The sequence below is a fragment of the Gammaproteobacteria bacterium genome (genome assembly GCA_009838035.1).
Taxonomy (GTDB): Bacteria; Pseudomonadota; Gammaproteobacteria; order Steroidobacterales; family Foliamicaceae; genus Foliamicus.
Window position 1 is genome coordinate 1 of record VXSK01000029.1, and the last position, 57671, is coordinate 57671.

At 64.2% G+C, this 57671-nt stretch carries 48 protein-coding genes and 2 tRNA genes (1 of these 50 running past the window's edge); 19 read left to right on the top strand and 31 right to left on the bottom strand.

Annotated features, from left to right (window positions below):
• The 5 genes from clpX to F4Y72_12105 all read right to left on the bottom strand — a co-directional run.
• Positions 1-787 (bottom strand): ATP-dependent Clp protease ATP-binding subunit ClpX (clpX, locus tag F4Y72_12085; GenBank protein MXZ29025.1); only part of this gene is annotated, 787 nt, incomplete at its 3' end.
• Positions 788-837: 50 nt separating this feature from the next.
• Positions 838-1467, bottom strand: a complete 630-nt coding sequence (clpP, locus tag F4Y72_12090; GenBank protein MXZ29026.1) for an ATP-dependent Clp endopeptidase proteolytic subunit ClpP — start codon at positions 1465-1467, stop codon at positions 838-840.
• Entirely contained in the window at positions 1464-2831 is a 1368-nt protein-coding gene (locus F4Y72_12095; protein MXZ29027.1) for a trigger factor, read from the bottom strand. Before F4Y72_12095 ends, clpP begins: the two co-directional genes overlap by 4 nt.
• Before the next feature lie 40 nt (positions 2832-2871).
• A tRNA-Leu gene (locus tag F4Y72_12100) sits at positions 2872-2958 on the bottom strand.
• Positions 2959-3007: 49 nt separating this feature from the next.
• Positions 3008-3892, bottom strand: coding sequence for a phosphoribosylaminoimidazolesuccinocarboxamide synthase (locus F4Y72_12105; protein ID MXZ29028.1), 885 nt, complete (start codon positions 3890-3892; stop codon positions 3008-3010).
• A 72-nt stretch (positions 3893-3964) separates the two neighbouring features.
• On the opposite strand from F4Y72_12105, the gene djlA reads away from it, so the two are divergent.
• The gene (djlA, locus tag F4Y72_12110; protein MXZ29029.1) at positions 3965-4780 is read left to right on the top strand and encodes a co-chaperone DjlA; all 816 of its coding nucleotides are present in this window, start codon (positions 3965-3967) and stop codon (positions 4778-4780) included.
• Positions 4781-5087: 307 nt separating this feature from the next.
• Here the strand turns inward: djlA and F4Y72_12115 are convergent, their stop codons facing one another.
• The 4 genes from F4Y72_12115 to F4Y72_12130 are packed head-to-tail and all read right to left on the bottom strand — an operon-like array spanning position 5088 to position 9979.
• Positions 5088-5753, bottom strand: a complete 666-nt coding sequence (locus F4Y72_12115; GenBank protein ID MXZ29030.1) for a ribulose-phosphate 3-epimerase — start codon at positions 5751-5753, stop codon at positions 5088-5090.
• Positions 5754-5770: 17 nt separating this feature from the next.
• On the bottom strand, positions 5771-6412 hold the full coding sequence (coq7, locus tag F4Y72_12120) for a 2-polyprenyl-3-methyl-6-methoxy-1,4-benzoquinone monooxygenase (GenBank protein ID MXZ29031.1): 642 nt from the start codon (positions 6410-6412) through the stop codon (positions 5771-5773).
• A 47-nt stretch (positions 6413-6459) separates the two neighbouring features.
• Positions 6460-8259, bottom strand: a complete 1800-nt coding sequence (locus F4Y72_12125; protein ID MXZ29032.1) for a DUF885 domain-containing protein — start codon at positions 8257-8259, stop codon at positions 6460-6462.
• A 31-nt stretch (positions 8260-8290) separates the two neighbouring features.
• Positions 8291-9979 (bottom strand): amidohydrolase family protein, encoded by a 1689-nt coding sequence (locus tag F4Y72_12130; GenBank protein ID MXZ29033.1) that lies wholly within the window; start codon positions 9977-9979, stop codon positions 8291-8293.
• 94 nt (positions 9980-10073) lie between these two features.
• Here F4Y72_12130 and F4Y72_12135 point away from each other — a divergent pair, with 94 nt between their 5' ends.
• The gene (locus F4Y72_12135; GenBank protein ID MXZ29034.1) at positions 10074-11228 is read left to right on the top strand and encodes a hypothetical protein; all 1155 of its coding nucleotides are present in this window, start codon (positions 10074-10076) and stop codon (positions 11226-11228) included.
• A 6-nt stretch (positions 11229-11234) separates the two neighbouring features.
• Here F4Y72_12135 and F4Y72_12140 read toward each other — a convergent pair whose 3' ends face one another.
• The 3 genes from F4Y72_12140 to F4Y72_12150 form a co-directional block, all read right to left on the bottom strand.
• Positions 11235-12311, bottom strand: coding sequence for a DSD1 family PLP-dependent enzyme (locus tag F4Y72_12140; GenBank protein MXZ29035.1), 1077 nt, complete (start codon positions 12309-12311; stop codon positions 11235-11237).
• A 111-nt stretch (positions 12312-12422) separates the two neighbouring features.
• Positions 12423-13772 (bottom strand): erythromycin esterase family protein, encoded by a 1350-nt coding sequence (locus F4Y72_12145; GenBank protein ID MXZ29036.1) that lies wholly within the window; start codon positions 13770-13772, stop codon positions 12423-12425.
• A gap of 30 nt (positions 13773-13802) precedes the next feature.
• A complete protein-coding gene (locus tag F4Y72_12150) occupies positions 13803-14813 on the bottom strand; it encodes a D-cysteine desulfhydrase family protein (GenBank protein MXZ29037.1) in 1011 nt (336 codons plus the stop codon).
• Between the two features lie 164 nt (positions 14814-14977).
• On the opposite strand from F4Y72_12150, the gene F4Y72_12155 reads away from it, so the two are divergent.
• The 9 genes from F4Y72_12155 to F4Y72_12195 all read left to right on the top strand — a co-directional run bounded on the left by F4Y72_12155 (position 14978) and on the right by F4Y72_12195 (position 29132).
• Positions 14978-15865, top strand: coding sequence for a LysR family transcriptional regulator (locus tag F4Y72_12155; protein ID MXZ29038.1), 888 nt, complete (start codon positions 14978-14980; stop codon positions 15863-15865).
• Positions 15866-15889: 24 nt separating this feature from the next.
• Positions 15890-17275, top strand: a complete 1386-nt coding sequence (locus F4Y72_12160) for a hypothetical protein (GenBank protein MXZ29039.1) — start codon at positions 15890-15892, stop codon at positions 17273-17275.
• Positions 17275-18516 (top strand): beta-lactamase family protein, encoded by a 1242-nt coding sequence (locus F4Y72_12165; protein MXZ29040.1) that lies wholly within the window; start codon positions 17275-17277, stop codon positions 18514-18516. Before F4Y72_12160 ends, F4Y72_12165 begins: the two co-directional genes overlap by 1 nt.
• Before the next feature lie 7 nt (positions 18517-18523).
• On the top strand, positions 18524-19717 hold the full coding sequence (locus F4Y72_12170; GenBank protein MXZ29041.1) for a beta-lactamase family protein: 1194 nt from the start codon (positions 18524-18526) through the stop codon (positions 19715-19717).
• A 133-nt stretch (positions 19718-19850) separates the two neighbouring features.
• Positions 19851-23036 carry a TonB-dependent receptor gene (locus F4Y72_12175; GenBank protein ID MXZ29042.1) on the top strand — a complete coding sequence of 1062 codons (3186 nt, stop codon included), beginning with the start codon at positions 19851-19853 and terminating at the stop codon, positions 23034-23036.
• A 51-nt stretch (positions 23037-23087) separates the two neighbouring features.
• Positions 23088-25172: a M13 family metallopeptidase gene (locus F4Y72_12180; protein MXZ29043.1), complete on the top strand. Its 2085-nt coding sequence runs from the start codon at positions 23088-23090 to the stop codon at positions 25170-25172.
• Entirely contained in the window at positions 25166-26563 is a 1398-nt protein-coding gene (locus F4Y72_12185; GenBank protein ID MXZ29044.1) for an erythromycin esterase family protein, read from the top strand. The genes F4Y72_12180 and F4Y72_12185 overlap by 7 nt, the downstream gene beginning before the upstream one ends.
• Positions 26564-26571: 8 nt before the next feature.
• Positions 26572-28620 (top strand): S9 family peptidase, encoded by a 2049-nt coding sequence (locus F4Y72_12190; GenBank protein MXZ29045.1) that lies wholly within the window; start codon positions 26572-26574, stop codon positions 28618-28620.
• Positions 28617-29132 (top strand): M20/M25/M40 family metallo-hydrolase, encoded by a 516-nt coding sequence (locus F4Y72_12195; GenBank protein ID MXZ29046.1) that lies wholly within the window; start codon positions 28617-28619, stop codon positions 29130-29132. The genes F4Y72_12190 and F4Y72_12195 overlap by 4 nt, the downstream gene beginning before the upstream one ends.
• Before the next feature lie 21 nt (positions 29133-29153).
• Here the strand turns inward: F4Y72_12195 and F4Y72_12200 are convergent.
• The 3 genes from F4Y72_12200 to rplM form a co-directional block, all read right to left on the bottom strand.
• A tRNA-Gln gene (locus F4Y72_12200) sits at positions 29154-29227 on the bottom strand.
• Positions 29228-29262: 35 nt separating this feature from the next.
• The gene (gene rpsI, locus F4Y72_12205) at positions 29263-29655 is read right to left on the bottom strand and encodes a 30S ribosomal protein S9 (protein ID MXZ29047.1); all 393 of its coding nucleotides are present in this window, start codon (positions 29653-29655) and stop codon (positions 29263-29265) included.
• Positions 29652-30086 (bottom strand): 50S ribosomal protein L13, encoded by a 435-nt coding sequence (gene rplM / locus F4Y72_12210; GenBank protein ID MXZ29048.1) that lies wholly within the window; start codon positions 30084-30086, stop codon positions 29652-29654. The genes rpsI and rplM overlap by 4 nt, the downstream gene beginning before the upstream one ends.
• A 145-nt stretch (positions 30087-30231) precedes the next feature.
• Between rplM and F4Y72_12215 the strand changes: the two genes are divergently transcribed.
• The gene (locus F4Y72_12215) at positions 30232-31620 is read left to right on the top strand and encodes a Gfo/Idh/MocA family oxidoreductase (GenBank protein MXZ29049.1); all 1389 of its coding nucleotides are present in this window, start codon (positions 30232-30234) and stop codon (positions 31618-31620) included.
• Between the two features lie 32 nt (positions 31621-31652).
• Here the strand turns inward: F4Y72_12215 and F4Y72_12220 are convergent, their stop codons facing one another.
• The 5 genes from F4Y72_12220 to F4Y72_12240 form a co-directional block, all read right to left on the bottom strand.
• Positions 31653-32960: a hypothetical protein gene (locus tag F4Y72_12220; GenBank protein MXZ29050.1), complete on the bottom strand. Its 1308-nt coding sequence runs from the start codon at positions 32958-32960 to the stop codon at positions 31653-31655.
• Between the two features lie 9 nt (positions 32961-32969).
• On the bottom strand, positions 32970-33653 hold the full coding sequence (gene phoB / locus F4Y72_12225; GenBank protein MXZ29051.1) for a phosphate regulon transcriptional regulatory protein PhoB: 684 nt from the start codon (positions 33651-33653) through the stop codon (positions 32970-32972).
• Positions 33654-33804: 151 nt separating this feature from the next.
• Entirely contained in the window at positions 33805-36666 is a 2862-nt protein-coding gene (locus tag F4Y72_12230; GenBank protein MXZ29052.1) for a hypothetical protein, read from the bottom strand.
• Between the two features lie 133 nt (positions 36667-36799).
• The gene (locus F4Y72_12235) at positions 36800-39379 is read right to left on the bottom strand and encodes a TonB-dependent receptor (protein MXZ29053.1); all 2580 of its coding nucleotides are present in this window, start codon (positions 39377-39379) and stop codon (positions 36800-36802) included.
• 110 nt (positions 39380-39489) lie between these two features.
• The gene (locus F4Y72_12240; GenBank protein MXZ29054.1) at positions 39490-40506 is read right to left on the bottom strand and encodes a hypothetical protein; all 1017 of its coding nucleotides are present in this window, start codon (positions 40504-40506) and stop codon (positions 39490-39492) included.
• Positions 40507-40569: 63 nt separating this feature from the next.
• Between F4Y72_12240 and F4Y72_12245 the strand changes: the two genes are divergently transcribed.
• Both F4Y72_12245 and F4Y72_12250 read left to right on the top strand, forming a co-directional pair.
• Positions 40570-41691, top strand: a complete 1122-nt coding sequence (locus F4Y72_12245) for a TRAP transporter substrate-binding protein (protein ID MXZ29055.1) — start codon at positions 40570-40572, stop codon at positions 41689-41691.
• 77 nt (positions 41692-41768) lie between these two features.
• Positions 41769-42401 (top strand): hypothetical protein, encoded by a 633-nt coding sequence (locus tag F4Y72_12250; protein MXZ29056.1) that lies wholly within the window; start codon positions 41769-41771, stop codon positions 42399-42401.
• Here F4Y72_12250 and F4Y72_12255 read toward each other — a convergent pair.
• Both F4Y72_12255 and F4Y72_12260 read right to left on the bottom strand, forming a co-directional pair.
• Positions 42398-43441 (bottom strand): hypothetical protein, encoded by a 1044-nt coding sequence (locus tag F4Y72_12255; protein MXZ29057.1) that lies wholly within the window; start codon positions 43439-43441, stop codon positions 42398-42400. The genes F4Y72_12250 and F4Y72_12255 overlap by 4 nt on opposite strands.
• Positions 43442-43463: 22 nt before the next feature.
• A complete protein-coding gene (locus F4Y72_12260; GenBank protein MXZ29058.1) occupies positions 43464-45797 on the bottom strand; it encodes a xanthine dehydrogenase family protein molybdopterin-binding subunit in 2334 nt (777 codons plus the stop codon).
• Between F4Y72_12260 and F4Y72_12265 the strand changes: the two genes are divergently transcribed.
• The 4 genes from F4Y72_12265 (at position 45646) to F4Y72_12280 (ending at position 47714) form a co-directional block, all read left to right on the top strand.
• Positions 45646-46218: a (2Fe-2S)-binding protein gene (locus F4Y72_12265; protein MXZ29059.1), complete on the top strand. Its 573-nt coding sequence runs from the start codon at positions 45646-45648 to the stop codon at positions 46216-46218. The two genes, F4Y72_12260 and F4Y72_12265, sit on opposite strands and share 152 nt — an antisense overlap.
• Positions 46029-46703 carry a cytochrome c family protein gene (locus F4Y72_12270; GenBank protein ID MXZ29060.1) on the top strand — a complete coding sequence of 225 codons (675 nt, stop codon included), beginning with the start codon at positions 46029-46031 and terminating at the stop codon, positions 46701-46703. Before F4Y72_12265 ends, F4Y72_12270 begins: the two co-directional genes overlap by 190 nt.
• A 125-nt stretch (positions 46704-46828) precedes the next feature.
• Positions 46829-47401 (top strand): hypothetical protein, encoded by a 573-nt coding sequence (locus tag F4Y72_12275; GenBank protein ID MXZ29061.1) that lies wholly within the window; start codon positions 46829-46831, stop codon positions 47399-47401.
• Between the two features lie 16 nt (positions 47402-47417).
• Entirely contained in the window at positions 47418-47714 is a 297-nt protein-coding gene (locus F4Y72_12280) for a helix-turn-helix domain-containing protein (GenBank protein ID MXZ29062.1), read from the top strand.
• Here the strand turns inward: F4Y72_12280 and F4Y72_12285 are convergent.
• The 6 genes from F4Y72_12285 to F4Y72_12310 all read right to left on the bottom strand — a co-directional run bounded on the left by F4Y72_12285 (position 47711) and on the right by F4Y72_12310 (position 53968).
• On the bottom strand, positions 47711-48553 hold the full coding sequence (locus F4Y72_12285) for a CPBP family intramembrane metalloprotease (protein ID MXZ29063.1): 843 nt from the start codon (positions 48551-48553) through the stop codon (positions 47711-47713). The two genes, F4Y72_12280 and F4Y72_12285, sit on opposite strands and share 4 nt — an antisense overlap.
• Positions 48554-48589: 36 nt before the next feature.
• Positions 48590-49519 carry a DUF1838 domain-containing protein gene (locus F4Y72_12290; GenBank protein MXZ29064.1) on the bottom strand — a complete coding sequence of 310 codons (930 nt, stop codon included), beginning with the start codon at positions 49517-49519 and terminating at the stop codon, positions 48590-48592.
• Positions 49507-50439 carry a DUF1838 domain-containing protein gene (locus F4Y72_12295; GenBank protein ID MXZ29065.1) on the bottom strand — a complete coding sequence of 311 codons (933 nt, stop codon included), beginning with the start codon at positions 50437-50439 and terminating at the stop codon, positions 49507-49509. The genes F4Y72_12290 and F4Y72_12295 overlap by 13 nt, the downstream gene beginning before the upstream one ends.
• 45 nt (positions 50440-50484) lie before the next feature.
• The gene (locus F4Y72_12300; protein ID MXZ29066.1) at positions 50485-51924 is read right to left on the bottom strand and encodes a UbiD family decarboxylase; all 1440 of its coding nucleotides are present in this window, start codon (positions 51922-51924) and stop codon (positions 50485-50487) included.
• Positions 51921-52940 carry a DUF2891 domain-containing protein gene (locus F4Y72_12305; protein ID MXZ29067.1) on the bottom strand — a complete coding sequence of 340 codons (1020 nt, stop codon included), beginning with the start codon at positions 52938-52940 and terminating at the stop codon, positions 51921-51923. Before F4Y72_12305 ends, F4Y72_12300 begins: the two co-directional genes overlap by 4 nt.
• 236 nt (positions 52941-53176) lie before the next feature.
• Positions 53177-53968: a GPP34 family phosphoprotein gene (locus F4Y72_12310; protein ID MXZ29068.1), complete on the bottom strand. Its 792-nt coding sequence runs from the start codon at positions 53966-53968 to the stop codon at positions 53177-53179.
• Here F4Y72_12310 and F4Y72_12315 point away from each other — a divergent pair.
• Complete coding sequence (locus F4Y72_12315) at positions 53961-55343, top strand: phenylacetate--CoA ligase (GenBank protein MXZ29069.1); 1383 nt, start codon at positions 53961-53963, stop codon at positions 55341-55343. The two genes, F4Y72_12310 and F4Y72_12315, sit on opposite strands and share 8 nt — an antisense overlap.
• Before the next feature lie 155 nt (positions 55344-55498).
• Here the strand turns inward: F4Y72_12315 and F4Y72_12320 are convergent, their stop codons facing one another.
• The 3 genes in view from F4Y72_12320 to F4Y72_12330 are tightly spaced (each overlapping or abutting the next) and all read right to left on the bottom strand, a layout consistent with a single transcriptional unit that may run on beyond the window.
• Complete coding sequence (locus F4Y72_12320; GenBank protein MXZ29070.1) at positions 55499-56605, bottom strand: hypothetical protein; 1107 nt, start codon at positions 56603-56605, stop codon at positions 55499-55501.
• Entirely contained in the window at positions 56595-57308 is a 714-nt protein-coding gene (locus F4Y72_12325; protein MXZ29071.1) for an ABC transporter ATP-binding protein, read from the bottom strand. The genes F4Y72_12320 and F4Y72_12325 overlap by 11 nt, the downstream gene beginning before the upstream one ends.
• A protein-coding gene (locus F4Y72_12330) for an FtsX-like permease family protein (GenBank protein ID MXZ29072.1) crosses the window boundary here: on the bottom strand, positions 57305-57671 show its 3' portion. Its footprint extends 134 nt past the window's final position; only the last 367 of its 501 coding nucleotides appear in the window; its start codon lies off the right edge, out of view; its stop codon occupies positions 57305-57307. The genes F4Y72_12325 and F4Y72_12330 overlap by 4 nt, the downstream gene beginning before the upstream one ends.

Below are 57671 nucleotides of genomic sequence, written 5' to 3' on the forward strand. Positions count from 1 at the left end.
TGATGGCGTCCAGCCCGGCGAACGCGCCGCCGCAGATGAACAGGATGTTCGAGGTGTCGACCTGCAGGAATTCCTGCTGCGGATGCTTGCGCCCGCCCTGCGGCGGCACCGAGGCCACGGTGCCCTCGATGAGCTTGAGCAGCGCCTGCTGGACGCCCTCGCCGGAAACGTCGCGGGTAATGGAGGGGTTGTCCGACTTGCGCGAAATCTTGTCGATCTCGTCGATGTAGACGATGCCGGTCTGGGCCTTCTCGACATCGTAGTCGCACTTCTGAAGCAGCTTCTGGATGATGTTCTCGACGTCCTCGCCCACGTAACCGGCCTCGGTCAGCGTAGTTGCGTCGGCGATGGTGAAGGGCACGTTGAGAATGCGCGCAAGCGTCTCGGCCAGCAGGGTCTTGCCGCAGCCGGTCGGTCCGATCAGCAGGATGTTGCTCTTTGCGATCTCCACGTCGGGCGCGTCTTTTTCCCTGCGCCGCGACCGCATGCGCTTGAAGTGGTTGTAGACCGCCACCGACAGCACCTTCTTGGCCCGGTCCTGGCCGATCACGTATTCGTTAAGGAACTTCATGATCCCCGCGGGCAGCGGCAGGGACACCGGCTGATTTTCCGCGCGGTCTTCGAATTCCTCGCGAATGATGTCGATGCACAACTCGACGCACTCGTCGCAGATGTACACGGAAGGGCCCGCTATGAGCTTGCGTACCTCATGCTGGCTCTTGCCGCAGAACGAACAGTAGAGGAGTTTCCGCTCGCCTCCGCCGCCACGATTATTTTTGCTGGACATAGCTTTTGTGCGATGCAGTCACGCCTGAGCGCGCGCTGGCATTGTAACCGCTAGGCGTCGTCTTCTTCCGGCGCGCCCACCTCGTCCCGGCTGGCCAGAACGCGGTCGATGAGCCCGTAGGAGCACGCTTCCTCGCCGCTCATGAAATGGTCGCGGTCGGTGTCGCGGGCAATGCGCTTCAAGGGCTGGCCCGTATGTTCGGCCAGGATCCGGTTCAGCCGCTCCCGGGTCTTGAGCATTTCCTTCGCATGAATGTCCACGTCGGATGCCTGACCCTGAAAGCTGCCCATGGGCTGATGGATCATGACGCGCGAATGCGGCAGGCAGTAGCGCTTGCCCTTGGCGCCGCCCGCGAGCAACAGGGCCCCCATGCTGGCGGCCTGCCCGAGGCACAGCGTGCTCACGTCGGGCTTGATGAACTGCATCGTGTCGTAAATGGAAAGCCCGGAACTCACCAGGCCGCCCGGCGAATTGATGTAGAGGCTGATGTCCTTTCCGGGGTTCTCGGACTCCAGGAAAATCAGCTGGGCCACGATCAGGTTGGCCATGTGGTCGTCCACGGCGCCCACGACGAATACCAGCCGCTCCTTGAGCAGGCGCGAATAAATGTCGTAGGCGCGCTCGCCGCGGGCGGTCTGCTCCACGACCATGGGCACCAGATTCAATGCTTTTTCATTCATTGGGCAGTTCCTCCGGAAAGGACGGGCGGCATGGGTTCCATGAACTCGTCGAAGGCCATCGGGCGCGGCGTGACGGCGGCGTTTTCGTACAGCCATTCGAGCACCTGTTCCTCGCGCATCCGCGCACGCAGGTTGCCGACCAGTTCGCGATTGCCCGCCAGCTCCGCGAGCGCCGCCTCGGGTTCGGGAGCGCCGGCGGCAAGCACTTGTAATTGCTCGCGCAGTCTCTGATCATCCAGCGCAATTTCCTCGCGCGCCGCGAGCTCGTTGATGAGTAGTTGCAGGCGCACGCGCTGCTCCGCCGCGGCCCGCATTCCGGGCATTTCCTCCGGCAACTCGGGCGGCTCCTCGGCTTCCTGCTCGCCGTCCGGGTCCGGAGGAGGCGGCGGCGGTCGCATGGCCTCCCGCGCCTGCTCGACTTCCTGGTCCACCAGCGTCCTGGGCGTCAGGCCGGGATTTGCGGTCAGCAACTGGTCGAACAGGGCCTGGCGCTTGTGTTCCTCGCATACGGATTGCAGTTCGCGTTCCAGAGTCGCGCGCACGTTCGCGCGTAAATCGTCGATGGCGCCGCTTTCGACACCCAGTTTTCCGATGAACTCTTCGTCGAGGTCCGGCAGCGAAGGCTCGGACACACTCACGACTTCGACTTCGTACAGCACGCGCTTTCCACGCAGCGTTTCGTCCGGGTATTCGGGCGGCATCTTCAGGCGGAACTTCTTCTTCTTGGAAGCGGGCAATCCCACCAGGCGCTCCTCAAGCTGCGGCATCAGGCGAGTTTCGCCCAGCATCAGAGGCGCCTCATTGATCTCTCCGGCGTCCACGGTCTGGCGCCGCCGCGAAGCGCGGATATTCGCAACCATGCGGTCGCCTTCACGCGCCGGCCGGTCGACATCCTCCCACTGCGCGTCGCGCCGGCGCAGGCGCTCTATCGTGCGGTCCACGTCCCGCTCGCTGATTTCCACCTGGGGCTCCTCATAAGCGAGTTCGTCCAGGCGATTGAACTCGATGTCCGGGAGCACGTCGAAGGTGGCCTCGTATTCGAGATCGGCGCCCTCGCGCGCCTTGCTGGTCTTGACCTCTCCGCCTCCCACTACCCGCAGCTTCCGGTTCTGCGCGCCCTCGCGGAAACTCCGCTCGATGGTCTCGCGGGTCAGTTCGTTCCAGACGTCCTGGCCGTAGCGCTGCCGGATCAGCTTGATCGGCGCCTTGCCGGGCCGAAATCCGCGTATCCGCGTGCGCCGCCGCAGCGCGCCAAGGCGCGCCAGGAATTCCTGCTGCAGGACGGTCGCGGGAACCTGCACGTGCATGACGCGGCGAAGTCCCTCGCCGTCTTCCACCTTGTAGCTTGCGCTGTCGAGATTCATAGTGCCGGATGGTTTGGTCGCCGTTTCAGGGGAAGGGTACTGGTGCGAAAGGAGAGATTCGAACTCTCAAGGGGATAACCCCACAGGAACCTAAATCCTGCGCGTCTACCAATTCCGCCACTTCCGCTCCCCCTCAATTATAGATTTGCCGGCGCGCCGGCGGCGGCGAAGGCCTGTCAGGAGGTGAGGAGTTCGAGGGCGGTCTGGTATTTCTCGGCGGTGCGGGCTATCACGCTTTCCGGGAGGCGGGGCGCGGGCGGCTCATGGTCCCAGTCCACCGAGTTCAGGTAATCGCGCACGAACTGCTTGTCGTAGCTCGGCGGCGATACGCCCACCTGGTACTCGGAAGCCGGCCAGAATCGCGAGGAGTCGGGCGTCAGCACTTCATCGATCAGCACCAGTTCCCCGGCCGCGTTGATCCCGAACTCGAACTTGGTATCGGCCACGATGATGCCGCGCGCGGCGGCATGCTCGGTCCCGAACCGGAACAGGGCCAGCGCTATGTCCCTCACCTGCTCGGCCAACGAGTCGCCGATCAGGCTTGCGGTCTGCGCCATTCCGATGTTCTCGTCGTGTTCGCCGGCCTCGGCCTTGGTGGCCGGCGTGAATATGGCTTCCGGCAGTCGCTCGCCAAGGCGAAGGCCCTCCGGCAGGCGGATGCCGCATACTTCGCCGGTGGCCTGGTAGTCCTTCCAGCCCGAGCCGATCAAGTGTCCGCGCACCACCGCTTCGACGGGCAGCGCCCGCACCCTGTCCATCAGCACCGAACGCGACTCGAGCTCCTCCAGCGCGTCCGGTTCGAGGCCGTCGATCACGTCGCCCAGGGGCGTGTGCAGCAGCGCATTCGGCACGATTTGGCCGGTATTGGCGAACCAGAACCGCGACAGCGCCGTCAGCACGCGGCCCTTGCCGGGAATGGGATCGGGCAGCACCACGTCGAAGGCGGAAATACGGTCGCTGGTCACCAGAAGGAGGCGATCGTCGCCCACCGCGTAGAGGTCGCGGACCTTGCCGCTGCCGATGGACTGCAAACCCGGAATTTCGGTATACGATACGGTCACTGTCTGCTCCCTTGTGCGTTCGTTTCGGGCGTATTCTAGTGTGCTGAGCGCGACACTGCCCACGCCAGGCCAATGTACGTATTTCTTCTAGGAAAAGCCGCCGGGTTCATCTTCGGATTCATGTTCGGCAGTCTGCCCGGAGCGCTTCTGGGAGTGCTGCTCGGGCACATGGTGGACCGCAGCATGTCGCGAAGCTTGGGCGGATCGTGGCAGACCTACTCCGGCGCAGAGACCGCCAACCGCCGGCGGGTCTTTTTCGCGTCCACCTTCCGCGTGATGGGGCATATCGCCAAGGCCGACGGCCGCGTGACCGAAGAGGAAATCCAGGCCGCGCGCCAGGTGATGCAGGGAATGCGGCTGAACCCGGCCCAGATACGCGAGGCCATCGACTGCTTCAACGAAGGCAAGGAGCCGCACTTCGACCTGGACGGCGAGTTGATGCGGATGAACGAAGCCTGCCGCGGTCAGCCGCTGCTCAGGCAGTTCTTTCTCCAGACGCAGTTCTTCATGGCCTTCGCCCACGGCGGCGTGACCGGCGAGGAGCGGGCGGCGCTGGATCGTATCGGGCAGGCGCTGGGACTCTCGCAATGGCAGATCAGCCAACTCGAAGCGCAGGCGCGCATGCGGGCCGGATTCGCCGGCGGCAACGGCCGCGCGGGTCCGGCACGGCAGCAGCCGATCGGGGACGCCTACCGCGCCCTGGGCGTTTCGTCCAGCGCCAGCGACCAGGAGGTCAAAACGGCCTACCGCCGCCTGATGAAGGAGAACCACCCGGACAAGCTGGTGGCGCGCGGACTGCCCGAAGCGATGATGGAGCGCGCCCGCGAACGCACCCGCGAGGTCAACCGGGCCTACGAACAGATCAAGGAACAGCGCGGAATGCGCTAACCCCGCCTTCTCTTAGTGCTCGCTTCGATTCGCCATCTCTTTGCTCCCTTCTTCCGGGAGACGCATGAATACGTCCCTGTAGCTTGCTCCGGCATCCCTGCCTCCAATACTCCCGGAAGAAGGGAGCAAAGAGACGGCTAAGGGACTGGAAATGCGCCGACGGTAGCCCCTTTGTGTGCCTTCCTCTCGTGGGAGCGTAAAAGCAGGATAGCGATTCCGAGCCAGTGAGCGCCGATGCCCCGGCGCGAACAGCGTCTCCAACGAGAGGGAGGCACACAAAGGAGCGGGATCGAAGCGCCGGGAGAGGCTATTCGCCGAGTGCCGTGCGCATTTCTCCGATGGCCTCGGCGTAATCGTCCGCGCCGAAGATCGCCGAACCGGCCACGAAGGTATCGGCCCCGGCGGCCGCGATCTCCGCGATATTGCCGGCCTTGACGCCCCCGTCCACTTCCAGCCACACGTCGCGCCCGCCGGCGTCGATGCGGCTGCGGGCCTCGGAAAGCTTGGCAAGGGCCTGGGGTATGAATTTCTGGCCGCCGAAGCCCGGATTGACGGACATGATCAGCACCAGGTCTATGGCCTGAAGCGTGTGATCCAGCCAGCTCAGCGGCGTGGCGGGATTGAAGGCCAGCCCCGCGCGGCAGCCGTGCTCGTGGATCAGCCCGATCGTGCGATCGACGTGGCCGCTGGCCTCGGGGTGGAAGCTCACGATGCTCGCGCCGGCCTCGGCGAAAGACCGGGCCACGGCGTCAACCGGGCTGACCATGAGATGCACGTCGATCGGCGCCGTGATCCCATGCTCGCGCAAGGCGCTGCAGACCAGCGGCCCCACGGTCAGGTTGGGAACGTAGTGATGGTCCATCACGTCGAAGTGGATCACGTCCGCGCCGGCCTCCAGGACGGCGTCGACCTCCTCGCCCAGGCGGGCGAAGTCGGCGGACAGGATCGAGGGAGCGATGCGGGCGCGTTTCATTTCACTGCCTCCGGCGCTCAGATATAGCGCGCGGTGGTGGTCATGACGCCGGAAACCAGGCGCATGGCCGAGCGCGCGACTTCCGGCAATGGTTCGCCGCCGGCTTCTTCCGCATCCCGTCCATGGCGGGCCTCGTCGGCGCGCATCTGCTCGAGGATCCTGCGGCTGCGCACGTCGTCGGCGGGCAGCTCGTCAAGATGTCCTTCGAGGTGATTCTCGACCTGCGCCTCGGTCTCGGCCAGGAAGCCGAGGCTGGAGCGGTCGCCCATCAGTCCGGCAAGCGCGCCGATGCCGAAGGAACCGGCATACCAGAAGGGGGTAAGCAGGCTGCGGCGGCCGTTCAGCTCGGTGATCCGCTCCTCGCACCACTTCAGATGGCGGCCTTCCTCGTCGGCCGCGCTCAGCAGATTGCGCCTCAGGCCGGGGTCGCGGGCGACCAGGGCCTGGCCTCGGTAAAGCGCCTGGGCGGAGACTTCGCCCGAATGGTTGACGCGCATGAGGCCGGCGCTGTGCTCCCGATCCTGGCTGGATTCGATCCCGTCCTCCGCGTCGCCGGCGGGGTTGTCGGCTGACGGCGCGGGCTCGCCGGCGCAGACGCGCAGGCAGTGGCCCAGTTCCGCGAGCAACTGGTCGCCGATGGATCGTTCGTTGTCCGTCATCGCTCTATCCGACTTGTCGCCGGGCTTGTCCGTGCCCGCCAAAGCGGTCATGGTAGCAAAGACGCGCCTGCCGAGATATATCCCTCGATTATTTCGGTCAACATCGGCAGCGTGATGCTGCCTGACGATAGAACGGCCGCGTGGAAGTCCGGCAAATTGAACGACTTGCCCAGGGCTTGTTGCGCCCGGGCGCGGAGCGTTTCGATGTGGCGCATCCCGACCTTGTAGGTGAGCGCCTGGGCGGGCCAATTGAAGTATCGCTTGACTTCGGAAATGTTGTCTCCCGGAGCGTTGCCGGTGTTTTCGTTCATGAAACGCAGCGCCCGGTTGAAGCTCCATCGTTTTCGGTGAATCCCGGTGTCGACGACGATGCGCACGGCCCGAAACAGCTCCAGCGCCAGGCGGCCGGCGTCCTGAATCGGATCGGCGTAGAACCCAAGTTCCCTGGGGAACTTTTCGGCGTAGAGCGCCCAGCCTTCCGCGAACGCCCCGATGTAGTACTGGCGCCGGAACAGCGGCCTGTCTCCCAGTTCAATGGCGGCGGCAGCCTGCAGGTGATGCCCGGGTATGGCCTCGTGGTAGCAGACCGCTTCGAGCTGGTAGGCCGGTCCGTCCGCCACTTTCTCCGTGTTGAGATAGAAAACGCCCGGACGGGAGCCGTCCGCCGATGGTTCGACGTAGTAGGCCCGCCCGGAAGTTGCGGCCGAAATCGGGTCGATGGGCCGGACTTCCAAAGGCACGCGGGATCGATGCGAAGTCAGCCGTTCGGACGCAGCCGCGATGCCGGCGATAAATTCCCTGGCCTGGGACAGGTATTCCGCCCTGCCCTGCGGGGTATCGGCAAAGTAGAACTCAGGGCTGGTTGCCAGGTGGCGCAGAAACGATTTTTCCCCGCCCCGGTAGCCGAGATCCCTGCCGACCAGCTCAATCTCGGACTGGATCCTGGCGGTCTCGGCAAGCCCCCAGTCATGCAGTTCGTCGGGATCCAGCGGTATGGTGCAATGCCTCAGAATTTCCGAAGCGTAGAAATCGGCCCCATCCGGCATCGCCCACACACCATTGCTGGCGGACAGGCCCCGCGACACACGGCGCAAGTCATCGCGGTACCTTTCGACAGCCGGGGCCAAATCCTCGCGCAGCAGGGTTTGCAGGGTACGCGTCAGCCGGTTGCGATCACTCGCGGGCAGTTGCGCGGCGTCGCACTTCGCGGTAAAGGCAAGGGCCACCGGGTGTTTGTCGCTATCGGCAAGCCGTTTTGCCGCCTCGACGGCCGAGGCGTCAATGTCCGCGAAATTGAATGCGGGCGGTGGGCAATCCGCGGCGATGGAGGCGGCCATTCGGTCGCCCTCGACGCGCAGCAACTCACCCATGCTCCGCACTCTTTCGACGTATGCCCGGGCATCGGAGAGAGAACGGATCTCGTGGTACTGCATCAGCACCGAAGGAGCGTACACGTGGGGCGCGAGCGCTCCGAAGAACGGCACGTGGTGGCGCCTCCAGCGGGCCTCTTCGATCAGTTCGCGCTGGGAAAGCGCATACAGCAGCGCGTCGTCCGAACCGCATTCCGCGCCGACGCACAACTTCTTGAGTCGCTCAAGATTCGACTTCGCAATTTGCGCCCGTTCGTCGTACCAGCGGTCGGTCCGAAGGGTCCAGGTGTCGTGCGCGGTCCCGTTCGGAGCCGGGAAGTGAAGCAGCGTGGCCCGGGTCGGATCACCCTGAAGCTGCTCGCGGAAAGACCGGTCGTAGAACTCCCTCAGCGTGCCTCGGGATTCCGCTCCCGCAGCAGGCAAAGGCGCGAGGGCGGCGCAGACAGCGGCAAGAAATCGTCTGCGGTCAATGCTCATTCGTCACTTGCCCGCCGGTCGTAAGGATTTCTCAATTCACGCCCTTGCGCAGCACCTTGCCGTGCGGTTGCTCGCTCAGGACTCCATGCCGGACCGCGACGCGGCCGTTAACCAGGACGAAGTCGAATCCCTCGGGAGGCAGGTCGTAATGGGTCCAGGTTGCCCTGGCCCTGACGTTCTCGGGCGCGAAAATCACCAGATCGGCTTTCTTGCCGGCCTCTACCGTGCCGCGGTCGCGAAGACCGGTGATTCGGGCAGGCAGCCCGGTCATCTTGTGCACCGCTTTTTCCAGCGACATTCGCGCGTCGTTGACCACGTATTCCTCAATGACCTTCGGATAGGTTCCGTAGCTCCGCGGGTGCCTTGTGGACGGCGATCCATCCGTGCCGATCGCGATGTGGTCGGCGACTATGAATACGTCGTGCGTTTCCCGGCTCTGGGTGAAGTGCGCGGCGCCAGGCCCGCCAAAGCCGAAGACGTCAATCAGCACGTCCACGAAGGGCAGCGCCAGCGCTTCGGCTGCTTCAGCCAGCGTCTTGCCGCTGAACTCACCGCTCACGATCAGGATGCGTTCGGGGCCGTGCCGCGACATGACCCGATCGAACAGCGCCTGTTCGAGCCGCGGGCGGTCGTTTTCGGCGGCGGCCTCGAACTCGCTGCGCTGCTTGGCCCATGACGGATACACGAGAGCCATGTCCGCCATACCGGCCACATACGGGTACACGTCCGCAGTTATGTCCACGCCTTCGGCACGGGCGTCCCGGATCCGATCAACCACCTCCACGCCTTCCTGCCAGGTAAGGCCGCCCACGATCTTGATATGGGAAGCATTTACGCGCGCATGTCGTCCCTGGGCGATCAGTTCGTCGATCGCGCCCAGAATGGCGCCGGCGTCCTCGGTGCGCATGTGGCTCATGACAACCCCGTCCCTGGCGCCGACCACCTTCGCCATGGCAACCAGCTCGTCGGTATGCGAATACCGCTCCGGGACATATTCGAGGCCGCTGCTGATGCCAAAGGCGCCGGCCTGCATCTCCGCCTCCAGGACTTCGATCATCATCGCGAGCTGCTCCGGCGTCGGAACGGGCCGCGTACCAACACCCGTCATCCAGCGCAGGGAACCGATTCCAACCAGCGCCGCTATGTTCGGCGCAACGCCCGCCTGCTCCACCTTCAGCGACCATTCCAGGAGGCTGCGAGGGTGTTCCGATGCGGGATCCGGCGACGCCATGGACTTTCGCCATTCGTCCATGGACAGCCTGTAGCCCGCGCGGATGTCCATGTGGAAACCCGGCGTACGTCCGTCCTGGCCCACCACCTTGGTGGTTACGCCCTGCAGCACGAAACTCTCCTGCAGTCCCGATATCAGTGGGTCGCCGTGGGCGTGGGTGTCTATGAAACCGGGGGTGACCACCCTGCCTGTCGCGTCAAGGAGCTGGTCCGCCTGGACTCTCGATCCGTCGAGCTGGCCGACATAGGCAATTCCGTCTCCCTCGATCAGCACATCGGCCCGGTACGACGGCGCGCCGGTGCCGTCGACGATGGTCCCTCCGCTGATCAGCACGTCGTACCGGACCGAGTAGTCCGGTTCGCCCGGTACACCGGCGTTTCCGGCGTCCGGAGACTGTCCGGCCGCGGATCCTGCAAGCAGAAGCACGCACAGAAATGCGGCTTTGTGCAGGGTAATCGAGGGTCGATGCATGGGGCCGGTACCGGTCATCCGGTCAAAGTGCAGCGTTCAGTAGAATGCTACCAGCCCGCGGTAATAGTCGCGCGCAAGACGGACAGCGGGAATTCGAATCGGGAACATGAGAATGAAATCACTGAAGCGGCGGATGATATGGACAGCGATTGGGGCTTTTGCCGTTCCCATGCTGTGGGGCGACGACCTTGCCGTGTCCGACGGCCGGTACCAGCACCATATCGACGTGGCGCCGGTGATCGGGCGCTTCCTGGCGCCGGACGGATTCATGGATCCGGAGTTCCCTCCCACCATCGCGGAACCAAGCCCGCATCTGACCGACTTCTTCGGCGTTCAGGCCGTAGCCGACGTGTCCCGGGACGAGATCGTCGCGGACTTCGTGCCGCGGTTTGCGGAGCTGACCGCCCGGGACGAACATTCGGTCACGTTGACATTTGAGGACGGCTTCACGGCGACGTTCTATCCGGTCTCCTCGCTTGTTGTCATGGGGTTCGCGACGCCGGTCAGCCACGTTGTCGTCAGCGGCGATACCTGGCGGCAGGCGCGCGGCAACGTCGAGACGCTGATTGGCAGGATTCGCGAAATCGGGCGCGCGGGCGCATATCTGCTGGAAAACCCGGACTACGGGCTGGAGATGCAGGCCTACGAAACGATGCGCAGCGGCCAGCGCGCCTCCGTCGAAATCGATCCGGACCTGTCCCGGTATCGGAGTTCCGCAGACGGACTGCTGCTGTTTCCGGAGGCCGTCCACGGTATTTCCACCGACGCCGACGCGTTGATGAAGGTGATCGATGGCGGAGGCTTCGACTGGCTCGGCATGGAAGCCCTCAACCTGGATCAGCAGGATGACCTGGACGCCTTCAACGATGCGGCAGCCGGCACGCCGGAATACGTCGAGGCGCGCGCCGTGCTGGTCGAGTACTTCGCCGACGCCTGGAACGGCCGGGCCGGACCAAGAACTACCGGAGAGGAAAACTACTATTTCAAGCTGTGCGAGGCGGCCCATGCGGCCGGCGCCCGCGTCATTGCACTAGAGGGCGCCAGCCTGCCGTTCCTGTTTTTCCGCTACGGCGAAACCGCGTTCGGCGCCTCGGTCCGCAGCCTGATCTGGGCCAACGCGATTCCCCCAACCGGGCGCGGCATCCTGTTCGGCGGCGGTGCCCACTTTCATTATCCGGACGTGCCGATGGTGCAGGACTTCGTCGCCGCCGAGTCGCCGGAGCGCCCAATCTTCGCCGTCCGCGACCTCTGGGCCAAAGCAAACTGACCGGAATCAGGCGGGGGCCCAGCCGTTGTGGCGGGGCCAGGTTCCGGTCACTTCGGGAGTTTCGCCATCAACCAGGTGGTATCGATCGTGGGCGGCCGCCGTCATGCAGGCATGGTTCGGCAATATTCGAAACTGCGTGCCCACGGGGAAGCGGTCGAACGGTAACGGCGCCCCGTCGATCGTCGAAATCAGGCCGTGCTCCTGGTGCACGCCCGAAACTACGAGGTTGTCTATCGTCCGCCCGGTTTTGGCGTCGCAGACGAGACCGTACTGCCGATCGACGGCCTGGACAGCAGTGCCCCGGTCCTTGGACAGGGCCAGGCCGCCCGCGTCGGTAATCAACCGGTTGAAGGCACGCTTCTGGCCGATAACGGTAGTCAGCACCGTGAGTGCGATATCTTCCGGGCGGCAGACGCCGAGCCCCGCCTGGAACAGGTCCTGAAACACGTAAACTCCGGCGCGGACCTCGGTTACGCCTTCAAGATGCGGCGCAAACGTCGCCGTGGGCGTGGAGCCGACGCTGACGATTTCGCAGCGCATGCCGGCCTCCCGTATGGCCTTGGCGCAGTGGACCACGGAATCCCGTTCCCGCTCGGCAATCCGGGCAATCTGTTCGGTGCTTGTGCAGTCGTAGGAGGCGCCGGCATGCGTCATCACGCCCCGGAACACAGCGCCGGTCGAGTCGGACAGAATCTCTGCCGCCTGCAGAACTTCGGGGGAGTCCGGTTCCAGGCCGGCTCGGTGGTCATCGGAATCGATTTCAAGCAGCGCCGGGATCCGCTTGCCGTGCCGCTCGGCCCAGTCGGCGACGGCCCTGGCCGTTTGCGCGCTGTCGAGAATCACCTTGAGGTCGATGCCGGAGCCGATCAGCCGGGCAACGGCGCCCAGCTTGGCCGGCACGATGCCCACTGCGTACATGATGTCGCCGAACCCGGCCCGCCCGAAGTAATCCGCCTCGGCGAGCGTGGAGACCGTGATCCCTCCGGTAAATCCCGCGGTCGCCATCCTGGCGATATCGGCGCTCTTGCTGGTCTTCACGTGCGGACGAAGGTCGACGCCCAGCGACCGGACCCGTTTGCGCATCCTGTGGACATTGGCGGCGAGCTTGCGTCGGTCGACGATCGCGCAGGGTGTGAAGAGCCGGGAAAAGTCAGTTGCCACGGATCACCGAAGGGTCGCCTGGCCAGGTCGGCATCAGTTTCGTTCCACCGTAAGCCCGGAGCCCGGAAAGTAGACCACCGCATCGAACTGTTCGCTCAAGACCAGGTTGCGGAACAGCATATTGTGGTTCTGGGCATAGGCGGTGCCCGGCGTTGTGACCGTTTCCTCGAGGTCGCCGGCCGCGGACAGGTTGACAATGGCCGTCTCCTCGCCGAACCTGGCGTGTAAGGCATCTTCCAGACTGCCCGATCGGTCGATCTCGCATGTCTCGCAACGGGTCAGACTGGCGATGACGACGTAATCGTCGCCCAGGACCCGGAATGCGCGCGATCCGAACGACGCCGTTCCGAGCTGCATGCCGCCGGCTTCCGCTGTGCCGACGACCTCCAGCCTTTCGGCGCGCTTGGCTGCGTGCCAGTTGTGCATCCAGATCACGGCCCGTCGATCCCTGTGGCGAGTCTCGCGAAGGGTGAAAAATATCTTTGCGCGAACCATGTCGCCGATGCGGTAAGCAGCCGACGAGGCTTCGTTCTGTCTGGCGGCGAATTCGGGATCATCGTCGGCCAGGGTATTGCCGAGGTCCATGACGTAAGTCAGAGTGTCAATGCTCGTGCGCAGGCTCAGCACGTGCATTTCCAGCTCCCGGATCGCGTCGTTTCCGACTTCGGCTACAAGCCTGGTGCGGTTGGCGAGAACAACGTCCTCGATCGCGATCAGGGCATCGATGATCTCCAGGCGCTGCTGCGGTGTATAGATGAGTTCGCCGGCGCGATACCGGCCACTGGAAAACACGATCGAATCAAGATCGGTCCGGTGTTCTCCGTTGAAGAACGGGTATTTTTCGAGAACATTGGCGGCCCACGTCGGGATTTCGATCGCGGACGAGGCAAAAAACGCCTTGATTGCCGTGGCATCGGTAACCGGCTGTTCAGGCTGATAGCCCGATACGATCACCGGGTCGTCGGGATGAGCACGATTCCACGCGCGGATCCACAGCAGCAGTGCCTTCATCTGATCCGACCCGAATGCGTTCAGGTACAGCGCCTGGTGCGGGGGAATTTCGGTGGCTTCGGAGTCGATATAGGCCATGATGTTCTCTTCGATGGCCCACATGGTTTCGAGGACGAACAGGCGGACGCCATGCTCCTCCACCATGTACTTGAAGGCCTCGACCCCGAATTTGTGGAACTCCTCCAGGAAGTGGGACGACTCCGACAGGGATATGACCGAAGCGTCGCCGATCACCTCGTCGATTACGACGCGCATCTCCGGCGCGAGTGAGGACGATTCGTAGCGTTGCGCGACGCTGTCGCTGGCCGGCGCAGGAGCGGTCAGCACGAACAGAGAGAGCAACAAGGCGCAGCGACGGTGCACAACCTTCATCGTCGAACCTCCCGGTGCCGTGTCGGGCGACTATTCGAACAACTGAACAGTTCCACCGGTGTGTATGAACAGAATGTTCTCATCGGCGCGGAAACGGCCGTTGCGGGCATAGTCGATGAGTCCGGCCGCCGCCTTGCCCGTGTAAACCTGGTCCAGGAATATGCCCTCGGATTTCGCGAACATGTCGATGGCTTCCTCGCAAGCCTCGGTACGCCGCCGATAGCCGTCACCGACATAGGAGCCGTCAGTGACGAGGGGACTCTGGGCAATCCGCATGCCGGCGAACCGGTCGAAACGCCGCAAGACCGTGCGAACCTTGCGCTCCTGGGCGTCCGTGTCGCGCGATGCCGCCATGCCGATGATCGTGCCCTGCCAACCCGACAGGACCTGCCCTGCCACCAACCCGGCCTGCGTGCCGCCCGACCCGGTGGAAACCACAATCTTGGAAAACCCGATGCCCTCATTCCGTTCGAAACTCAGGATCTCGCGAAAAGCGTCTGCATACCCGAGTGTTCCCAGGCCATTGGAACCGCCCATCAGGATACGGTGCGCCCTGATCCCGTCATCGTTCAGGCGTTTGGTCAGCTCTTCGCTGGCCGCTTCCAGTTCCGGGTCCGAATCGGTTTCCAGGTGGTGCATGTGCGCGCCCACGCGAGCATTCAGGATGAGGTTGCCGGTGAGCGCGTCGGGCGTCCCGCCCCCCAGCACCAGGTGCACGTCGAGATCCGCCGCCGCCGCGGTGACTGCCGTCGTGCGGCACCAGTTGGACTGATTGCTGCCGCAGGTAACGATCGCCTCCGCGCCGCCGTCGACCGCTTCCCTGATCAGGTACTCGAGCTTGCGGATCTTGTTGCCGCCCAGCCCGAAGCCGGTCAGGTCGTCGCGTTTGCAGTAAATCGAGCAATCCAGTTTCTCGCTGAGGCGATTGAGCCGGTGAATCTGCGTCGGCAGCCGCGCAAACCGCATCCGCGGATGGCGGTTCACGAGCTCATCGAGCGCAATCGAGAAGGGCGCCACACGTTCTACCGCTTCAGTCTTCATGGGCTCGGCGCTTTCCAGGTTCGTAACGGTCGACCGCCCCAGCGGGGAGGCGGCCAATCCGGAGATGGATTTATCGATTATGCTTGCGTCCGACTGTAGATGTTTCACTATAACTCACGCCAGGCGCAGTCTTGCGCTTGAAGGCGCGGTGATTCCAGCGCTCCATGGCCAACATACATCCTCCGCTGGACTGGGTACGCGTCTTCGAGGTTGCGGCCCGAACGGGAAGCTTTGCGGTTGCGGCCAAGGCGCTGTCCGTGTCTCCCGGAGCGGTCAGCCGGACGGTCAAGGAGCTGGAAAAGTTTCTGGGCATAAAGCTGTTCAGACGACTGCCGCGCGGAGTGGAGCTGACCGCGATCGGCGAGGACTATGCAAGGAGGGTTTCGCCGGCCATTCGCAGGATCGCCGAGGCATCGGCCAACATATCGAGGCGGAAACGCGCCAGTACGCTGCGGGTGACGGCAATGCCCGCGCTGGGGGAACGATGGCTGGTGCCCCGTCTCGGCAAATTCCGCGACGAGTTCCCGGACATTTCCGTGGAAGTATCGGCCGATGCCGCCGTAATCGACCTCGCCGACTCGAATTTCGACCTGGCATTGCGCTATGGAGACGGCCGCTTCGGCGATCTGGAAGCAGTCAAGCTCTTCCCGGACGAGATCTTTCCGGTAATGGCGCCGACCGTCGCAACAAAGTACCGAATCAACGAATTCACGGACATCTTCAGGGTTCCGCGCCTGCAGGACACGTACTGGGCCAGCGACTGGAAACTGTGGCTCGATGCGGCCGGTGTTATCGCACCGGCGGACTGGCACCAGACGTCGTTCACGTTGTACAGCATGGCGCTTTCGGCGGCCGCGGCCGGACAGGGCGTGGTCATGGGGCATCATGTTCTGGTGGAATCGGATCTGCGGGAGGGCCGCCTGGTGGAGCCATTCGGGCTCAGGGTGAAGGTCCCGAAGAGCTTCTACTGCATTGAGAACCCCAATCGACCGGGATCCGAAGCCGTCAAGGCATTCGTCGACTGGCTGGCCCGCCTCGCGGTTAGCAACTGATCCCCGGATCGAGGTCATGCAGCGATGACTGCCGAATTCGGCCTGCTGAGCCTGGCGCCTCCGGTACTGGCGATCGCACTCGCCATCTGGAAGAAGCGCGTTCTGCCGGCGCTGTTTGCCGGCATCTTTTCCGCGCAGCTGGTCCTGCATGGCGACAGCCTCCTGGCCGCGCCCTTTGCGATGCTCGACCACATGGTTGGCGTTGCGACCGATCCCGGCAATTTCCGTCTGATCCTGTTCAGCTTTCTGATCGGCGGCCTTCTCAAGCTGATCAAGGAGGCCAACGGTTTCGAGTCATTCGCAGCGAAAATCGAGCGTCATCGCATCAGGATCAACAAACGATCCGCTTTCGGCACCACCTGGTTTCTCGGGGTCAGCCTGTTCCTCGAAGGATGGAGCAACTTCCTCATCAACGGCACGACCGTCGCGCCGCTGTATGACCGATTGGGCCTGTCGCGGGAGCGCATGGCCTATTTCGTCCACACCATCGGCATCGCGGTCGTGTCGATGGTACCGATCAACAGTTGGGCCGCGTTCTACATGGGGCTGCTGATGGCGCAGGGAGTCGAGGAGCCGTTCGGATTTCTGCTGCGGGCGATTCCGTACATGCTCTATAGCTGGATCAGCCTGTTCCTGATTCTCTACGTCATGCTTACGGGAATGACCATCGGTCCCATGCGCCGGTTCGACAAGGCGGCGGCCGCGCTCCTGAAGCGAGACGAAAAACGGGAAGCCGAAGCGGGGCGCAAGGCCGGCCGGATCGAGTACATGGCGGTGCCCGTCATCACGCTCGTTGTGACCGTTCTGGCAAGCCTGTATGTCACGGGCGGCGGGGAAATCACGCGGGGCGACGGGTCAAAGTCCGTGCTCTATGCCGTCGCCGTCTCCCTTGCGGTGACATCTCTCGTACTGCTGGCGAGGCGCGAGTACGGCTTTCTCGAAATAGAAGACAGGATCGTGGCCGGAATGTCGGAGTTCTTTCCGGTCGGCATCCTGATCGTATTCGCCCTGTCGCTGGGGGACCTGACCCAGCAACTCGGCACGGGCCTCTTCATCACCGGATTCGTGGGTGACTTTCTGCCGCAAGGCACGCTGCCCGCCCTGGTTTTCTTACTGGGCGCCGGCATGTCGTTCGCGACAGGCACGTCGTACGGCACGTTCTCCATCATGGTGCCGATCGCGCTGCCGCTCGCCGCGGCGAGCGGGATCAGCCCGGAACTGATGTTCGGCGCGGTGATTGCCGGCGGTCTTTTCGGCGACAACTGTTCGCCGATTTCGGACTCCACCATCGTGACTTGCATCGGCGCAGAGGTAAAAATCATCGATCACGTCACGACGCAGTTGCCGTATGCTCTGGTGTCCGCGGGCATTACCGCCGTGGCCTTCCTGCTCTTGGGCGCCTTCAATTGATGTTTTTCAGGACCAACCGTCGGAAAGCGCCCGGCATCGAACTGGCGGCATGGGCCGGCTGCGGGCTGCTGAGTTTATGCGTCGCGGGCGCAACGAATTCGGTCCGGGCCTCCCCGCCCATGGACACCCCTGCCACGCACCGCGAACTACTCCGGGACATCGAGGCCGCGCACACCCGGGAGCTGCAGGAAGAGGGCGTCATCGGCGCCGGGTTTCTGGTGGCGGACAGGAAAGGTTTGCTCGGGCGCTACAACTTCGGGTTCGCGGATGTCGAGCGTCGGAACCGGGTTGACGAAGATACGATTTTCCATTGGGCTTCGGTGACCAAGATCCTGACCTCGGTGGCGGCAATGCAGCTCGTCGAGCGTGGCCTGCTGTCCCTGGACGCGCCGGTGGTCTCCTTTCTGCCGGAAATCGGCGCGGTCCATAATCGCTTCGGCCCCATGGACGCGATCACCGTCCGCCACCTGCTGACCCATTCTTCCGGCTTCCGCGGCCCCACCTGGCCCTGGAAGGACGAGCCCGGCTGGCAGCCTCATGAACCGCGCAGCTGGTCGCAGCTGGTCGCGATGATGCCCTATACGGAAATCCGTTTTGAACCGGGCACGAGGTACGGCTATTCGAACCTCGGCGCCATCTTTCTCGGCCGGATCGTCCAGACGCTTACGGGCGACACGATCGAGGCCTACGTCGACAAGAACATCTTCAAGCCGCTGGGCATGTACCGAAGTTACTTCGACATGACGCCCTGGCATCTCGCCGGATCCAGGTCCCACGGCTATTACGCCGAAGAGGGCGGCCCACGATCCATCGGACCGGACTTCGATACCGGGATCACCGCGGCGAACGGCGGACTGAACGCCCCCTTGTCCGATATGCGCAGGTTCGCGGATTTTCTGGCCGGCAACTCCGAGGTCACAGGAATCCTTCAGCCAGCGACGCTCGCGCGGATGTTCGAGCCCGCCTTTCCGGTCGGCAGCGATCAGGACCGTGACGTCAGCGTCGGCCTCGGGTTCTTCATCGCCGACAACCGGACCCGCGTCACTGAAGAAGTCGTCCGGTGGGTCGGCCATTCGGGCTACCAGTTGACCCATCGCTCGTCGTTCATGGTCAATCCGGCGGACGGCCAGGTTTTTCTCGCGGCCGCCAACACCGTCCGCCGCTCCGGGGGGAACCCCTCCGAAGTCAATCTGCGCAGACTCCTGTTGAGCATATACTTCCCGATCGTCTCCGGGAGGTAGGCAGGCAATGCGCGATCGAGGACGACTCCCGCTTGTGCTTGCGGCCGGTTTGTTGATTGCCGCCACGGCCGGCGGGCAAGGGAACCCGGGTACGTTCGACGAAGCCTGGGCCGGCGTGACCGCGCAGTTCGACGCGGACCTGCGCCGCAACCGCTACGTGGGGGGCAGCCTCTATTTCACCCGCGAAGGCCAGGTCACGGGCGCTCACCATTACGGCCACCAGACGCTGAAACCGCGGCGCGCCGTGAACGAGAACACGATTTACCACTGGGCCTCGATCACCAAGACGTTTACCGCGATCGGAATCATGCAGCTGCGGGACCGGGGGCTGCTCGACCTGGACCATGCGGTAACGGCTTACATACCTGTCTTCGGCCAGGCTCATAATCCTTTCGGCGATATGTCCGACGTCACCATCAGGCACCTGATGACACACACATCGGGCCTGAGAGTCCCCACCTTTCCATGGGGCGGAACGGAGCAATGGCATCCCCACGAGCCCGCGGATTGGTCGCAGTGGGACGCGATGCTGCCGTATACGAAACTTCACTTCGCTCCCGGTTCGTCCTATTCGTACTCAAATCCCGGGACCAGCCTGCTGGGGCGGATCATTGAGCAGATTACCGGGGACGACATAGAGGTCTACATCGACAAGAACATTCTCAGGCCGCTGGCGATGTACGACAGCTATTTCGACATCACCCCCTGGCACCTGAAGGCGTTTCGATCAGACAACTTCACGGTCGAAGGCGAGCAGGTCACGTCCAATGGCATCGATTTCGATACGGGCATGACCACCGGCAACGGCGGCCTCAACGGCCCGGTCGGAGACATGGTGAAGTACGTCAATTTCCTGCTGGGCGCAGGAGATTCAGCGCGCCATGAGCAGGTTCTGTCGCGCGCCACGCTGGAAGAAATGTGGGAGCCCTTGCATGTGCATGAGGAGTTCGACGAGCTGACCGAGTACATGGCCACGACCTTCTTCGTGATCGACTATCGCGCGGGTCCGTCGTCGCATCGCTTCGTCGGGCACACGGGCGGGCAGAAAGCGTTTCAGGCGTTTCTCTATATTCATCCTCCATCGAAAAGCGCAGCGATCATGGCGGTCAACTCACGTACTGCTTCGATGGAGCGCGACCTGTACAACGACACGCGCTTGAACCTGTTTCGTGAAGCATTCTTGATCGATGCCGGCCCGTGACTGCCGGACCAAAATCGAGCCCTATAAAACCTGAGCCTAAGAATCACCAAAACGGGTTTGCGACCCGCCCTGAATTCGGACAGAATGGTAGCGGTCAACCAACCGGAATCTTTGGATATCCAGGGGAGCGAAGATGAACCAGAACAATGTCTTGAAGGCTTCTTACAGGGCAATTCTTGCAATTGCGCTCACGGTTGGATTCCCCCTCGCGTCGTTGGCGCAAACGCCAGGCGAGGTGGCCGAACGTCCAATTGAAGAGATCGTTGTAACGGGCTCCCGAATCCAGCGCTCGCCCACGGAATACCTGCTGCCCACCGTCAGCATCGACGGGGATTACCTCGACAATCGCGGCAGCCTCAACCTCGGCGAGGCGATCAACGAGATCCCGTTGTTCTCCACGGCAGGCAACGACGACTACGATTTCAATCAGGCCGCGACCGATGTCGGTTTGACGTTTGTCGACCTGTTCGGTCTCGGGTCCGAACGCACGCTGACCGTGCTGAATGGCCGCCGCATGGTCTCGTCATCCTCGCCGCAGCCCAATCGCGCCACCGGAAGTTCGGGACTGCAGGTGGACATCAACTCGATACCGACGGCGCTTGTGGAGCGCATCGATACGGTCACGGTCGGGGGCGCGCCGATCTATGGAGCCGACGCTATAGCAGGCGTCGTCAACGTCATCATCCGGGACGACTTCGAGGGATTCGAACTGGACGCACAGGGGAGCCAGTCCCAGGAAGGCGACGCCGGGAGCCTTCGCGGCCGGCTGGTGTACGGCCGCAATCTGGCCGACGGCCGCGGCAACATCGCCGTTGCGATCGAATACGTGGAACGGGCCGGCCTGCTGCAGACCGACCGTCCCGGGTCCGCCGACCTCCAGATTTCCCATCCGATGCTGGCAACGAATCCCATCGGATTCTTCACCTCCGACCCGCCATTGCCGTTGAACACATTCCAGACCGACACCGGGTTTCCGGGGGTTTCCGCGTACGGCACGCCCGCCGTCAACCTGTTCGGCCTGGGCGCAGCCGTCGTATTCGGCGCCAACCCGGTCGGCTTCCTTCAGGACGGCGCCAGCGGCGACATCCTGATGTTCGATGAGAACGGGGAGCTGATACCCGTGATGATCGGCGACGGCAACGGCACGTTCCTGTTCTCGCAAAACCAGCCGGACTTTCCGGGCCTCTTTCGGGAGTCGGACTACGGAACGATGCTGAACGACAGCGAGCGGTTCAATGTAATGACCCTCGGTCACTACGACATCAGCGATTCGGTCCGCCTGACCGCCATGCTGCGGTTTTCCGAGCTTGACGCGTACCAGCCGATCGCTTCCCCGAGCGTATTCGGGACACCGGTACAGCCAGGTCTGACGGTTTCCCTGGGCCATCCATTCCTCAATCCCGACGCCCGCGCCACGATAAGTTCCGGAGTGATTTCCGGGACCGCCGCCCTGTTCGGCGCGCCGTTCCCCTTCCTTGCGCTTGGCCCCAACTTCATTGTCGGCCGGTCGCTCAACGATCTCTCGGACAAGGGCACGGAGGCCAGCGGCACCAGCTGGAGCGCGGTGGTCGGGCTGGAGGGCGAGTTTGCAGCCGGGGACCGGGAGTGGGCCTGGGACCTCACTTTCAGCCAGGGCCGTGCTTCGTCAACCAATGTGAGCGCGACCGTGAACGCGGCGCGTTTCGGCCTTGCGGTGGACGCGGTAATGGTGGATTCGGGCGGTGCGATCCTCACCGATCCGTCAATGTTCGCCGATCCCCGCCAGATGACTTTTGACGCCGGCCGGGGCGGCTGGGCCGATTCCGCTACCGGGCAGCAGATCGTCTGCCGCGCGCGGGTCATGGGCGCCGATGGCGCCAGCCAGTCGGATATCGCGGACTGCCTCCCCTATAGCCCGTTCGGCGCCTACAACACCGAGGAGACGCTGAGCTATCTTCGGGCGCTTTCGACGATCGACACGCGCATCGACCAGCGGTTCCTCCAGGGCAACGTCACCGGCGACCTGTGGGATTTGCCCGCGGGTCCGATTCAGTTTGCGGCCGGCTTCGAGTACCGCGTGGAAGAGTCCATGTTTACGACCGACCCGCTCACCAGGGCCGGGGGCCTTCTGGGCGGACACGCCGGCACCCCGGACGTTTCGGGCGATTTCGACTCCACGGAAGGATACGCGGAATTTGTCGTGCCGATCATCAGCAACGAGATCGTGCGCCAGTTCAACCTGGAAGGCGCATTTCGCCGCATCGACAACAGTCTCGCCGGCGCCGACAACGTATGGACGATCGGTGTCCGGACGGTCCTGGCAGGAGGGCTTACGATTCGCGGCAACCAGACCCGGTCCGTGCGCGCCCCCTCGATCGCGGAGCTGTTCGCGGGGCAGAGTCCGTTATTCACGGGCGTTGCGGACCCCTGCGCAAACAGCCAGATCAATGGCGGACCGAACCCCTCCAACCGCGCAAGCAATTGCGCCGCGGCGGTGGTGGCCGCCGGGCTGGCGCCGAACGAGACGGCCGCCCGGGATTACCTTGCCGCCTATATCGGCGCCATCGGCGGCGTTCCCGGCACGATCGGGGGCAACTCCTACCTGGAGAACGAGGCGGCGGATTCGTGGACGGTGGGACTCACTTTCGAGCCGGCGTTTCTCGATCGTTTGGCAATCTCGCTCGACTACCAGAACATCGAGATCGAGGGCGCGATCAACAATCTCAACGGCAGCGCGGTGGTTGCAGCTTGCTACGACAGCAGTGTTTACCCCAGTGATGCGGTCTGCAACCAGTTCACCCGCGATCCCGCAAGATTCATCCTGACGGGCTATCGGGCCGGCTTTGTCAACACGGGATTCACGAACTTCGCCGGCCTGACGACGAACATCGCGTACAGCGTGGATATCGGGCCCGGCACGTTGGGGTTGGCGGTAACCTGGTTCCGTCTCGACAAGTACGACACTTCAACCAACGGGTTCGACGTGGACGATTGGGTGGAGTTGCTCGGCCGGGAGAAGAACCGCGCACAGATTGCGGTTTCGTACTCGCAGGGCAAGTGGTCGGCGACCTGGCAGGGTCACTACGTGGGCGAAGGCTGGCTCGATTCGAGCGCGAGGGACCATGACGGAACCTCGACTCCCCTTTTCGAGTTCGCGCGAACGGATTCCATGCTGACCCACAACGCGACCGTCAGCTACGAATTCAATGAGCGCTTCAGCGCCAGACTCGTGATCAACAACCTCACCGAAGAGACGCAGCCGAGAGAGCTCAGACAATTTGCAAACGTGTTCGCGCGCGTCGGTCGTACCTACGTATTTGCGTTCAAGGCAAGACTGTGAGCGGCGCCGGGCGGGGTCCCGGAGAAAGCTGAACGATACGGGACGGGTGTCGTGACACGACACTGCATGTCGCGCGGCTCGGCGATCGGGTCGCTGTTCCTGCCGGCGGCCCTGCTGGTGGCAGGATGCGGCATCGAGGACCCGGGTTTGCAGGCCGATCGCGGCGACCAGCCCCTGTTCGGCGCCTGGGGTTTCGACGTTGCCGCAATGAACCCGGCGATCACGCCCGGTGACGACTTCTACGAATATGTCAACGGCAGGTGGATCGACGACACTTCGATCCCTGCCGACCGGATTCAGGTCGGTTCCCGGGCGTTCGTGCGGGAACGAAATGACGCGCTTATCGAGGAAATGATCCTTGAGTTCGCCCGGCCTGGAGTCCGGGACGGCCTTTCGCCCGTCGAACGGAAAATCGGCGACCTCTATGCGAGTTTCATCGACCTGAAATTGCGGAACGAGCGGGGCATTGGGCCGATTGATGCGGATCTTGACCGTATCCGGGCGATCTCGGAACGTTCGGCGCTTGTCCGGGAGTTTGCGCGCCACAAGCTCACCGGAGGCGCCTCGCCGATTACGGGATTTGTCGAGACGGATTTCAACCGGCCGGACAGGCAGGTGTTTTTCATGGACGTGGGCGGGCTCGGCATCTATTCGCCCGGCGGCTACACGTCCATGGACGACATGCAACGGTCGAATCGTGCCGCGTATGCGCGTTGGGTCGGAAGCGCGCTGGAAAGACTGGGATTCGACGCCGCTGAAGGCCTTGCCGATGATGTCGTCGCGCTCGAAACCCGGCTCGCCGCCGCTCATCCCACAGCCGAAGAGCGACACGACTATGCCGGGTCCGTGCACGGCTACACGTTGGGTGAAGTCGCCGAGGCGTTTCCCGGGTTCGACTGGTCAGCCTTTTTCGGCGAGCTTGGTATCGATCACTTCGAAAACCTGATCGTCCGGTTCCCGCGCAGCGTCGCCACAATCGTGGAGATCGTCAATGGCGCCCCGCTGGAAGTGTGGAAGGCTTACCTGTGTTTCCACCTGTTGCACAACAACGTCCCGTACCTGGACAGCCGGACACAGGTAATGAAGTGGGAACTCTTCGACTCCGTAATTTCCGGCCGCTCCGCCGATCGCAGCGTCGAGGATCAGGCGTTGCGTTTCGTGCAACTCGCCTTCAGCTTCGAAATCGGTCGGGCCTTTGTGGAACGGCACTTTTCACCCGCGGCCAAGGCGGAAGTCGAGAGCATGTTTGAACAACTCAAGCGCGCGTTTCGCCGGCGGCTGCAACAACTGGACTGGATGGACGACGAATCCAAGCAGGAGGCGTTCGTAAAGCTCGATCGCATACGCGCGAAGATCGCCTATCCGGATGCATGGCGGAGCGAGCCCGACGTGACCATCGGCCGCGCATCCTTTTTCGAGAACCTGCGGGAGGTGCGTGCCGACCGCTGGGCTCAGCAAGTCCAACGCGTCGGCATACCGCCCGACCCGGAATTGTGGGGCATGGTGCCGCAGGCGGCGGGCGCCGGGTTTCATCCGGCATTGAACGAGATCACTATACCGGCGGGCAACCTTATGCCTCCGTTCTTTGACGACCGCGCCGATCCCGCCATCAACTATGGGGCGATCGGCGGCGTAATGGGCCACGAGCTGCTGCACGCATTCGACGATCTCGGTCGCAGATTCGATGCCGCAGGGGCGCTGCGGGACTGGTGGACGCCGAAGTCCGCCGAAGCGTTCAACCAGCAGGCGCGGTTGATCGTGGATCAGTTCAGCCGCTACGAGCCTCTGCCCGGACGCTTCGTTAACGGCAAACTGACACTGGGCGAGAACATCGCCGATATTTTTGGCCTGACGCTGGCTCTCGACGCGTACAGGGCGTCCGATCATTGGGGCGAGCGGATCGATATCGATGGATTTACGCCCGAACAGCGTTTCTTTTTCGGATGGGCGCAGATGCGCCGCGAAAAGTTCCGCCTCCAGACGCAGATGCAGTTGCTTGAGACCGACCCGCATTCGCCGGGATCGATACGAGTCAACGGTGTGGTTCGCAACATCGACGCATGGTACGGGGCCTTCAGCGTTGAGGCCGGCGACGCCTTATACCTGGCGCCGGAGGCGCGCGCGGCAATATGGTGAGATGCTGGGTGCTGCTGAGTGTTTGCGTGTTGGCGGCAAGCGAGATCGAGGCGGAGGGCGACGGCGTTGCAACCCGGGATCAGGCGCTTCGTGCCGTGGCGGACGCCTCGCACACGATAACCGTTGTCGCTCCGGGCGACTCGGCCGGCGACCTCGAGTTTCTCGCCGACTACATCGGCGATGCCAGGGTGGTGGGACTCGGCGAGGCCACCCACGGCACCCGCGAGTTCTTCCAGCTCAAGCACCGGGTCATTCAGTACCTGGTCGAACGGGAGGGATTCCGCACCTTCGCGATCGAGGCCGTGTTCGAACCGTCCATCCGGATCGATCGATACATCAAGGGCGGTGAAGGAGACGTGGAAGCACTCGTGAACGGGCTGGGATTCTGGACCTGGGACACCGAGGAGGTGATCGAGCTGGTGGAATGGATGCGGGCCTACAACGCGCGCGGCGGCGACCCGCTCAATTTCTACGGTTTCGACGTGCAGGGCGGTGGCGATGCGCTGAAACGGGCCGTGGCCTTCGTCGCCGCGCATGCCCGGGACGAGACCGCCGCGCTCAGGGCCGGATTCGGGCCGTATCTTTCCTTCGACGAACTTGAGGGCGAGGCGCGCGAGCTTGCCAGGACGCGGCTCAACAGCCCGGCGAACCTGACGGGCATGCATCGCGCCGCGACGGACCTCTCGTTGTACATCGAACGTAACGAGGCGCTTCTGACCGCAAGCGCCGGGACCGATGACTATCGGTTGGCGCAAGGCGCCGCACGGGTCGCGGTCTGGTGGCTTGCAATGGCCTTGCAGCCGGACGAATGGACCTATCTTCGTTCCACGTCCGCTACCGACGTTCGGGATCGCGGGATGGCCGATATGGTTCACTGGATTCGCGCCGTCGGAGGAGACGAAGAGCGCATTGCGCTTTGGGCGCACAACGCTCATGTCGGCAAGATCAGAGATGCGGACGGCGACCGCATGATGGGTATGCTGCTGGAAAACGAACTCGGCAGCGACTACTACGCGATCGGCTTCGCGTTCGAGCGGGGCAGCTTCCAGGCGTTTCGTCCTGCGACGGAAGAGCAGTCAGCGGTGTTCATGGAACACACCGTGGGCGCGGCGGACGAGGATTCGGTGGATGGCTTCCTGGCCGACGTGGGGAGCGATGTGTTCTTCGTTGACCTTGGCCGGGCGAGTCGCGCAATTTCGGTCAGGAAATGGCTCGGGGAGCCCAGGCGCATGCGCTGGACCGGCGCGCGGTACTCGGACGAACTCGAGGCCTTGCACCCGCCGGTTCCGGTCCTTGCCATGTTCGATGGGCTGATCTTCGTCCGGGATACGACCCGCGCCAGGCCATCGGTGCGAACGCGCGAGCGATTCGGGTTGGAGATCACCTGGTAACGGCGCGGATGAAGGGCGCAGTTTCCACCCTGGCAGCGGTTGCCGGCGCGCTGCTCCTCGCCTGCGGGGCAGTCAGCGGTCGCCCCATTGCGCTTGCCGATTACCTCGAATGGGAGACCGCCGGAGCACCGGCAATTTCACCGGATGGCGAACGTGTCATCTACCTGCGGTCGCGTGTTGACCCGGTAAAGGACGGGTGGATTCGCGAACTGTGGGTGATGAATGCCGACGGAAGCGGCAAACGCCGTTTTGACAGTGGCTGGAATGTCGCGTGGTCTCCTGAAGGGAACCGTGTGGCCTACCTGTCGAGCGGTGAGAACGGTGTCCGAATACTGATACGGGACGCCACCGACAGCGGCTTCAGCGAACCTCGCAGCGCAACCGAGGAAGAGATATCGCCTTCGTCGATCACCTGGTCGCCGGACGGAACGAAGCTCGCGTTTGCGTCGATGGTTCCCTTCACCGAAACTTGGCCGGTCGAAATACCGGAGGCGCCGGAGGGCGCCCGCTGGACCGATCCCCCGGCCGTCGTCGATACGCTGCATTTCCGCAACAGCGCCGGAGCGATCGCGAATTCACGCCGCCATCTGTTCGTGCTTGACCTGGAGACCGGCTCGGTCGAGCAGATTACGAGCGGCAACTGGTTTGCCGGGGCCCGGTATTCGGGCTTCTTCTTCGGATCGGCGTTCGCATGGTCGGCGGACAGCCGCGCATTGTTCTTCGACGGCGACACCGAGTTTGACGACACCCTGGAGAACATGGACCGCTCCCACATCTACCGGGTGGACATCGAAAGCAAGCGGATTGAGCGTCTGACGGAAGAGCCGGGTTTCTGGCGCACCCCTTCGCCGTCGCCCGATGGACGCTACCTGGTCCACACGGGTTTCGCGAAGTCGCCCGATTCGTTCGCACCGCGGGAACTGCGCCTGATCGACCTCGAAAGCGGCGAGTCCCGGACGCTGGTCGCGGATTTGCCTGATGAGGTTTATCGCTTCGCCTGGGCCGGCGACGCAAGCGGCGTTTACGTCACCCAGGACCGCGCGGGCTCGACCAACATCGAGTTTGTGCATCTTGGTGGAACGCAACAGGCCGTCACTTCGGGACGCCAGCGCCTCTACCTGGGCGGGATCAGTGCAGACGGCACGGGCATCGCGTCGCATACCACCCCCACATCCGGATACGACGTGGTGTCGATCGACATGCAAAACGGCGCAATTTCCATTCTGACGTCGGTCAATGCGCAACGCTTGTCGGAAATTCGGCTCGGCGATGTCGAGGAATTCTGGTACGAGGCACGCGACGGACAGCCGGTACAAGGCTGGCTGTACCATCCGCCGGACTTCGAACCGGGCAACAGGTACCCGCTGATTCTCGAAATCCATGGCGGACCGCATTACATGGCGGGCAACGACTTCAGCTTCCGCTTGCATGAGTTTGCCGCGCGCGGATATCTCGTCCTCCTGACCAATCCGCGCGGCAGCACCGGCTACGGCGCGGCCTTCGCCAATGCGATCGACGACGCGTTTCCGGGAGATGTCGATTCGGGCGACCTTCTGTCGGGAATCGACTCCGTGGTGGCAAGGGACATCGTCGATGAGGACCGAATCTATGCAATGGGATGCAGCGGCGGCGGTTCGCTCGCTGCATGGCTGAGTTCGCATTCCGATCGTTTCGCGGCAGTCTCGGTCAGCTGTGCTGTCACCAACCGCATCAGCATGGCGGGCACGACGGACGCCGTCGGATGGAGCTACTCGAGCTTTCCTACGCCGTTCTGGGAAGACCCGACCGCATGGCTCAAGCACTCGCCGATCATGCACGTCGGCAGGGTCGAAACGCCGACCCTGGTCATGGTCGGAGAAAATGACGGCCGGACTCCGGTCGCGCAGTCCGCCGAGTACTACCTCGCGCTCAAGGTAAAGGGTGTTCCGACCAAACTCCTGATCTTCAGGGACGAAGGCCACGGACCGTGGCGAAGCAAACCGAGTAATTTGTTTCGAACGCAGCAATACCTGCACGAGTGGTTCTCCACATACACCCTTTCGATGCGCGACCGATGAACAAGCGTATCCCCATGCTGTGGCTTGCCGGCATCGCGCTCCTGGCAGGCGCGGCGCAGGCGAAGTCCGATAGCTGGAAGCAGGCCAAGGCGCTGGAGATATACGCACACGCGGTCTCGATCCGCACCGTGAAGGGACAGGGCAAGGTGCCGGAGCTGGCGGCGTACCTGGCGGGATTGGTGGCCGGCGAGTCGGTTGCCGTGCAAATCACCGGAAACCCCACGGCAGCGCCGGCGTCACCGCTGCGCGAAGACGTGGTTGCCGCCGTGCGTGCAGCAGTGGCGAACCGGTTCGGCGACGTGGAAATCGTAGGCAAGATGTCCGCCGGCGCCACCGATGGACTGGAGTTCAGGCTGGCCGGGATTCCCACCTACGGAACTTCGGGCATCTTCATGAAGCCGAATGAAATGCGCGCCCACGGCGTAAACGAGCGGCTGCCCACCGAGAATCTGACCGGCGGCATCGACCATTGGGAGATCCTCATCAGGCACCTCGCCGGTCCGGGCGAGTGATTGCCGACGCGGTGTGAGGGGTGGCTGGGGGACCAGGATTCGAACCTGGATTCTCGGAGTCAGAGTCCGATGTCTTGCCGTTAGACGATCCCCCACCCGTTGGCCCGCGGGGCGCCGCCGCGCAGCGCGATCAGCGCTTGGAGTATTGGGTGGCGCGGCGGGCTTTTCGCAGGCCCACTTTCTTGCGCTCGACCTTGCGCGCGTCGCGGGTGACGAAGCCGGGCGCCCTCAGCTTGGGACGCAGCTCCTCGTCGTAGGCAAGCAGCGCACGGGTGATCCCGTGCCGTATGGCGCCGGCCTGACCGGTGGTGCCGCCGCCCTTCACAGTCACGGTGACATCCATCCGGCCGTCGAGGCCGACCACCTTCAGCGGCTGATGAACGATCATGCGCGCCGTCTTGCGGCCGAAGAATTCGTCCAGCGGGCGCCGGTTGACGGTCACCTTGCCGGTGCCGGGCCGAAGGAATACGCGCGCCGTGGAGGTCTTGCGGCGGCCGGTGCCGTAGAACACGGTGTCGGTCATGCCTGTATCTCCAGGGGTTTGGGCTGCTGCGCGGCATGCTGGTGCTCGGGGCCCGGATAGACCTTGAGCTTCTTGAGCATGGCGCGGCCCAGGCGGTTCTTCGGCAACATCCCGCGCACGGCGGAAAGGATGGCGCGCTCGGGCGTTTCCTTCATGACCCGCTTCAGCGGAACGGACTTGAGGTTGCCGATGTAGCCGGTGTGACGGTGATACATTTTCTGGTTCAGCTTGTCTCCGGTCACGCGGACCTGGGACGCGTTCACGACCACGATGTAATCGCCGGTATCCACGTGCGGCGTGTACTCGGGCTTGTGCTTGCCCCGCAGGCGCGTGGCAAGTTCGGTCGCCAGCCGGCCCAGCGTCTGGCCGGCGGCGTCCACGAGGAACCAGTCCTGCCGGACCTGCCCGGGTTTTGCGGAAACGGTACGCATATTGAATCGTTGCTGGAAACAGGCTGCGCAGCATGCGCGAAGCCGCGGAATTTTACACTATCGGGGGTTTGCATGCCCGGCACGGCGGGGCAAGCCTTATGATCACCGAACGCTTCAGAGGTCGAGCACGAAAGGAACACAAACAGTGAACAAGATTGGGCGGCGCGGGTTTCTGAAATCGACATTGGCCGCGGGGGCGGCGGCGGGGCTGGGTTCGGCCGCGGCCAAACAGTCCGGCAAAATCGAGCGGCCGAGGCCGGCGGGCAGCCGCCCTGTCATGGACCTGGTGGCGCCGCAGCTGGAAACCGTGCGTGTGGGCCTGATCGGCGTGGGCGAGAGGGGCACCGGGTTCGTACGGCACTTCTGCAACATCGAGGGCGCCCGTATCACGGCCATTTGCGACACCCACCAGTTCGTGCTCGATCGCGCGGCCGGCATCATGGCGGACCTGGGCGCATCGCCGGCGGCACTGTATACGGGCGACGACTACGCCTACCGCAAGCTGCTCGATCGCCGGAACGTCGACATCGTGGTGATCGCCACTCCGTGGCGCTGGCACGCGATCATGGCCGCGGAAGCGATGGAATGCGGCAAGCACGCGTTCGTCGAGGTGCCCGCGGTCACCACGCTCGACGAGGCCTGGTGGCTGGTGGACACATCGGAGCGCACGCGGATGAACTGCATGATGCTGGAGAACGTCTGTTACGGCCGCGACGAACTGATGGTCCTGAACATGGTCCGCCAGGGACTTTTCGGCGAACTGCTGCACGGGGAGGCGGCCTATATCCACGAACTGCGCTGGCAGATGAAGGAGATCGACCACAAGACAGGCTCGTGGCGTACGCAATGGCACGCGAGGCGCAACGGCAATCTCTATCCCACGCATGGCCTGGGTCCGATCGCCCAGTACATGGGCATCAATCGCGGCGATCGGTTCGACTACATGAATTCCATGAGCTCCCCCGCGGTCGGCAGGCAGGCCTACGCGCGCAGGGAATTTCCGCCGGAACACGAGCGAAACCGGCTCGACTACGTCACGGGCGACATGAACACGAGCCTGATCAGGACCGTGCAGGGCCGAACGATCATGGTGCAGCACGACACGACCACGCCGCGTCCGTACAGCCGCCACAACCTGATCCAGGGGACCAACGGGGTCTTCGCGGGCTTTCCCAACCGCATCGCGCTGGAGGAAGGGGGCGCCGGGTCATTTCACGAATGGGATTACGACATGACGGCATGGCGGGCACGGTACGACCATCCGCTGTGGGTGCAGATGGGCCGGCGGGCCGAGAAACAGGGCGGTCACGGCGGCATGGACCACCTGATGTGCTGGCGGCTGGTTGACTGCCTCAGAAACGGCGAGCCACTGGATCAGAATGTCTACGACGCCGCGGCCTGGTCGGCGATTGGACCGATCAGCGCCGATTCGGTCGCCGACCGGGGCAACAGCAAGCCGATTCCGGACTTTACCCGGGGGACATGGAACCGGACCGAACCGCTGCCCATAGTCGGCGCGGAAAGCACGGGCTAGCGCACCGTCACATCAACAGGGAGCGGTGAGCCTCATACTCTGTCGCCGACGCGCTTGGACGGAAAGTTACAGGTAAACGTGCTTCCCGAACCGGGCTTGCTCTTTATTTCCAGGCTGCCGTCGTGACGCGTCAGCACATGCTTGACAATGGCCAGTCCCAGACCGGTGCCCGGAACCACGGGACTGCCCTCTCCCCGTACCCGGTAGAACCGTTCGGTCAGGCGTGGAAGGTGTTCCCGCCGGATTCCGATGCCGGTATCGGTCGCGGAGAGTTGTCCGCCGGAGCGGCCTGCTTGCCAGCGCAATACGACTGCGCCGCCGGGCGGCGTAAACGCTGCTGAATTGATCGCCAGGTTGGTCGCAACCGACCGGATCTCGGCTTCGTCGCCCAGCAAAGGCCGTTCGCTCCTGACTTCGGCGCGGATATCCAACTGGCCGCTGGAACGCGCTGTCGCGACCTGCACCGCGTCCCCGAGAACGTCCATCATGTTCAGGGGCGTGAAGCCGGGCGGAGTTTCGGACGTCTCCAGCCGAGACAACTCGAGAAGGTCCCGCACCAGCCTGGTCATGCGGTCGCACTGCGACGCCATGTGTTGGACAGGGTCGCTCCAGCGATCGGGAAACTCCTCATCTTCCGACATCGACTCCAGGTAGCCGGTCAGCACCGTCAGGGGCGTCTGCAGTTCGTGCGAGGCGTTGGCCACGAAGTCGGAGCGGGTCTTGTCCGCCAGCACCGCGGCGGTGACGTCGCGCACCAGGAGCAGGAATTGCTTTTCCGCGTAGGGAACGCGCTGCGCCTCCAGCCAGCTGTCGGGCTTCTCCGGCGACTTGAAGCGCACCAGGTCCTTGCCGCCGCGCTCGAGCCAGGTCCTGAACTCGGCATCGCGGATCAGCTTGAGCGCCGGCCTGCCCTTGTCCAGCCGTTTGCGCACGCCCAGCAGCCGGCGGGCCTGGCGATTGCTGACCACAACCTCTCCGTTGTCGTTCAGTACCAGGGCCGCGTCGGGGAAGGACCGCGCCGTGCTGCGCAGGGCCTTCAGCACTTTCCTGAGCCGTTCTTCGGCCTCCTCCGTGCGGCTCTCCAGGTCGCTCAATTGCTGCGGCAGTTCGGCGAAGGAGAACGCGCCTCCGGACCATGCATCCGGGTCGAACAACTGTGACAGTTCGCCCGCGGCGCGCACCTGGACCGACAGTTCCCATGCAAGAACCAGGACAAGGCCGGCCAGGGCGCCCGCAATCGGCCTGTCGGCAAGCAGCCAGGCGGCGGCGCCCAGAACCGCCGCCACGCCGCAGGCGCGCAACGCAATACGGATAACCAGTCTGCGAACCAGGGGATCCAAGACTCGACTCTACTGGAGCGAGAAACGGTAGCCTGCGCCTCGCACGGTCTGGATGTAGCGGTCCACCTCATGCGCTTCAAGCGCCTTCCTGAGACGCCGGATATGCACATCCACGGTGCGGTCCTCCACGAAAACCGCCGGCCCCCATACCCGATCCAGCAATTGGGAGCGGCTGAATACGCGCTCGGGGCGTTCCATGAACAGGCGCAGCAGGCGGAATTCGGTCGGCCCCAGGACGACGGGCCCCCGGTCGGTATGCACACGATGGCTGACCGGGTTCAGCGTCAGCCGCCCACGCGTTATCGGGTCCTCCTGGGAGCTCTGGGAGCGGCGCAGCACCGCGTTGATGCGGGCCAGAAGCTCGCGGCTTGAGAACGGCTTGGTGACGTAGTCGTCGGCGCCGCTGCTCAATCCCGAGATCTTGTCCTGCTCCTGCGAGCGGGCGGTGACCATGATGATGGCCACGTCGCGCGTCTCGGGCGTGCGCTTGATCCAGCGGGTCAGTTCCAGGCCGCTGCTATCGGGCAGCATCCAGTCGATGATGGCCAGGTCGGGAAGGCGTTCGGCGATGGCCTTGCGGGCGGCGCCTGCGTCCTCCGCTTCGCGCACGTCGAAGTCGGCGCGGCGCAGGTTGAAGGCGAGCATTCCGCGAATCGCGCCCTCGTCCTCGACTACCAGAATATCGCGCCGCATTTCGCCTTCAAATTATGCCATTCCCCAGCAGCGATGCTTCCTCGCCCTGTGTTCGACCCGCCTCCTCGTCGGAGACGCCATCCTGGCTCGATTCTCGCTGTCCTGCTCCAACGCTCCGTCGAGGAGGCGGGCCGAACACAGGGCTTCACACTCACTCTTCGTCGAAGTTGGTGGCGCAGGACACGACGTTGTTGCGGAACGCGATCGCGCCGGTGTCGTAGCGGCCGAAGGTGGCCTCGTCATCGAAGTCCACGCAACGATTGAAGCCGGTGATCACGCTGTTCCACATGGTTGCGCCGGTGCCACGGCGCAGCAGCAAGCCTATCGTGTTGGTGCCGCCGTCTTCGGTGCCGATCATCGTGAAGTTCGCCAGCGTCGGGCCGGAAATCGGCTGGGCGTTGGGAGCGTCGCCGTCATTGTCCGCCTCGATGCCGCGGTCGGCGTCGTCGGAGGCCTGGCGTATCACGACGAACTGCGCGCCGCCCAGGTAGCCCTGGCCCCAGTCGAAGGAATCGTCGGCTGCATCCGTGATCACGACGTGATCCATGAAGTCGCTGGCGCCGAAGTGCTCCACGCCGTCGTCCAGGCCCTTGTGCACCTGCAAATAGGAGACGCGGGTGCGGGAACCGGTGGCGAACATCGTCAGGCCGTTCAGCTCGTTGCCGTTGCCGTCGACGTCGTTGCCAGCGTGGCGGATCACCAGGTAGCGGATGTAGCCGCTGTCGTCGGCATCGTCGTTGCCGCCGTAAGCGCCGATGTTGCCTTCGGCGGCAACGTCGCAGGGGCTGCCGCACTCGTTGGAGCGCGCGTAGCCCATGAGCGCCAGGCCGGCCCACTCGCCGCGGCCTGCGGTGCCGTCGCCGCCGGCGGCCCAGTCGTCGAATTGGCGCCGCGAGGTCATTACGATCGGGTCCTCAACGGTACCGTCGGCTTCGATCCGCGAGCCACGGGTGATGATCACGGCCTCGCCGGACGACGCGAGCACCAGCGTGCCCGGTTCGATCTTCAGCGTCACGGAGACGTTATCGGACGCGTCGCCATCGGCTTCCTCGCCGTTGCCGATATAGGTGCCCGGAAAACCGGATGCCGGCGCGTAGATATTGTCGTTGGCGAGCGTCAGCGTCGAACCGTCGGTGTCGTAGCGGCGCTGCAACCGGCAGAGGTCCATCCGGCCGCCGCCCACGGCGGAGGGAAGGTCCAGGCTGCCGTCGGCCGAGGTGCCGGACGGACAGCTCCCGTCGGCGCCGGGATTGGCGACCGCGGGCTCCCAGACCGTGGTGTTGCCGTTCAGGGAAACCGTCCAGCCTTCGGTCCAGTCGTCGTCCGTGTCCTGCGCGAAGGCGCCCACGTAATCGGTGGCCACGAACATAGAATTGGCCACGTCCGCCTCGACTTCGTTGGGCCGGTAGTCGGCTCGCAGGTTGGGATTGGCGATCCGGTTGTCGGGATCCCGGTCCACCCAGTTGGCGATCGCCGTTCCGGGCACGTCGTCGTCACCGCTCTCATAGACTTCCTTTGCGGGACAATGGAACAGCGAGTTCTCGATCGTGAGGTCGGTGCCGAACAGGTCCTCGGTGGCGGCTCCATCCACGTCCAGGCAGGCGTCCTGGAAGTCGGCCACCAGGAAGTTGTAGATGCGCGCGCCCGTGCCGCGGCGCAACAGGATGCCGTCGGATGAGGTTTCCGCGCTGTCCGCGGCGCCCAGGATCGTGAAGTTCGCCAGCGTAGGCCGCGAGACCGGCACGGCCAGCGGGTTGTCCCCGTCGTTGTCGGCCTCGATCCCCCGGTCGCCGTCGTCCCGCGCCTGCACGATCAGCACGAACTGGGCGCTGCCGCGGTAGCCCTGGCCCCAGTCGAAGGAGTCGTCGCGGGCGCCCGTGATCACGATGTGGTCCATGTGATCGGTGGCGCCGAAATGCTCGACGCCGTCATCGAATCCGTAGTGCACCTGCACGTAGGAAGAACGGGTTGCTGAACCGGTCGCGAACAGGGTCAGGCCGTTCAGCTCGTTGCCGTTGCCGTCGATGTCGTTGCCGGCATGGCGGATCACCATGTATTCGATGAATCCGCTTTCGTCGGAATCGTCCGTGCCGCCGTAGGCGCCGATATTGCCTTCGGCATTGACGTCGCAGGGATCGCCGCACTCGTTGGAGCGGCCATATCCCATCAGAGCCAGGCCGGCCCACTCGCCGCGCCCGTCGGCCCTCGCCCGGCCGTCCACCCACTCGTCGAGCTGGTCCGTGGAGGTCATGACGATGGGGTCCTCGGCGGTGCCCGAGGCTTCGATGCGCGACCCCCGCGTGATGATCAGGGCCTCCTGCCGCGATCCCAGGATCAGGGCGCCGGACTCGATCACCAGCGTCACCGACACGTCATTGCTCGAATTGCCGTCGGCCGCTTCGCCGTTGCCGATGTAGGTGCCGGGGAAACCGGCCGCCAGGCGGTAGATGTTGTCGCCGGTGAGCGTGATGGTCTGCCCGTCCGTGTCGTAGCGGCGCGCCAGCTGGCAAAGGTCCATCGAACCGCCGCCCACGGACTCGGGCAGCGTCCGGGCTTCGACAAAGGTGGTTCCGGCCGGGCAGTCGCCGTTGGAAGCCGGTTCGCCCCTGGGCTGCCACACGGTGTTGTTGCCGTGCACGCCCACCGTCCAGCCCTCGGTCCAGGTATCGGCCGTGTCCTGGGCAAACGCACCCACGTAGTCCACGTCCTCGAACTCGCCGCCGAGCGAAATGGCGAAGGCATCGCCCTGCAGGTCGGGCGAACTGGAAGTGAAGGCCCACTCCGCTCCCTGCAGGTCCGGCGAGCCGTCGCCGGGCGTGCCGTTGGAGTTCAGCATCGGGTCCAGTCCGATGCGGTTGCCGTTGCCTGCAAAGGCATCCGATACGGGAAACGGATCATTTGCAGACGTGGGGGTCTCCGAACCGCCGCCGGTATCGGTCGGCGGGGCCGTGTTGATAACCAGGTCCTCGCCGGCACCGCCGCCGCCGCAGCCGCCCAGTATCAGGGCGAACAAAAGCACGGCCGGGAGACAACGGAAACTATTCGCGGACACTTGGGCAAACCCCTCCTGCGGGTTCTGTAAGTCAATCGAGAAGGTCCCGATCCGCGCCATTTCGTCAGATCGGGCGAACGGGCGTGCGCTTCAGTCAGAACTGAAGATCGACGGAGAAACTGATGGAGCGGCCTCTCGTGTAAAGGCGCTCGGTTCGTCCTCCGCGCAATACTTCGTAGTCGTCATCGAGCAGGTTGCGAATCTTTAATTGCAGCCTCAGGGGCATGCCGCGGAACTCCACCGCATGGCGGTAATTGAAGTCCAGCCGCGCAACGGGCCGTTCGTAGGAATCGGGCAGTCCCTGTGTGCCGACGTCCACGATGCGCTCGCCCGCCATGTTGAACAGGAGGGCGGCCTGCAGGTCCCGGTCGGGGTTGTCGTAGCTGAACTGCAGATTGGCCACCCAGGGCGACTGGCCTTCCAGGTGGCGCTCGGTGCTGGTCTGCTGCGCCCCGGCCTGGCCTACATTGACCGTGGAGTCCACGAATGCGGCATTCAGGCGCAATTCGAAATCCCGCAATGCGTCGGCGAGCGGCCCCAGCTCGGTGCGCAGCTGCATCTCCACTCCCTTGAGCGTGGCGGACTCGGCGTTGGCGAAGGTGCGGATGCCGCCGGCGCCCAGGCGGATCACGCGCTCGATCGGGTCCTGGAACCGCTTGTGGAAGAAAGCCAGCTGGATGTTGCTGACGTTGTCGAAGTAGTACTCCCAGCGCAGGTCGACGTTGTCGATGGAAGCCACCATCAGGTCCGGGTTGCCCACGACCGTGTAGCGCTCTTCCGGATCGATATAGGGCGCCGCGGACAGCTCCTTGAGATCGGGACGGTTGAGCGTGCGGCTGTAGCCGAGGCGAATCTGCTGGGACTCCCCGCCGCCCGGCAGCCAGGTGACCGTCATGGCGGGCAGCAAGGCCGCTTCGGACAATTCGCGCACGTTACGCCGGGTCGGGTCGATGAGTTCGAACGTAGTGACGTCCTGGGTGGAGTCCTCGTAGCGGGCGCCGAACATCCAGCGCCAGTTCAGGCCAAGGTTCAGATCGGCCATCAGGTAGGCTGCCGCCAGGTTGTGTCCGGCGGCGTAGTTGTCGGTGGGCTGAGTGGTTTCCTGCAATTCCCAGAGACCCTCCGCGATCAGCTCGTCGGAGAATATGAGGTCAGGGCTCTGTCCCAGTCGGGACCGCAGGTTGTTGCGCGAGAAATCGGTCAGGAAACGGAACCGGCGGAAATACGAATCGCGCTTCTTGTCGAGCCAGGCCAGGCCGAATGCGATCTCACCGTCCGAATCCGGGCTGAACTGAATCGGTAGTGACAGGTTCAGCGCGTAATTGACCGCCTCATCCTCAAGCTCCTCCCAACTCCGCTCGTTTGACTGCCCCGTATCGGAAAAAGCGTAAAGGTCGCCGGCGTCGTCGAAGCGTTCGTAGCGATAGAAGAGCGTGTCGGGCTCCTCGCGGGTCGCGGCCGACCAGGTCACGGTCCAGTCGATGACCAGGTTTCTTGCCGCGTCAGGGTGGTGTTCCCCTGCGAATTGCTGGCTGAACAGCTGCCTTTCCACGAATTCGAGCGTTGTGTCGGCAACGTGGATGTCGTTTTCAGAGTAGAAGCCAAATTCACGCAGGAACGTGCGGTCGGTCCGGCGCGTGACGAAGGTCGTGCTGCGCAAGAAAGTCCCTGCGCTTACGTCCCACTCCACGTTTCCCAGCAGCGAAAGATCGATCGTGTTCTGGGTCCGGTTCTGCGCGCCTTCATCAAGAGTGGAAAGTTCGTCGCCCACACCCGACAAGCCGAAGGTACGCCGCTCTTCGTCCCTGTAAGCCCAGTCGTTCGAATACCGCGCCGACAGCATGAAGCCAAGGTCGCCGCCTCCCAGCGGCCGCCCGCCGCCCCAGCGCCCGGAAATACTCACGCCGGGTTCAATGTCCCTTAGTTCCGTCGCGTAGCCGCGGTTGAGCGAACGCCCGGCCAGCGCCCGCTCGTCGTCCGAAACGAGATTCAGGGACCTGGCGCCGTTCTCGGTGATTCTGTTCAACTCCGTCGGCAGCGTTCGCATGCCGTCGTCCATTCCCAGCCAGTCCCGGCCGCCGCCCGCGAAGTGGAGTCCGGTGCCGCCGGTGGCCTGGGAATTGCCGCCTATGCCGATGCTGATCTGCATCACGCGTTCCGCGGGCGCGCCGCGGGTCTCCATCGCCACCATGCCGCCCGAGAAATCTCCCGGCAGGCGAGGCGAATACGTCTTCTGAATATCCACGTTGTCCAGCGCGCCGGTCGGGAACATGTCCATCGGAATGACCCGCCGCGTGGGGTCCGGGCTGGGCAGCGGCGCTCCGTTCAGCAAGGTGTTGGAGTAGCGCTCGCCCAGCCCGCGCACGTACACGAACTTGCTGTTGATCACGGTCAGTCCCGGCACCCGGGCCAGCGCATCCACGACGCTGGAGTCGCCGGTAATCGCGAAATCGTCGGACGACAGTGCATCCACAACCGAATCGGAATCGCGGCTACGGGTCACCGCATTCGGACGGTAGGCGCCAGTCACGACGATTTCTTCCATAGCGCCCGTGGACGCGGAACTATCGCCGCGGCTGTCCTGGCTTTCGGGGATTGCTTCCTGGGCGGAGACCGGCACGGCGGTCAGCATGGTTGCGGACAAAGCCGCCAATGCAATGCTTCTGATCTTCATTGAATGCGCAAGACCCTCCTTGGGCTTCGCATTTCAACCGACGCGTGTAAACCTCCCGTTACAGGGAAATTACGGTTTGGTTACGAATATGAACCGTTTGTTACGCCGGCCTAGTCGGCGATTTCTTCCACGAGTTCGATGGCGAAGCCGTTGGGCGCGGCCAGCGTGGCGCGACGAGTGGCGATTGCCGCCGGGCGAGCATCGACGATGAGCGGTTCGCACAGCACTTCGGCGCCGAAGCTGCGGGCGCGTTCGAGCACCGCGTCGAGGTCGGTCGTCATGAACGACCACATCACCATGCCGCGGTTCGGCGGCCGGGACGGCGCAACGGCATCGGCGCCGGTTCCGTACCAGTCCAGAAAAACCAGGTACTTGCTCTCCGCGCCCGGCGCGAAGACTTGCAGGAACCGCATGTTCGAACCCGGCGGCACTTCCAGCAGACCGCCCGCCGGGCCTTCGCTGGGAAGATCGATGTCGCGGCGCACTTCGTAGCCCAGCACTTCGGTGTAGAAGTCCAGGCTGCGCTGACCGTTGTTGATGACCTGGCTCGAATACGCCGGGCCTCCGGTCAGCGTCCCTTCGGAAATCGGGCAGATCGGGGCCAGGTCCGGCGGCCGTGCAATGCCGAGCACGTAGACGCCATCGGGCGCGCGCAGGTGGGTCTCAAGGGCATCGTAGGGCGTGCCGTCCGGACGATGAAGCGGAATGCGGGTAACGCCGGCCACGGTGCCGAAGCCCATGCGATCGCTCTCGGCGATCAGCTTCTCCATGTCGGCGCAGGCGAAGCCGACCGCCAGGCCGCCTTCCAATAGCGCATTCATTCCGGGGCGCACCTCCGGCCGATCGCCGCTGACGCCGATCACGCGCAGGTACGGCATGTCGGTATTGCCCGGCTGTTGGTAGAGGACGTGCTCCCAGTCGCCCTCGTCCTCCAGTCCCCAGAGTTGGGTCAGCGGGCCGCGAATTTCGTCCGCCAAATCGTCAATCGCCGGTTCCAGTCCCATCAGCTCGGAATAGAAGGCGCGGCAGCGCTCCATGTCGCTGGTCACAACCGTCGCGGCGGCCAGCGTGCCGACCAGTGCGTCGCCCTTGGTCTCGCCGGGCGCCAGCGGGTTCGTCGTTTTCATGGCGCGCAATGATAACGAAGACGGGTGCGTTATTCTTTAGCGAATCGGGTAAAGGCACACAGGATGACCGAGCAGCGCCGACGCTTCCTCAAGATGCTCGCCGCCGGCGCGGCCGGGGTGGCGGCGGCCGGATGCGCGCCTTCACCGGGCAGCGGAACGGCTGCTTCCGTGGACGGGCGCGGCGGATCGGGCGAGCGCTACCGCTGGCGCCTGGTCACCGCCTGGCCGCCGGGGCTGCCCGGTTTCGGCACGACTGCCGTGGCGCTGGCGGACACTCTGCGCGAGGTCTCGGGCGGGCGGCTCACCCTCCAGGTCTATGCGGCCGGCGAACTGGTGCCCGCTTTCGAGGTCTTCGACGCGGTATCCCGCGGCAGCGTGGAGATGGGGCATTCGGCGCCCGCTTACTGGAAGGGACAGGCGCCCACCACCCAGTTGTTCACCGGCTACCCCTTCGGGATGCTGCCGGCCGAATTCAATGCCTGGATGGCCTATGGCGGCGGCATGGAACTGTGGCGGGAATGCTATGAGCCGTACGGGCTGGTGCCGTTCCCAGGCGGGAACACCGGCGCCCAGATGGGCGGCTGGTTCCGCCGCGAGATCCGCTCGGTGGACGACTTTTCCGGGCTCAAGATCCGGATGCCGGGCCTGGGCGGGGACGTGCTGCGCCGGCTGGGGGCGACGGTGGTCAACCTGCCGGGCGGCGAGCTGTTCACGGCGCTGCAGTCGGGGCTGATCGACGCTACCGAATGGGCCAGCCCCTACAACGACTTGCCGCTGGGTCTGTACCAGGCGGCGCCCTACTACTACTTCCCCGGCTGGCACGAACCGGCCGGCTCGATCGAGATCATCGTCAACCGCAAGGCGCTGGAGTCGCTGCCGGGAGAGCTGCAGAAACTGATCCAGACGGCTTGCACGGCGGTCAATCACCAGATGCTCTCCGAATTCATGGCCCGCAACGTGCAGGCGCTGCGGGTGCTGGTCGAGGAGCACGGGGTGCAGTTGCGGCGTTTCCCCGCGGAAGTGCTGAACGGACTGCACCATGCCGCAAATGAAACTCTGGACGAACTCGGCGCCGGCAATCCGCTGGCCGGGCGGATCCTGCGCTCGTACCGCGAATTCCAGGAAGGCGTGGCCGGCTGGCAGGCCATTTCGGAAGGCTCGTACCTAAGCGCCCGCGACTCGTGATTCGGCATGGCCCCGCGCCGCGCGGCCGTTCAGCGCCGCTGAATACGAGCGCCGCGATCCAGGCGGACCGCAAGGCAGTGTGGATCGCTACCCTGACCGCGGTAGTGCCCACGCTTACGGTCAACGTCTGTTACGCAATTTCGAGCACGCAGGGCCTGGTGCCCGCTTGCATCCCCTATTTCGAGGGCTGCACGTCGATCAGTTCCGCCGGGCGCTACGGCATCAGCTACTACCTGTTCAAGGTGGGCATGGTAGGCGCGGCGGTCCTGCTGGTCCTGTTCTGGCGGCAGATGTCCGGTCACATTCGCGCGGCCACCGGGCGCGCGGCGCCCGTGGCTGCGGCGTGCGGCATGGGCGGCGCGGCCTTCCTGGTTCTCTACACGGCGTTCCTGGGAAGCGAGGGCGATTTCTATTTCCTGATGCGGCGCTTCGGCACGCTGCTTTACTTCGGACTGACGATGGTGGCTCAACTCATGGCCTTGCGGCGTCTGGAGACCTTCGCTCCGCCATGGCTGACGAGAACGATGAAGTGGATCCTGTTCTCGATGCTGTTCTTCGGTTTCTTCAGCATCCCGGTGATGAACTACATGGACAACAAAGACACCTTCCAGGACATCATCGAGTGGGATTTCTCCCTGCTGATGCAGACCTACTTCCTGTTCACCGCCATCTGGCTGGCCCGCCTCCGCAAAAACCGGTTGACGAACTAGTCGTCGGCTTTGTAGCGCATGGCTTCGATGAAGCGGGGGTCGTCGGGGTCGGCGAGCTTGCAGCGGGCGGACGCCCATTCGGTGCTGAAGCCCACCCGGCCGCTTTCCGGCGTGGCCCAGGCATTGCCGATCACATTTTCCTGCCCGTATGCGCCCGGCTCGCCGTCGTGCAGCGTTAGGCGCGCGAGGTCCACGAAGTTGCGTCCGGAACTGGACGGCCACAGCGACGTCAGGAATTCCAGGTGGATGTCGCGCGGTTCGGGCTCCTCGGTCGTGATGGTGAAGACGTCGCCCCGGTCGTGCATGAAGAACGGGTTGATCACCTGGTTGTTGCCGTCCTCGTGGCGCAATGCGGCAAAACATTCGTAGCGGCGCGCCTTGTACATGCGCAGGTGGGTGCGGTCCAGGCGGCCGGAAATGAGCGAACCGTCTTCGAGGTAGCCGTTGTCGTAAATCCACAGCTCGTCGGGATTGAGGATCCACTCGGCGTCCCAGGTCATCTGCTGGCCGGTGTTCTTCGAAATCATCGTGCATTGACCGAACTCGCCGAGCAGACCCCTGAGCTGTTTGCCGTGCCGACGCCAGTTGAAGCTGCAGTTGCCGCCGTAATTGGGATCGGGCTGCAGCTCGGGCCAGACGTCCGGCCGGAGATGGGCATCGACATACAGATGGGGATCCTTGATGCGTCGGCCGGATATGGAAACCGCGCCCAGTTCCTCGTCGATCGAAATCAGGAACACCACCTGCTGACCGGGAAACACCGGTCCGTCGTCGCCATCCAGCCTGATCTGCGTGTAGATCACGTGTTCGGCCAGGTGGGGCGCTTCGATTTCGGCAAACACCCGGTAGAAGAGGTCATGCTCGCCGTCCGGCGGCGTTCCGAGGTTGCGTTCGAGGAAAACCTGGGGAACGGACGAATACTCGCCCGGCATCCAGGCCATGAAGTCCTCGAGGACCTTCATCAGCTCGGGCTTCGAGTTGGTAGCGCTCGCGGGTATGGCCGTCAAGGACAGTGCGATCGCGGCGATAAAGGCGCGCATGGGCTCAATCCTCCAATTTGCGTCAGGCCTTGAGGTCGTCGTCGCGAAGCGGGAGCTTGCGGACGCGCCGTCCGGTGGCGGCGAACAGCGCGTTGCAGAACGCGGGCGCCACCAGGGGCGTGCCGAGTTCGCCGATTCCCGTGGGCGGATGGTCCGATGCAATCAGTTCCACTTCGATGGTCGGCGTGGTGGCCAGCGTCAGCATCCGGTAGCGGTCGAAGTTGCCTTCCGCCACCGCGCCGTCCTCCAGGTTGATTTCCCCGAACAACAGGGCGCTCAATCCATAAATGATGGCGCCCTCGATCTGCGCCTCGACGTTGTCCGGATCCACCGCCAGCCCGCAATCCACGGCGGCGCGGACCCTTCGCGCCCGCCACGCCCCGTCTTTGCGTTCAAGTTCCACCTGCGTGCCGATATAGCTGGAAAACAGCTTGGCAACCGCTATGCCGCTTTGCGCGGTCCAGCCTTCGGCCGCCGTCTCCAGCACCTTCAGCGCGCGCGGATCGGTGGTGAGCTCGGCACGCAGTTCAACCGGATTGCGGCCGCCGGCGTGCGCCACCTCGTCGAGGAAACTTTCGGCGAAAAACGAGTTCATGCTGGAGGCCACGCTGCGCCAGAATCCGCCGCGCACGGGCATTTGCCGCATAACGTAGTCCACGCGCCGGTTGGGAACCGCGTACAGGTCGTTGAAGAGAGCGCCCACCGAAGACGGATCCGCCGATTCTTCCACCATCCACGGCCAGCGCTCGGCCAGCAGCGAATGCCCGGCCGACTTGGCCGTCCATGCGCTCGGGCGGCCGGAATCGTCCAGCGCCGCACGCAGCCGCGCTACGTAGGGCGGACGGTAACAGTCGTGGCGCATGTCCTGCTCGCGGCTCCACACCAGCCGAACCGGCCGGTCCGGCAGTCCCTGCTCGTGCAGCGCTTTTGCGATCGACAGTGCCTGCACGGCCACTTCCGACTCGATGCGCCGTCCAAATGCGCCACCCATGTTGCAGTGGTGCAGCAGCACGTTTTCCGGCTCCAGGCCGAAGATGTTGCCGATGTCGGCCTGCAGGCGCTGCAGGTTCTGCGAAGGAACCCACATTTCGCATCCCTCACCGCTATAGCGCGCCGTGGCCCCCAGCGGTTCCATGTTGGCGTGAGCCAGGATGGGCGCCTCGTAGGTCGCATCCAGCGTCCGCTCGGCGGATGCAAGAACGGACTCCGGATCGCCGGCTTCAAACCAGTTGCGGCCGTCCTCGGCCGCGAGCGCACCGCGCAGTTCTTCGAAGACCGATTCGGTGCTGCTGGTGTCGCCGCCTTCCCAGACGATGTCTGCCTGTTCGAGGGCGGAGGACGCCGTCCAGTAGTCTTCGGCCACCGCCGCCACCGCCTCATCGCCGATGGCCATGACTTTGGGCCATGCGCCGTCCGGCGACTCGTAGGCGAGGCTCTTCAGGCGCGCTCCGCGGCGCGGCGCATTGAGCACGGCGGCATGCAAGGCAGGTTCGCCGCCTGCGGAATCGGCCATGAACGGAAATGTGCCCATGACCTTTGGAGCGCTGTCCTTGCGCGGGGCGTGCTTGCCGATCAGTCGGAATTCCTCGCGCGACTTGAGCCTCGGTTCTTCCGGAACCGGCATGCCCGCGGCTTTCCCTGCCAGCTCCCCGTAACTCAGCGAGCGGCCATTGCACCAGACCTGCGATTGCTCGGCGTAACAGTCCGAGGCCGGCACACCCCACTCTTCCGCGGCAGCCGCCACCAGCATCTCGCGGGCAGCGGCGCCGGCCTGGCGAAGGCCCTTGTGATAACCCATGATCGACACGCTGTTGCCGGAACCCTGGCCGCGATCCAGACGCGCTGCGTTGCCGTAAGCGCCCGGGTCAAGCGGCGCGTAACGCACCTGGACGTCGCCCCAGGCGACTTCCATTTCATCGGCAAGCATCAGCGGCAGGCTGTGCAGAATACCCTGCCCCATGTCGCCCACCGGGCACAGTATCGTTACAGCGCCCTGCTCGTCGAGCGTTACCCAGGCGTTGAGCGGGCCGCCCGATTCGCGGGCCGACGCCACCCGCAGTCCAAAGGCGGGGGCGGCCAGCAAGGCGCCGGCCGCGGCCAGCAACTCACGGCGATTCAGGGAAAGACAAGACTGGGCGGCCGGATCCGTCCGCCCTGCGGATGAAGCGTTTGTTTTCAGCATAGCGCCACGAATAATAAACCGGATGAAGAATGCGCTCCGGCACACACTCGACCAGCGCCGGGAATCGCAGCTTAAGGTGGGACAGCCGCGACGCTCGTGCGTGATAAACTGCTCCGCCGTGGCGAGCTTTACTCTCAATGGACGCGCGGTCACGCTGGACGTGCCCGATGACATGCCGCTGTTGTGGGCGCTGCGCGATCATCTCAACCTGACCGGCACAAAATACGGCTGCGGCATCGCCTTGTGCGGCGCCTGCACGGTGCATCTGGATGGAATTGCCGTGCGGTCCTGCCGGATCAATACCGCCGCCGCCGAGGGGCGCAGCATCACGACGATCGAGGGCCTGGCGGAGAACGGCCAGCCTCACCCGGTGCAGCAGGCCTGGATCGACGAGCAGGTCCCGCAGTGCGGCTACTGCCAACCCGGCATGGTGATGGCCGCGGCGGCGCTACTGGCGGACAACCCCTCGCCCAGCGACGAAGACATCGATCGCTCGATCACCAACATCTGCCGCTGCGGCACCTACCCGCGTATCCGGCGGGCCATCCACGCTGCAGCCGGGGCCATGTCGGCAACCACGGCCGGCGAAAGTTGAACCCAGTCAGTCGAATCACGCCGGCTTTGCTGGCAGCAACGCTTGCGCTCTGGGCATGCGCCGGCGAGCAGACGGCCGCGAATTCCGCCGGGGCCGAGTCTTCCGGCGCGGCTGCAGTGGAGTCCGCGCCCGCGGTGGAGGAGGAAGACCTCGCCACGCTGCTGGCTGCGGCCAATCCGGACCGGGGCCGCCGCCTGTACATCCAGTGCCGCGCCTGCCACACCCTGGTGGCGGAAGGCAACCAGTTGCTGGGGCCGAACCTGCTCGGCTTCCTGGACCGCCCGGCCGGCACCGCGCCCGGTTACGAGTATTCGGAAGCGCTGCTGGCCTCCGAAATCACCTGGACGCCGGAAACGCTGGATCACTGGATGCGCAGTCCTTCGGAAGTCATCCCCGGCAACAAGATGATCTTCGCCGGCATCCGCAGAGCGCGCGACCGCGCCGACCTGATCGCCTACCTGCAGCAGTCCACCGTCCAGCAGTAAGACAGCCGCGGGGGGTATGACGCCGCCCTATCAAACGACCCCCCTGTTGACTTGGTCGAAAAGTTACTCTATATTTCAGAGCATAAGTCATTTACGAGTTAATTTTCCTGGAAAAAGGAGGAGAAATGACCAGTCAGCAGCAACTAACTGAAGACATCGCTTACGTTCGCGCCGCGGCCGAGCGATCCGCGTCCGTTCACATCCCGGCGATATACCTGATTTGGGCAGTGCTTTGCCTGTGCGGCTTCACGCTGGTGGACCTTGTGGGGCCGGGGTCGGCCTGGATCGGTGTTTACTGGATGATCGGCGGACCTGTTGGCGGGGGGCTTACCTGGTGGCTCGCCAGGCGGGCCGGCCGCGAGGTCGGACAGGCCGACCGGCGGGAGGGCAAGCGCTGGGTGTTTCACTTTCTGGGGTTCTTTTGCACCGGATTGCTGGTATTCGGCCTTGTCGCGACCGGGCAGTTGTCGTGGCAGGGCGTCAGCTCCACGTGGATTCTTCTTCTGGCACTGACCTATTTCCTCGCGGGTCTGCACCTTGAGCGACGCATGTTGCCCATCGGTCTGCTGCTGGGCGTCGGGTACCTGGTCACGCTGGCATTGCCGTCCTACGGGTTTACCGTTGCGGGTGTGCTCGCCGCCACCGCACTCGTGGCTCAGGCATTTCTTGGCTCAAGGGCGCAACGTGCCGAAGGCTGACCCGGACGTCGCGACCCTGAAAGAACTGGGCCCGCTCAGGGGGTTGTTCGAGCACAGGGTCCGGCTGGCGATCTGCGTGCTGCTCTCCAGGCACGATGCGATGTCATTCAGCCGATTGAAGCAGGTGCTGGAGGAAAAAGACGGCAGCCTGGGCACGCACCTGCGCAAACTCGAGGACGCGGGCTACCTGGCGATCGAGAAGAGTTTCCGCGACCGGCGCCCGGTAACCTGGTATCAGTTAACCGATTCGGGACGCACCCATCTGAAGGAACACATCGCCAACCTGACGCGGCTGATCGGCCGCACCGGCTAAAGCCCCAGCGTGGGCATGATCAGGTTGAACAGCAAGTGGGCCGCGATACAGCACTCGATTCCATGTTTCCTGAACATCCAACCCAGGGCAAGCCCAGCCGGAAATATCTGTAGCAACTTGACCCAATCGGGTTCCAGGACCCCGGTATGACCGATGGTCCATAACAGGGAAGTCAGGAGCACGGCAATCCAATACTGGCGGCCTCGCCAATCGAACAGGCGAACCAGCAGGTTCTGAATGCCCAAGCGGAAAATCAGCTCCTCGGAAACGGCCAACGCCGACACGGCAAGAGCGCTTGCCGCAGTCAGCTCCATTGACTGACTCATCTCCAGGGTGTTCAGCATGTCCTGCAGGGGTTTTGCCATTTCCGGTGAGAACAGCCAGAACAGCAGCTTCGAATATCCCAGCCACGCCAGGACCAGCACGACAACCCAGATGGCCTTGGTCCTCAAGTCGGCGGCGCCGGAATGCCCCGGATGGGCCACGGCGCCATTCGCTTCGTCGAATTCCAGACCCAGGCGCGGGCGTATCAGTGGAAAGGCGACGTAACCGGAAAGCCGGGCGCAATAGGCGCCAACCGCCACGACGAGGGTTATCTTGAAGAAATCGACAACCAGTCCGAATGTCAAAACAAGGAAACCCATCGGCAGGCCCTGCTCAAAATGGGCTACGGCCAGCGCGACTGCCGAAAAAGCGCAAAAGGCACACGCGGCATAGACGCCGAACCTCGTGTAATACCGCAAGTCCTCGCGGTTTCTGGCCCAGAAAACCAGGAGGGTTATCGCCAGGGCAAAACCGAGGACCAGGTAAATGGTCGCCAGGATTGCAGAGTTGGACATGGCTTACTCTTTGCTTCGCGACATATGCGCCCGGAACTAGTCGGCCTGGCTTTCCTCCGCGCGTTGTGCGTCGATGTGGTCCTTGAACACGGTCCAGGACGTTTCCCTGGGGTTCTCGGTGCGTATCGCCGGCGGCTCGACGTATTCCGGGTAGTTCGCGTTGATTTCATCCATCACCACGGCCGGCAATTCGTCGTAGCTACTTAGGCGCATGCCGGCGGTATGGAACACCGCGACGCCGGGGCGATCGCCCATCTTCATCCACGGCAACCACTTGGAAACGCGTCCCCAGGAAATGACCCGGTCCTGCGCCACCGGAATGTCCGCGTCCAGGATTTCGTCGCCGGGCGACGCCGAAGTGCCAAACTCCATCGCGTGATAGATCCCGCCCACGGATTGCTGGTAATCGCCGCCCAGGGGATTGCTGTAGAACAGCCGCGCGGCGCCCCCGCCGTGCATCATCACTCCGTCCTTGAAGAAGTAGAACAACCCTGCCGAAGGATTGCCCTCCTCGTCACGAGCCCAGTTCTCGCGGTAGTTGCCGGGCGGATCGTTGGCCACCTGCACGACCTCGACTTCCTCGCCGGTCCAGGGATTGTTCCAGGTCCTCAGAATCTCGTTGGTTTCCGGGTCGAGGTAGAACATCAGTTCGCGCGAACGGGCGACGAAACCCAGTCCGCGCACGGGGTCGCTCAGAGTCTCGCAATGGCGGATGTTCATGCCCTGCACGTTGAACAGATGGCGGTCCTTTTCGGCCGGCTTCCGGGAATACATCCGACCCTCCCACCAGTACAGCGCCGTCTCGCCGTCGTTCAGCGAGCACCGGACCTTCATCAGCAGCCGGATGACGTCGTCCGGATCGTCGAGGTCAAGCTGTCCGCCGTAAGCGGCGCCGGCCGCCAGCGACAGCGCTCCGATCATTCCGGCCAGAGCGCGTAAAGTCTTTCTTGCTTTCATTGTCTCCATTCCCCCTCCGGCTCGGTTACCGATTTGAAATACGACCAGCTGGTCACATTGGGCCGCGCATCGTCGAGAGGCGGCGGTTCGGCGTACTCGGGATAGTTGTTGCGCAATTCGCTCAACAGCGGCTGGGTCAGGTCATCGATCCCGGCAACGCGCTTGCCGACGGTCGTGAAGATCATCATGCCCGGGCGGTCGCCCATCTTCATCCACGGCAGCCACTTCGAGGTGCGCGCCCAGGACAGGGTGTAGCGCTTGAGCGTCGGGAGATCGGGGTCCAGCAACTCGTCCTCGTAGGCATAGGCGTTGAGCATTTCCATCGCGTGATAGGTGCCGCCCACGTATTCCTGGTAATCGCCCGCCAGCGGGTTGGTGTAGAACAGCGGCGCGAAGCCGGTGGTCCAGACGCGACCCTTCATGAAGCGGCCGTTGAAAGTGATGCCCGTTCCGTCGGGGCGCCGCGCGTACGCGGGACCGCGCATGTTGACCGGATCGTTGGCCACGTGCACGACTTCCACTTCCTCCCCCGTCCAGGGGTTGGTCCAGGTGCGCAGGACCTCGTTGGTGTCCGGGTCCATGTAGATCAGCAGTTCCCGGGACACCGAGCGGTAGCCATGGCCGCGTTCCGGATCCTCGTAATTCTTGCACTGGCGTATGTTCATGCCCTGCACGTTGAAGATGTGCCGGTCCTTCTCGCCCGGCATGCGGCTCATCGCGCCGCCCTGCCACCAGTAGAGGATCGTTTCGCCCTCGTTCAGCGAACAGTTCATCTTCTGCCCGAGAAGAATGGCATGGTCCGGGTTGGCCGGATCCAGCCTCTCCGCGGCGGTCGCCGCCGAGCCCAGGATCAGCAGCACGGCGGCGCCCAGCGCCGCGCGGAGTGGACATCTCATTTCACTCTTCCTCCCATTTGACAGGCGCAGCATAACGCCCACCGCTGTGTTCGCATAGTCCAGGGCCTGTTGCCCTGGTCATTTTTCGGGCCAGCCGTCCGCAAGACCCGCCCCGGTCAGCTCGTGCAGCAGTCCGGCAGCCTTCTCCAGCGCCTCGGGATCGGGATGAGCGACCGGAGGTGTGGACGGATAGCGCGGCAGGGTCGCGTCCAGGCCCGCCTTGGAGGCCGTCTTGCGCCCGGGTTCCAGCGACGGATCGAGCAACGAAGTTGATAGATCGTCGACCCGGATCAGGTCGCGATCCCACTGAAAGCGCGTGGCCAGCGCCCAGTCGACCTGCTGCGGATCGAACAGGTCGATGTCCGAATCCAGCGCCACGGCCGTCTTGACGCGCCGCCAGGCAAGGACGGCGGCCAGCGCGTCACGCACTTCCCCCGCGATGGCGTCGTCGAACTGCAGCAGCGCCAGGAAGCGCCGGCCCTGCGCGGGCGCGTGGACGTTGATCAGGCGCGGCGACACGGCGCGCGCCAGCGAAAACAGCTTGCCTTCCATGGCGATGTTGTCCGGAGTCAGATTGTCGGCCAGGCCCGAGCCGCAGTCGTGCAGCACCGCGCCCTTGCGGTGCGTAATCGACAGGACTTCGCAAACCGGCGCGTCCACGGCCGGCCCGAGAAAGCCCGTGTACTCGGCGAACGGTCCGTCCGGGGCCGTGGCGCCGGGATGGGCCAGCCCCTCGATCACGAATTCCGCGTCGGCCGGAACGAGCAGCCCGCCGTCGAAGTTGAGCGACGGAGTGAGCCGGACCGGCTCGCCGATCAGCCCGCCGGCCGCGGGCCAGTGGCTTTCCGGGTAACCCAGCTTGACCTGGGCCGCAACGCTCACCGCCGGGTGGTGACCGATCCAGAACGCCACCGGGCAGGACTCGCCCCGCTCGTGCCAGGCGCGCATGTTGCGCGCATTGTGGGAATTGGGATACGGGAACCAGCTCATGCGCCGGGCTTCCTTGATCCAGCAGCGCTGTATGGCGGAATTGTCGATGCCGGTCTCCGGATCGCAGGTCGTCGCATGGGCCGCCGTGAGGTACGGGCCCGGGTTGCCGCGGTGCTGGACGGTGGCCGGCAGCAGCCGCAAGTCCGCTTCATCGCCCTTGAGGACCGTTTCCCGCACCGGCGCCTCCGCCGCCGCCACGGTCACCGGCTCGATCCGGCGCTCCTGGCGCTCGGCCCACCAGGATGCGGCCCGGCGATGGTCCGCCAGCCCCAGCGCCGAGCAGACCAGCTCGCGGCTGGCGGTCAGGTTCGTGGCCAGGCCGAAGGGCGAGATGCGTCCATCGGCAAGACGTGGCTGCCGCACCCAGATGGGCGGATAACGGCCCTGAACGTCCAGGGCGTGCTGCAGCGCGGTGGCCTCGTACTCCACCGCCATCGGCTCGTCGATGCGAAGCACCTGATCACCGAGTGACGCAAGCCACGCGCTCAGTCCGTCCCGCACTCCGGCAACAGGTCCTCCGGCACTCATTGCTCTGCATCCACGTCGGTCAATCCATAGATCGCGAAGGTCGCCAGCCAGTGCTCCCCCTCGTAGTGCCCGCTGAAAACGTAGCCCAGGCCCGCCGCCAGGTGCTCCCCGGCGGATTCCAGCAGCACCTGAGCGCGCGGGTCGCCGGCGGGCAATGCTCGCGCCACGGATCGCATGGTCCAGGCCCGGTGCAGATTCAATCCGGCCAGGTGGACGATCTTGCCGTCGGTGACGTCGCTGACCGTGGCCGGCTCCAGCAGGCGGCCCAGACCGCCTTCCCGCAGGGCGGGAAAGAAGCCGTCCAGCCAATCCGAATATTCCGCGGGCTCAAGGACCCGGCGCATCAGGTCCGCTTCGGCCAGAGCCGCGGAAAAGAAATCCTGGCCACTGGGCTCGTAATTCACCGGATACGCGCGATCGGTGGCGTAGTAGTCGAGGCTTCTTTCCAGCAGCAACTGCTCAAGTTCACCCTGCCCTGTTGCCCGCGCGTAGTCCAGAGCCTGGCCCAGCGCGAAGGCGGTGTTCGGATGGACGCCGGTTCGTATCGGCCAGTCCAGGCGCGGAAGATAATCCAGCGTCAGTGCAACGATCCTCTGCTCGAGCGGCTCCAGTCGCTGTGCCCACTGGCGGGCGTAGGGATCATCGAACGCGCGAAGTTCCACGACCAGGCGCAACAGCCAGGCCCAGCCGTACATGCGCTCGAACGAGCTGTTATGGTCCTCGTCAAAGTACTCCGCTTCCTCCAGCAAGGCCTGCGTACTGAATTGCGCCTCCAGCACACTGCGGGTCAGCTCCGCGGCCGAATGTCCTGGATGGAGCTTCAGCAGACGCACGAGCAGCCAGTGGCCATGCACCGCCGAATGCCAGTCGAAGCAACCATAGAACACCGGGTGTAGCTGCCGGGGAGTCAAGGCGGACCCGTCATTCACCATCACCTGCCCGGGCTTGTTCGGGTATTCCGTGGTAATGCAATCCAGCGCCAGCCGCGAAAACACGGCGGCCTGTTCATCGGTCATCGGCTGATCGAAGCGCGGCATCGCGTCCTCTCCCATGATCGGCTCCGCGTCCGGCTCGGCGGAGGCCCAGCATGCCGCAAGTCCCAGCGCAAGCAGCGCGCAGTTGGCCAGGAGCTTTCGCTGACGCATCCGCGGCATGGTACCACCCGCATAAGGCCAATCCACGCGCCGAAATTGCGCCCCGGAATAGCGTCCGTTTGGGCCGCAGTGTTGCGAACCGGCCACGGCAATCGATCTCAGGAACTGCATTTCGCGACCAGCAGGGCCACCAGGGTGCCGCCACCCAGGTAATAGAAGTAGGTCAGGGAATCGCGCAGCTTCTTCTCCGAGACCGCAGTCCGCACCGCGGCGACCACAGGTACCACGGTTTTGCCGAGCGCTTCCACGCGTGCTGCCTGTTCGCTTGAGTCTCCGGACAATTCCCCGGTCTCAAGGACCCGGGAAGCGTCCGCAATCCCCACCAGGGCTGCTGTTTGCTCGTCCGCAGGGTCGCCCTCGCGAATCACCCTCTGCAGCCTTTCAATGATCCTGTTGCGGGCCTCAGGCAAGACGAGCTTGTACTTGCGTTTCGTCCTGGAGAGGATCCCCTTGTGCGCCAGTCCCTCCAGCACGGCCTTGTGCGGTTCGGCATTCGCCATCCGGAGCAGCCACGAATTGATGCCGCGCGATTCGAACGGAGGGTCGTTTTGGACTAGTCTCACAATCAGGGCGTCGAGATCGGTCTGGCCGACGTAAAGAGCGCCCCGCGGCTTGACGCGGCCCTCTTCGAGGGAAACGCGGCCATTGCGCCAAAGCTGGAAAAGAACCGTGGCCGCGACGCCGATATCCACCCACTTTGTATCAAAAGCAATGTGATCCACGGTGAATGTCACATCCATCGCCAACAGGACATACTGCTCCTGCAGACCGAGTTCGGGTGCACGCATCATGGCCGGATATCGCTCAACCGCCGCAGAATAGCAGCATCGGAAGGCTTCGGGCTTTCGGAAAGCGCAGTCTCGGCTATTCTCTCCATCTTCAATGAGCAAGAATCACCTTCCGGATTACTTTTCGGTCGCCGACCCGGCGGGGCTGAGGCGCGAATACCCGCTGGGCGATGACTTCATGGCGCGGTTCGCCGGCATGGGCCGCGACGAGTTGCGGGCGATCCAGGAAGGGCGTTTCCGGCGCTGCCTGGAGCGCGCCTGGGCCACGCCCTTTTACCGCAGGCTGTGGGGGGAAGCGGGGCTGGAACCGGGCGACGTACGGAGCCTTGAGGACCTTGAAAGGCTGCCGGTGTTCTCGAAGTCCGATCTCATGAGGAGCGTGGAGGCGAACCCGCCCTTCGGCGACTACCACGCGCATCGCGACGACGATCCAGGATCCGGCCCGGCCGGGCTCGTGATGCAAACCACCAGCGGCACGACCGGCGCGCCGCAGCCGATTTTCTTCGGGCCGCGAAGCCGCGAATTGCAGGCGCTGATGGTGGCGCGCGCCTGGATGCTGCAGGGCCTGAGGGCCGGCGACGTCGTGCATTCCAGTTACGCGCACGGAATGGTGAACGCCGGGCACTTCGTGCGCGAGGCCGCCCTGCACTACACCCGGGCGCTGCTGCTCTCGGCCGGCGCCGGGAACGAGACGCCTTCGGTCACCCAGGTGGGAAACATGGCGCGCTTCGGCGCCACCGTGCTGGTGGGCTTTGCCGACTACCTTCGCAAGCTGGCGGACACCGCGCGCAGCGGAGGGCTTAAGCCCGGGCGCGACATCCGGGTGCGAATGATTTCCACCCACCTGGGCCTGATGCCGCGCGAGGAACTGGCCGAAGCCTGGGCGGCGGAGTCCGTTTACGACTGGTACGGCGTGGGCGACACCGGCCTGGTCGCCACCGAGGGGCCGGACCTCGACGGCATGCACGTCATGGAGGACGCCCACTTCCTGGAGATCCTCGACCCCGGCAGCCAGCGCCCGGCGGCCGACGGCGAAGCCGGCGAACTGGTCTGCACCTGCCTGTACAAGGACGACGCCTATCCCATCATCCGCTTCAACACGCGCGACATGAGCGCGCGGCTCGCCGGCAGCAACGCGCTGGGACTGCCGTTCGACCGGATCGCCGGTTTCCTCGGACGCAGCGACAACATGGTGAAGTTCAAGGGCATCAACTTCTACCCGGAAGCGGCCGCCGCCGTGTTGGGCGAGCTGGAAGAATACGCGGGCGACTACGTATGTGTACGCGAGGGCGAACAACTCCACATCGAGATAGAAACGAACGATCCGCGGCTGCCGGGCCTGGCCGATCGCATCGGCGCGCTGATCCGCGAGCGGCTGGGCGTCCGGGTGCCGGTCAAGCTGCGCGAGCCGGGAGCGCTACGCGAACTCACCGGCTCCGAATCCCGCCAGAAACCCCGCCGCCTGATTACCCGCTGATCGTAAATCTCAAGCCCTTCCACCGCGCCAGCTAAAGCCCTTCGTTCGTTCCCCTCCTCGTAGGAGCGTTGGAGCAGGACAGCGAGAATCGAGCCATGGATGGCGTCTCCAACGAGGAGGGGAACGAATGAAGGGCGAGGGAGCAGGAAAAGGCTTTAGTTGTGCAGCGCGGCGGCTTGTTGTTGGACGGTGGTTACGACCCATTCGGTGAAATTGGGGTGCTGCGACAGGCCTTTCTCGTTGAAGGTGTAGTCCAGGCCAATCAGGTCCTGCTTGATGTGGTGCTGCAACCCGTCCGCGGAGGACGCCGGCGACACGACGATCAGCTTTTTGCCCTTTCGTTGCGCCTGCTGCATCCAGCGTTTGAGTTGGCGCACATTGCCTTCGCGCACCGGCGGGATGGCGTCGTCCTGCAGGTTTATGGCTCGCACCTCGCTGATTCCGGTGGCGGCCTTCACCTGTTCGGCAAGGCTCTCGATCACCGGCAGGTCGAGTTCGTTGTCGAAGTCGTCCTCGGGGCCGTGGGCGACCAGGAACAATGCCTCATTGGCGGGCTCCGTACTGATTTCCAGCGCGTGGTCGGACAGGATTTCGGCGATCAGCGGATGGTCGTCCATGTGCGGCGCGAAAACGAGCTTTGCGCCGGTTTCTATGGGTTTGACCGTCAGGTACGAAGACTCGTCGCGCCGGCCCAGGATGTACTCCCACTGCCGGGTCATGGAGTTATGGACGGTCGACGTGGTCTGCACCAGCACGATGGTCCTGGCGCCGGCCGCTTCGAGATCGTCGATCGCCGCCTGCATGTGGGACGAGGTCATCATGGCCATGCCGTAGCCGATGGCCGTCGGATATTCGCCGGCGATGGCGCGCATGGAATCGGTCATGATCCTGTCGCCGGCCTCGCTGACGCCATGTGACAGTACCAGCACGCCGATTTCGCCCCTGATGTCGGCGTCGCTCACGTACCAGGTGTAGTTCTCGCCCATCTGCGCCACGTTGATGCGCAGTTCGTTGTCCGTCAGCAGTCCGTACAGGGCGATCTTTTCCTTCAGACCGGCGATCACGTCCTCGCTCAGCATGTCGCGCATGTCCATGCCCATGCGCCGGCGGCCCAGTTCGTCCGGCGGCGGCATCGGCATGTCGTGGCCCTGGTATCCGTGGGCGCGATGCATGCTGTGGTCCTCCTGCGCCTGTGCGGAAGCAAGGCCCACGCCGAGCACCACGGCGCCCAGGATCAGAACGTGAAATCGTCTAGGTTTCATCTGGAAGTCCTCCCTTGAGATGCGGGGTTGACGGCGGACCGAGAAAACCGTCCTCGATTTCCGCCACCTGGTCGGCCCAGGCCAGCATCGCCTGGTCATGGGTCACCATGAGCGTGGCGACGCCATGCTCTCTGGTCTGTCTGGCCAGCAATTCAACCACTTCCCCGCCGCGGCTGTGGTCCAGCATGGAAGTCGGTTCGTCCACCAGCAGCAGCGACGGTTCGGTCATGAGGGCTCGCGCTATTCCGACCCGCTGACGTTCGCCGCCCGACATCTGGTCGGGACGGTGCGAGGCGCGGTGCGCGAGGCCCACTTCTTCGAGAAGCCGTCCGGCCCGTTCCCTGTGGGCCCCGTCCGGTTTGCGGCCGTTGATGTGAGCCATCAGCAGGAGCTGGTCCATGGCGGTCAACGCGGCGACCAGGTTGGACTGCTGGAAAATGAATCCGATGCGCTCGCGCCGCAGACGCGCGCGGTCGCGCTCCCCCAGCGCGGTCAGGTCCTGGCCTTCGATGGCGATGCGCCCGGAAGTGGGCGGCAGCAGGCCGCCGCAGACCGCCAGCAAGCTCGATTTCCCGGCCCCCGACGGTCCCATCACGGCGCACAGCGCGCCCGCCTCGACGGTCAGCGAGACCTTGTTCAGGGCGGTGACCTGCTGGTCGCCGTCGCCGAGGACCAGCGAAACGGAGTCAACAGCGAGCGTCATCGCAACTGTCCCAGCGCAATGATCGGATCGATTCGCGCAATCCTGCGCACCGCCAGGACCGCCCCCACCAGGCCGCCGCCGATGACCAGCGCGCCGGATATCAGCATGGCGCGGATATCGATGACATAGGGGATGTCCGTGCGTTCGACGATCAGGTCGCCAAGGCCGTAGCCGATACCCACGCCGCAGGTCACGGCAACGGCCAGCAGCAGGAACACCTGCCCCAGGGCGTCCCGGACGAGATATCCCGTCGACGCGCCCAGCGCCTTGATCAGGCCGATCTCCTGGGTGCGCTGTATGGTCCAGATCGAGAAGAACGCGCCGATGATCAGCGTCGCGATGACCAGCAGAAAGCCCTGATTG

What these genes read in the sequence shown, in the direction of transcription:
- clpP (MXZ29026.1), bottom strand. Translation starts at nt 1,467, where the DNA reads ATGAATGAAAAAGCATTGAATCTGGTGCCCATGGTCGTGGAGCAGACC.
- F4Y72_12095 (MXZ29027.1), bottom strand. Translation starts at nt 2,831, where the DNA reads ATGAATCTCGACAGCGCAAGCTACAAGGTGGAAGACGGCGAGGGACTT.
- djlA (MXZ29029.1), top strand. Translation starts at nt 3,965, where the DNA reads ATGTACGTATTTCTTCTAGGAAAAGCCGCCGGGTTCATCTTCGGATTC.
- F4Y72_12115 (MXZ29030.1), bottom strand. Translation starts at nt 5,753, where the DNA reads ATGAAACGCGCCCGCATCGCTCCCTCGATCCTGTCCGCCGACTTCGCC.
- coq7 (MXZ29031.1), bottom strand. Translation starts at nt 6,412, where the DNA reads ATGACGGACAACGAACGATCCATCGGCGACCAGTTGCTCGCGGAACTG.
- F4Y72_12125 (MXZ29032.1), bottom strand. Translation starts at nt 8,259, where the DNA reads ATGAGCATTGACCGCAGACGATTTCTTGCCGCTGTCTGCGCCGCCCTC.
- F4Y72_12130 (MXZ29033.1), bottom strand. Translation starts at nt 9,979, where the DNA reads ATGACCGGTACCGGCCCCATGCATCGACCCTCGATTACCCTGCACAAA.
- F4Y72_12135 (MXZ29034.1), top strand. Translation starts at nt 10,074, where the DNA reads ATGAAATCACTGAAGCGGCGGATGATATGGACAGCGATTGGGGCTTTT.
- F4Y72_12140 (MXZ29035.1), bottom strand. Translation starts at nt 12,311, where the DNA reads ATGCGCAAACGGGTCCGGTCGCTGGGCGTCGACCTTCGTCCGCACGTG.
- F4Y72_12145 (MXZ29036.1), bottom strand. Translation starts at nt 13,772, where the DNA reads ATGAAGGTTGTGCACCGTCGCTGCGCCTTGTTGCTCTCTCTGTTCGTG.
- F4Y72_12150 (MXZ29037.1), bottom strand. Translation starts at nt 14,813, where the DNA reads ATGAAGACTGAAGCGGTAGAACGTGTGGCGCCCTTCTCGATTGCGCTC.
- F4Y72_12155 (MXZ29038.1), top strand. Translation starts at nt 14,978, where the DNA reads ATGGCCAACATACATCCTCCGCTGGACTGGGTACGCGTCTTCGAGGTT.
- F4Y72_12160 (MXZ29039.1), top strand. Translation starts at nt 15,890, where the DNA reads ATGACTGCCGAATTCGGCCTGCTGAGCCTGGCGCCTCCGGTACTGGCG.
- F4Y72_12165 (MXZ29040.1), top strand. Translation starts at nt 17,275, where the DNA reads ATGTTTTTCAGGACCAACCGTCGGAAAGCGCCCGGCATCGAACTGGCG.
- F4Y72_12170 (MXZ29041.1), top strand. Translation starts at nt 18,524, where the DNA reads ATGCGCGATCGAGGACGACTCCCGCTTGTGCTTGCGGCCGGTTTGTTG.
- F4Y72_12175 (MXZ29042.1), top strand. Translation starts at nt 19,851, where the DNA reads ATGAACCAGAACAATGTCTTGAAGGCTTCTTACAGGGCAATTCTTGCA.
- F4Y72_12185 (MXZ29044.1), top strand. Translation starts at nt 25,166, where the DNA reads ATGGTGAGATGCTGGGTGCTGCTGAGTGTTTGCGTGTTGGCGGCAAGC.
- F4Y72_12190 (MXZ29045.1), top strand. Translation starts at nt 26,572, where the DNA reads ATGAAGGGCGCAGTTTCCACCCTGGCAGCGGTTGCCGGCGCGCTGCTC.
- F4Y72_12195 (MXZ29046.1), top strand. Translation starts at nt 28,617, where the DNA reads ATGAACAAGCGTATCCCCATGCTGTGGCTTGCCGGCATCGCGCTCCTG.
- rpsI (MXZ29047.1), bottom strand. Translation starts at nt 29,655, where the DNA reads ATGACCGACACCGTGTTCTACGGCACCGGCCGCCGCAAGACCTCCACG.
- rplM (MXZ29048.1), bottom strand. Translation starts at nt 30,086, where the DNA reads ATGCGTACCGTTTCCGCAAAACCCGGGCAGGTCCGGCAGGACTGGTTC.
- phoB (MXZ29051.1), bottom strand. Translation starts at nt 33,653, where the DNA reads ATGCGGCGCGATATTCTGGTAGTCGAGGACGAGGGCGCGATTCGCGGA.
- F4Y72_12235 (MXZ29053.1), bottom strand. Translation starts at nt 39,379, where the DNA reads ATGAAGATCAGAAGCATTGCATTGGCGGCTTTGTCCGCAACCATGCTG.
- F4Y72_12240 (MXZ29054.1), bottom strand. Translation starts at nt 40,506, where the DNA reads ATGAAAACGACGAACCCGCTGGCGCCCGGCGAGACCAAGGGCGACGCA.
- F4Y72_12245 (MXZ29055.1), top strand. Translation starts at nt 40,570, where the DNA reads ATGACCGAGCAGCGCCGACGCTTCCTCAAGATGCTCGCCGCCGGCGCG.
- F4Y72_12255 (MXZ29057.1), bottom strand. Translation starts at nt 43,441, where the DNA reads ATGCGCGCCTTTATCGCCGCGATCGCACTGTCCTTGACGGCCATACCC.
- F4Y72_12265 (MXZ29059.1), top strand. Translation starts at nt 45,646, where the DNA reads ATGAAGAATGCGCTCCGGCACACACTCGACCAGCGCCGGGAATCGCAG.
- F4Y72_12260 (MXZ29058.1), bottom strand. Translation starts at nt 45,797, where the DNA reads ATGTCATCGGGCACGTCCAGCGTGACCGCGCGTCCATTGAGAGTAAAG.
- F4Y72_12275 (MXZ29061.1), top strand. Translation starts at nt 46,829, where the DNA reads ATGACCAGTCAGCAGCAACTAACTGAAGACATCGCTTACGTTCGCGCC.
- F4Y72_12285 (MXZ29063.1), bottom strand. Translation starts at nt 48,553, where the DNA reads ATGTCCAACTCTGCAATCCTGGCGACCATTTACCTGGTCCTCGGTTTT.
- F4Y72_12290 (MXZ29064.1), bottom strand. Translation starts at nt 49,519, where the DNA reads ATGGAGACAATGAAAGCAAGAAAGACTTTACGCGCTCTGGCCGGAATG.
- F4Y72_12295 (MXZ29065.1), bottom strand. Translation starts at nt 50,439, where the DNA reads ATGCTGCGCCTGTCAAATGGGAGGAAGAGTGAAATGAGATGTCCACTC.
- F4Y72_12300 (MXZ29066.1), bottom strand. Translation starts at nt 51,924, where the DNA reads ATGAGTGCCGGAGGACCTGTTGCCGGAGTGCGGGACGGACTGAGCGCG.
- F4Y72_12305 (MXZ29067.1), bottom strand. Translation starts at nt 52,940, where the DNA reads ATGACCGATGAACAGGCCGCCGTGTTTTCGCGGCTGGCGCTGGATTGC.
- F4Y72_12315 (MXZ29069.1), top strand. Translation starts at nt 53,961, where the DNA reads ATGAGCAAGAATCACCTTCCGGATTACTTTTCGGTCGCCGACCCGGCG.
- F4Y72_12320 (MXZ29070.1), bottom strand. Translation starts at nt 56,605, where the DNA reads ATGAAACCTAGACGATTTCACGTTCTGATCCTGGGCGCCGTGGTGCTC.
- F4Y72_12325 (MXZ29071.1), bottom strand. Translation starts at nt 57,308, where the DNA reads ATGACGCTCGCTGTTGACTCCGTTTCGCTGGTCCTCGGCGACGGCGAC.